At 41.3% G+C, this 57,671-nt stretch carries 55 protein-coding genes and 2 pseudogenes (2 of these 57 only partly in view); 46 read left to right on the top strand and 11 right to left on the bottom strand.

Annotation, left to right across the window (positions count from 1 at the left end; translation table 11 throughout):
- Positions 1-1,313, top strand: partial view of an endopeptidase PepO gene (gene pepO / locus HT689_RS02410; RefSeq protein ID WP_173225770.1) — the 3' portion only. The gene continues 580 nt to the left of window position 1, outside the view; only the last 1,313 of its 1,893 coding nucleotides appear in the window; its start codon lies off the left edge, out of view; its stop codon occupies positions 1,311-1,313.
- A gap of 240 nt (positions 1,314-1,553) precedes the next feature.
- Here pepO and HT689_RS02405 read toward each other — a convergent pair whose 3' ends face one another.
- Both HT689_RS02405 and HT689_RS02400 read right to left on the bottom strand, forming a co-directional pair.
- Positions 1,554-2,183, bottom strand: a complete 630-nt coding sequence (locus HT689_RS02405) for an MBL fold metallo-hydrolase (protein ID WP_173225773.1) — start codon at positions 2,181-2,183, stop codon at positions 1,554-1,556.
- Positions 2,184-2,326: 143 nt separating this feature from the next.
- Positions 2,327-3,784 (bottom strand): N-acetylmuramoyl-L-alanine amidase, encoded by a 1,458-nt coding sequence (locus HT689_RS02400; protein WP_173225776.1) that lies wholly within the window; start codon positions 3,782-3,784, stop codon positions 2,327-2,329.
- A gap of 325 nt (positions 3,785-4,109) precedes the next feature.
- Between HT689_RS02400 and HT689_RS02395 the strand changes: the two genes are divergently transcribed.
- Together HT689_RS02395 and dtd are read left to right on the top strand one after the other, a co-directional pair.
- A complete protein-coding gene (locus HT689_RS02395) occupies positions 4,110-6,332 on the top strand; it encodes a bifunctional (p)ppGpp synthetase/guanosine-3',5'-bis(diphosphate) 3'-pyrophosphohydrolase (protein ID WP_173225779.1) in 2,223 nt (740 codons plus the stop codon).
- 29 nt (positions 6,333-6,361) lie between these two features.
- Entirely contained in the window at positions 6,362-6,805 is a 444-nt protein-coding gene (gene dtd / locus HT689_RS02390) for a D-aminoacyl-tRNA deacylase (protein WP_173225782.1), read from the top strand.
- A 38-nt stretch (positions 6,806-6,843) separates the two neighbouring features.
- On the opposite strand, the gene HT689_RS02385 is transcribed toward dtd, so the two are convergent.
- Together HT689_RS02385 and HT689_RS02380 are read right to left on the bottom strand one after the other, a co-directional pair.
- Positions 6,844-7,257, bottom strand: coding sequence for a hypothetical protein (locus tag HT689_RS02385; protein ID WP_173225785.1), 414 nt, complete (start codon positions 7,255-7,257; stop codon positions 6,844-6,846).
- A 163-nt stretch (positions 7,258-7,420) separates the two neighbouring features.
- Entirely contained in the window at positions 7,421-8,071 is a 651-nt protein-coding gene (locus HT689_RS02380; protein WP_173225788.1) for a metal-dependent transcriptional regulator, read from the bottom strand.
- Between the two features lie 111 nt (positions 8,072-8,182).
- On the opposite strand from HT689_RS02380, the gene HT689_RS02375 reads away from it, so the two are divergent.
- Together HT689_RS02375 and HT689_RS02370 are read left to right on the top strand one after the other, a co-directional pair.
- Positions 8,183-9,025, top strand: a complete 843-nt coding sequence (locus tag HT689_RS02375) for a metallophosphoesterase family protein (RefSeq protein WP_173225791.1) — start codon at positions 8,183-8,185, stop codon at positions 9,023-9,025.
- Positions 9,026-9,100: 75 nt separating this feature from the next.
- Entirely contained in the window at positions 9,101-9,538 is a 438-nt protein-coding gene (locus tag HT689_RS02370; RefSeq protein WP_173225794.1) for an Rrf2 family transcriptional regulator, read from the top strand.
- A 208-nt stretch (positions 9,539-9,746) separates the two neighbouring features.
- Here the strand turns inward: HT689_RS02370 and HT689_RS02360 are convergent, their stop codons facing one another.
- On the bottom strand, positions 9,747-10,820 hold the full coding sequence (locus HT689_RS02360) for a DUF2974 domain-containing protein (protein WP_173226938.1): 1,074 nt from the start codon (positions 10,818-10,820) through the stop codon (positions 9,747-9,749).
- Positions 10,821-10,975: 155 nt separating this feature from the next.
- Here HT689_RS02360 and HT689_RS02355 point away from each other — a divergent pair, with 155 nt between their 5' ends.
- The 4 genes from HT689_RS02355 to HT689_RS02340 all read left to right on the top strand — a co-directional run bounded on the left by HT689_RS02355 (position 10,976) and on the right by HT689_RS02340 (position 16,273).
- The gene (locus HT689_RS02355) at positions 10,976-11,653 is read left to right on the top strand and encodes a response regulator transcription factor (RefSeq protein WP_000548991.1); all 678 of its coding nucleotides are present in this window, start codon (positions 10,976-10,978) and stop codon (positions 11,651-11,653) included.
- Positions 11,646-12,620, top strand: coding sequence for a sensor histidine kinase (locus tag HT689_RS02350; protein ID WP_173251547.1), 975 nt, complete (start codon positions 11,646-11,648; stop codon positions 12,618-12,620). Before HT689_RS02355 ends, HT689_RS02350 begins: the two co-directional genes overlap by 8 nt.
- 799 nt (positions 12,621-13,419) lie before the next feature.
- Positions 13,420-14,931, top strand: coding sequence for an ABC transporter ATP-binding protein (locus tag HT689_RS02345; RefSeq protein WP_004242726.1), 1,512 nt, complete (start codon positions 13,420-13,422; stop codon positions 14,929-14,931).
- A gap of 292 nt (positions 14,932-15,223) precedes the next feature.
- Entirely contained in the window at positions 15,224-16,273 is a 1,050-nt protein-coding gene (locus HT689_RS02340) for a DUF389 domain-containing protein (RefSeq protein ID WP_173226942.1), read from the top strand.
- Between the two features lie 151 nt (positions 16,274-16,424).
- Here HT689_RS02340 and thrS read toward each other — a convergent pair whose 3' ends face one another.
- The 3 genes and pseudogenes from thrS to HT689_RS02330 all read right to left on the bottom strand — a co-directional run bounded on the left by thrS (position 16,425) and on the right by HT689_RS02330 (position 19,064).
- Positions 16,425-18,368, bottom strand: coding sequence for a threonine--tRNA ligase (gene thrS / locus HT689_RS02335; RefSeq protein ID WP_173226944.1), 1,944 nt, complete (start codon positions 18,366-18,368; stop codon positions 16,425-16,427).
- A gap of 40 nt (positions 18,369-18,408) precedes the next feature.
- A pseudogene (locus HT689_RS09945) lies at positions 18,409-18,617 on the bottom strand (hypothetical protein).
- A gap of 102 nt (positions 18,618-18,719) precedes the next feature.
- On the bottom strand, positions 18,720-19,064 hold the full coding sequence (locus HT689_RS02330; RefSeq protein ID WP_173226946.1) for a hypothetical protein: 345 nt from the start codon (positions 19,062-19,064) through the stop codon (positions 18,720-18,722).
- A 204-nt stretch (positions 19,065-19,268) separates the two neighbouring features.
- Between HT689_RS02330 and rpsO the strand changes: the two genes are divergently transcribed.
- The 6 genes from rpsO (at position 19,269) to HT689_RS02300 (ending at position 24,712) form a co-directional block, all read left to right on the top strand.
- On the top strand, positions 19,269-19,538 hold the full coding sequence (gene rpsO, locus HT689_RS02325) for a 30S ribosomal protein S15 (RefSeq protein ID WP_001018251.1): 270 nt from the start codon (positions 19,269-19,271) through the stop codon (positions 19,536-19,538).
- Positions 19,539-20,349: 811 nt separating this feature from the next.
- Positions 20,350-20,970 (top strand): CadD family cadmium resistance transporter, encoded by a 621-nt coding sequence (locus tag HT689_RS02320; protein WP_173226948.1) that lies wholly within the window; start codon positions 20,350-20,352, stop codon positions 20,968-20,970.
- 235 nt (positions 20,971-21,205) lie between these two features.
- On the top strand, positions 21,206-22,252 hold the full coding sequence (locus tag HT689_RS02315; RefSeq protein WP_173226950.1) for an iron ABC transporter permease: 1,047 nt from the start codon (positions 21,206-21,208) through the stop codon (positions 22,250-22,252).
- Between the two features lies 1 nt (position 22,253).
- Positions 22,254-23,009 (top strand): ABC transporter ATP-binding protein, encoded by a 756-nt coding sequence (locus HT689_RS02310; RefSeq protein WP_173226952.1) that lies wholly within the window; start codon positions 22,254-22,256, stop codon positions 23,007-23,009.
- Positions 23,010-23,028: 19 nt separating this feature from the next.
- Positions 23,029-24,039 carry an ABC transporter substrate-binding protein gene (locus HT689_RS02305; RefSeq protein ID WP_173226954.1) on the top strand — a complete coding sequence of 337 codons (1,011 nt, stop codon included), beginning with the start codon at positions 23,029-23,031 and terminating at the stop codon, positions 24,037-24,039.
- Positions 24,020-24,712 carry an alpha/beta hydrolase-fold protein gene (locus HT689_RS02300; protein WP_173226955.1) on the top strand — a complete coding sequence of 231 codons (693 nt, stop codon included), beginning with the start codon at positions 24,020-24,022 and terminating at the stop codon, positions 24,710-24,712. The genes HT689_RS02305 and HT689_RS02300 overlap by 20 nt, the downstream gene beginning before the upstream one ends.
- A 43-nt stretch (positions 24,713-24,755) precedes the next feature.
- Here the strand turns inward: HT689_RS02300 and HT689_RS02295 are convergent, their stop codons facing one another.
- Positions 24,756-25,505, bottom strand: coding sequence for a 1-acyl-sn-glycerol-3-phosphate acyltransferase (locus HT689_RS02295; RefSeq protein WP_173226956.1), 750 nt, complete (start codon positions 25,503-25,505; stop codon positions 24,756-24,758).
- Between the two features lie 132 nt (positions 25,506-25,637).
- Between HT689_RS02295 and HT689_RS02290 the strand changes: the two genes are divergently transcribed.
- From HT689_RS02290 to HT689_RS02265, 6 genes are all read left to right on the top strand, one after another.
- On the top strand, positions 25,638-27,974 hold the full coding sequence (locus HT689_RS02290; RefSeq protein ID WP_173251549.1) for a cation-translocating P-type ATPase: 2,337 nt from the start codon (positions 25,638-25,640) through the stop codon (positions 27,972-27,974).
- A 101-nt stretch (positions 27,975-28,075) separates the two neighbouring features.
- A complete protein-coding gene (locus HT689_RS02285) occupies positions 28,076-28,753 on the top strand; it encodes a tRNA (adenine(22)-N(1))-methyltransferase TrmK (RefSeq protein WP_173226958.1) in 678 nt (225 codons plus the stop codon).
- A complete protein-coding gene (locus HT689_RS02280) occupies positions 28,740-29,537 on the top strand; it encodes a Nif3-like dinuclear metal center hexameric protein (RefSeq protein ID WP_173226959.1) in 798 nt (265 codons plus the stop codon). Before HT689_RS02285 ends, HT689_RS02280 begins: the two co-directional genes overlap by 14 nt.
- 16 nt (positions 29,538-29,553) lie before the next feature.
- Positions 29,554-30,657: an FAD-dependent oxidoreductase gene (locus HT689_RS02275; protein WP_173226960.1), complete on the top strand. Its 1,104-nt coding sequence runs from the start codon at positions 29,554-29,556 to the stop codon at positions 30,655-30,657.
- A 102-nt stretch (positions 30,658-30,759) separates the two neighbouring features.
- On the top strand, positions 30,760-31,779 hold the full coding sequence (gene galE / locus HT689_RS02270; protein ID WP_173226961.1) for a UDP-glucose 4-epimerase GalE: 1,020 nt from the start codon (positions 30,760-30,762) through the stop codon (positions 31,777-31,779).
- Position 31,780: 1 nt separating this feature from the next.
- Positions 31,781-32,746: a glycosyltransferase family 2 protein gene (locus HT689_RS02265; RefSeq protein ID WP_173226962.1), complete on the top strand. Its 966-nt coding sequence runs from the start codon at positions 31,781-31,783 to the stop codon at positions 32,744-32,746.
- 50 nt (positions 32,747-32,796) lie between these two features.
- Here HT689_RS02265 and HT689_RS02260 read toward each other — a convergent pair whose 3' ends face one another.
- The gene (locus HT689_RS02260) at positions 32,797-33,003 is read right to left on the bottom strand and encodes a ferredoxin (RefSeq protein ID WP_173226964.1); all 207 of its coding nucleotides are present in this window, start codon (positions 33,001-33,003) and stop codon (positions 32,797-32,799) included.
- 51 nt (positions 33,004-33,054) lie between these two features.
- Here HT689_RS02260 and HT689_RS02255 point away from each other — a divergent pair, with 51 nt between their 5' ends.
- The 9 genes and pseudogenes from HT689_RS02255 to tnpA all read left to right on the top strand — a co-directional run bounded on the left by HT689_RS02255 (position 33,055) and on the right by tnpA (position 39,373).
- Positions 33,055-33,522: an SAG1386/EF1546 family surface-associated protein gene (locus HT689_RS02255; RefSeq protein WP_173226966.1), complete on the top strand. Its 468-nt coding sequence runs from the start codon at positions 33,055-33,057 to the stop codon at positions 33,520-33,522.
- An 8-nt stretch (positions 33,523-33,530) separates the two neighbouring features.
- The gene (gene cmk, locus HT689_RS02250; RefSeq protein WP_173226968.1) at positions 33,531-34,202 is read left to right on the top strand and encodes a (d)CMP kinase; all 672 of its coding nucleotides are present in this window, start codon (positions 33,531-33,533) and stop codon (positions 34,200-34,202) included.
- Between the two features lie 130 nt (positions 34,203-34,332).
- Entirely contained in the window at positions 34,333-34,671 is a 339-nt protein-coding gene (locus tag HT689_RS02245; protein ID WP_001061596.1) for a zinc ribbon domain-containing protein YjdM, read from the top strand.
- Between the two features lie 2 nt (positions 34,672-34,673).
- Positions 34,674-35,303 carry a Pr6Pr family membrane protein gene (locus tag HT689_RS02240; RefSeq protein WP_173226970.1) on the top strand — a complete coding sequence of 210 codons (630 nt, stop codon included), beginning with the start codon at positions 34,674-34,676 and terminating at the stop codon, positions 35,301-35,303.
- Between the two features lie 124 nt (positions 35,304-35,427).
- Positions 35,428-36,579 (top strand): MFS transporter, encoded by a 1,152-nt coding sequence (locus HT689_RS02235; RefSeq protein WP_173226972.1) that lies wholly within the window; start codon positions 35,428-35,430, stop codon positions 36,577-36,579.
- Between the two features lie 99 nt (positions 36,580-36,678).
- Positions 36,679-37,428, top strand: coding sequence for a tRNA pseudouridine(38-40) synthase TruA (gene truA, locus HT689_RS02230; protein WP_173226973.1), 750 nt, complete (start codon positions 36,679-36,681; stop codon positions 37,426-37,428).
- Complete coding sequence (locus tag HT689_RS02225) at positions 37,418-38,191, top strand: bifunctional hydroxymethylpyrimidine kinase/phosphomethylpyrimidine kinase (RefSeq protein ID WP_173226975.1); 774 nt, start codon at positions 37,418-37,420, stop codon at positions 38,189-38,191. Before truA ends, HT689_RS02225 begins: the two co-directional genes overlap by 11 nt.
- Complete coding sequence (locus tag HT689_RS02220) at positions 38,169-38,630, top strand: ECF transporter S component (RefSeq protein WP_000814989.1); 462 nt, start codon at positions 38,169-38,171, stop codon at positions 38,628-38,630. The genes HT689_RS02225 and HT689_RS02220 overlap by 23 nt, the downstream gene beginning before the upstream one ends.
- A gap of 227 nt (positions 38,631-38,857) precedes the next feature.
- Positions 38,858-39,373: pseudogene (gene tnpA, locus HT689_RS02215) on the top strand (IS200/IS605 family transposase).
- 135 nt (positions 39,374-39,508) lie between these two features.
- On the opposite strand, the gene HT689_RS02210 reads toward tnpA, so the two are convergent.
- On the bottom strand, positions 39,509-41,629 hold the full coding sequence (locus tag HT689_RS02210) for an LTA synthase family protein (RefSeq protein WP_173226765.1): 2,121 nt from the start codon (positions 41,627-41,629) through the stop codon (positions 39,509-39,511).
- A gap of 149 nt (positions 41,630-41,778) precedes the next feature.
- Between HT689_RS02210 and HT689_RS02205 the strand changes: the two genes are divergently transcribed.
- The 16 genes from HT689_RS02205 to HT689_RS02130 form a co-directional block, all read left to right on the top strand.
- On the top strand, positions 41,779-42,942 hold the full coding sequence (locus tag HT689_RS02205; protein ID WP_173226757.1) for a class I SAM-dependent rRNA methyltransferase: 1,164 nt from the start codon (positions 41,779-41,781) through the stop codon (positions 42,940-42,942).
- Positions 42,939-43,616 carry a type I 3-dehydroquinate dehydratase gene (gene aroD, locus HT689_RS02200; protein WP_173226755.1) on the top strand — a complete coding sequence of 226 codons (678 nt, stop codon included), beginning with the start codon at positions 42,939-42,941 and terminating at the stop codon, positions 43,614-43,616. Before HT689_RS02205 ends, aroD begins: the two co-directional genes overlap by 4 nt.
- Positions 43,606-44,460, top strand: a complete 855-nt coding sequence (locus HT689_RS02195; protein WP_173226753.1) for a shikimate dehydrogenase — start codon at positions 43,606-43,608, stop codon at positions 44,458-44,460. The genes aroD and HT689_RS02195 overlap by 11 nt, the downstream gene beginning before the upstream one ends.
- Before the next feature lie 18 nt (positions 44,461-44,478).
- Positions 44,479-45,546: a 3-dehydroquinate synthase gene (gene aroB, locus HT689_RS02190; protein ID WP_173251637.1), complete on the top strand. Its 1,068-nt coding sequence runs from the start codon at positions 44,479-44,481 to the stop codon at positions 45,544-45,546.
- A gap of 9 nt (positions 45,547-45,555) precedes the next feature.
- Complete coding sequence (gene aroC / locus HT689_RS02185) at positions 45,556-46,722, top strand: chorismate synthase (protein WP_173280779.1); 1,167 nt, start codon at positions 45,556-45,558, stop codon at positions 46,720-46,722.
- A gap of 9 nt (positions 46,723-46,731) precedes the next feature.
- Positions 46,732-47,835, top strand: coding sequence for a prephenate dehydrogenase (locus HT689_RS02180; RefSeq protein ID WP_173280777.1), 1,104 nt, complete (start codon positions 46,732-46,734; stop codon positions 47,833-47,835).
- Positions 47,836-47,845: 10 nt separating this feature from the next.
- A complete protein-coding gene (locus HT689_RS02175; protein WP_173226745.1) occupies positions 47,846-48,184 on the top strand; it encodes a YlbF/YmcA family competence regulator in 339 nt (112 codons plus the stop codon).
- A gap of 91 nt (positions 48,185-48,275) precedes the next feature.
- Entirely contained in the window at positions 48,276-49,559 is a 1,284-nt protein-coding gene (gene aroA, locus HT689_RS02170) for a 3-phosphoshikimate 1-carboxyvinyltransferase (protein ID WP_173226743.1), read from the top strand.
- Positions 49,552-50,028: a shikimate kinase gene (locus tag HT689_RS02165; RefSeq protein WP_173226741.1), complete on the top strand. Its 477-nt coding sequence runs from the start codon at positions 49,552-49,554 to the stop codon at positions 50,026-50,028. The genes aroA and HT689_RS02165 overlap by 8 nt, the downstream gene beginning before the upstream one ends.
- Positions 50,025-50,873, top strand: coding sequence for a prephenate dehydratase (gene pheA, locus HT689_RS02160; RefSeq protein ID WP_173226739.1), 849 nt, complete (start codon positions 50,025-50,027; stop codon positions 50,871-50,873). Before HT689_RS02165 ends, pheA begins: the two co-directional genes overlap by 4 nt.
- The gene (psr, locus tag HT689_RS02155) at positions 50,870-52,144 is read left to right on the top strand and encodes a polyisoprenyl-teichoic acid--peptidoglycan teichoic acid transferase Psr (protein ID WP_173226737.1); all 1,275 of its coding nucleotides are present in this window, start codon (positions 50,870-50,872) and stop codon (positions 52,142-52,144) included. The genes pheA and psr overlap by 4 nt, the downstream gene beginning before the upstream one ends.
- A 126-nt stretch (positions 52,145-52,270) precedes the next feature.
- The gene (locus HT689_RS02150; protein ID WP_205380490.1) at positions 52,271-53,116 is read left to right on the top strand and encodes a phosphorylcholine transferase LicD; all 846 of its coding nucleotides are present in this window, start codon (positions 52,271-52,273) and stop codon (positions 53,114-53,116) included.
- Positions 53,106-54,209: a glycosyltransferase gene (locus HT689_RS02145; RefSeq protein WP_173226733.1), complete on the top strand. Its 1,104-nt coding sequence runs from the start codon at positions 53,106-53,108 to the stop codon at positions 54,207-54,209. The genes HT689_RS02150 and HT689_RS02145 overlap by 11 nt, the downstream gene beginning before the upstream one ends.
- 1 nt (position 54,210) lies before the next feature.
- Positions 54,211-55,197, top strand: a complete 987-nt coding sequence (locus HT689_RS02140; RefSeq protein WP_173226731.1) for a glycosyltransferase family 2 protein — start codon at positions 54,211-54,213, stop codon at positions 55,195-55,197.
- A 15-nt stretch (positions 55,198-55,212) separates the two neighbouring features.
- Positions 55,213-56,682, top strand: a complete 1,470-nt coding sequence (locus HT689_RS02135) for an O-antigen polysaccharide polymerase Wzy (RefSeq protein ID WP_173226729.1) — start codon at positions 55,213-55,215, stop codon at positions 56,680-56,682.
- Positions 56,675-57,671: the 5' portion of a prephenate dehydratase gene (locus tag HT689_RS02130; RefSeq protein ID WP_173226727.1), read on the top strand. The gene runs 38 nt beyond the window's last position; 997 of the gene's 1,035 nt are visible here — the first part of the coding sequence; it begins with the start codon at positions 56,675-56,677; its stop codon lies off the right edge, out of view. Before HT689_RS02135 ends, HT689_RS02130 begins: the two co-directional genes overlap by 8 nt.

Here is a 57,671-nt window from a genome sequence, read left to right as displayed (position 1 = left end):
GAGTTGCAGCGGTGGTGCTTTCTAATGAAGAAAGTTCAGAATATGCTAAACTCTATCATCCATATTCTTATGAAGATTTCAAAAAATTCGCACCTGCCCTACCTTTGGATGACTTTTTCCAAGCCGTTCTTGGACAAGTGCCAGACAAGGTTATCGTAGACGAAGAACGTTTCTGGCAAGCAGCAGATCAATTCTATAGTGAAGAGGCTTGGCCTCTCCTCAAGGCAACCTTAATTTTAAGTGTTGTGAATCTCTCAACCAGCTATTTAACAGAAGAAATCCGTGTCTTGTCAGGTGCTTACAGTCGTGCGCTTTCTGGAGTTCCAGAAGCCAAAGACAAGGTCAAGGCAGCCTACCAGCTAGCACAAGGTCCTTTCAAACAAGCCTTAGGTCTTTGGTATGCCCATGAAAAATTCTCTCCAGAGGCTAAGGCGGACGTGGAGAAAAAAGTGGCAACTATGATTGATGTCTATAAGGAACGCTTGGCTAAGAATGACTGGCTGACTCCTGAAACTCGTGACAAGGCCATCGTCAAACTCAATGTTATCAAGCCTTACATCGGTTATCCAGAAGAATTGCCAGCACGCTACAAAGACAAGGTAGTGGATGAGACTGCTAGTCTTTTTGACAATGCTCTAGCCTTTGCGCGTGTGGAAATCAAACACAGTTGGAGCAAGTGGAACCAACCTGTAGACTACAAGGAATGGGGCATGCCTGCTCACATGGTCAATGCCTACTACAATCCACAGAAGAACCTGATTGTCTTCCCGGCGGCTATTTTACAGGCTCCTTTCTATGACTTGCATCAGTCATCTTCTGCTAATTATGGTGGGATTGGGGCAGTTATTGCCCATGAAATTTCCCACGCCTTTGATACCAACGGAGCTTCCTTTGATGAAAATGGTAGCCTCAAAGATTGGTGGACAGAGAGTGACTATGCTGCCTTCAAGGAGAAAACACAAAAAGTTATTGACCAGTTTGATGGACAGGATTCTTATGGAGCAACCATCAACGGTAAATTGACTGTATCAGAAAACGTGGCTGACTTGGGAGGAATCGCTGCAGCGCTTGAAGCAGCTAAGCGAGAACCAGACTTCTCAGCAGAAGAATTCTTCTACAACTTCGGTCGTATCTGGCGCATGAAAGGTCGCCCAGAATTTATGAAACTTTTGGCTAGCGTCGATGTGCACGCGCCAGCCAAACTCCGTGTCAATGTGCAAGTGCCAAACTTCGATGATTTCTTTACAACCTATGATGTCAAAGAAGGAGACGGTATGTGGCGTTCACCAGAAGAGCGCGTGATTATTTGGTAATGCAAAGAAGCAAGTGATCAGAAAAAGGCATCCAATCAGGTCTGAAAACTTGATTGGATGCCTTTTATAATGGAAAGACTTGCTGGATAGTTTACTTATACTCTTCGAAAATCTCTTCAACCACGTCAACTTTATCTGTAACCTCAAAGCGGTGCTTTGAGTAACCCTGTGGCTAGTTTCCTAGTTTGTTCTTTGATTTTTATTGAGTATTAAATTACGATATTGATTGTCATCAACTTGCTAGAAAAAAGGATTAAAGGTCTTTTCGTGAGCAATAGTAGTAGCTGGACCATGCCCTGGATAGACATCATAGTTTGGTAAGGTGAAGAGTTGGGTCTGGATACTATGGAGGAGTTGCTCCGTACTACCAGTCGGAAGGTCGGTTCGTCCGATTGTTTCACGGAAAAGGGCATCACCCGTTAATACCAAATGAGCTTGAGGAAAGACTAGGGAAACACCGCCGATGGAATGTCCTGGTGTTGGTAAGACAGTGAAACGAAATTCCTCCAGTTGATATTCCTCATGAAAGACATAGGTGTGCTCTGCCGGTTTTGCGACCACATCTGCCATATCATCGTGGCGAGGTAGCCCTGAGAGATTATCGACGGGAGTATAGAGCCAGCTGGATTCGCTCTCTGCGATATAGACAGGAGGATTGCCAAAAGTCTCGCGCACCAAGTCCAAACTCATGATATGGTCATAATGGGCGTGGGTCAAGAGAATAGCACAAATCGGTTTGTTGATGTTATCTATTGTCTGACGAATGGCTTCCCAATGGCTACCGGGATCTACCACGATAAGGTGCTTTTCACCTTCTAGGTAATAGGTGTTTTCATAGGCAACAGGATTCACGGTTTTATGGATTTTCATACTAGCTCCAATCTCAAAGAATGTACTAAATTAAGTATAGCACAGTTAGGGAGAATAAGCATAAAAAGGAAATAGTTCTAGAAAGAAGGATATGGTTTGGATAAGAAAAATAAGCCCCGAATGAGATCGAGGCTTAGACTGTTTTAATTTCCTGAGTAATATTTTTGGATTCCCTTGACAATCCCTTCAACCAGTTTATCTTGGTAGTCACTACTGCGGATTTTTTTGTTTTCTTCTGGATTATCCATATATCCCATCTCTAGCAAAACAGCTGGTTTAGCTGTTTCACGTAGAACAGCAAAGGTTGCTTGCAAAAGTCCGGCATCCCTAGCTCCAGTTTCAGCTAGCAGTGAAGAATGGATATCGGCAGCAAGACGGTTACTTTCACTTATCCGTTCAGGATTATTATGCCAATCCTTGTTAATCTTGCTAGGGAAGCCAGGTTCTTCCTTGTAAGAATAGGTTTGTATACCTAGATTAACAGTAGTATCATTTCCGGTAGCGTTGAAATGAAGGCTAATGAAAAAGTCTGCATTGGTCTTGTTGACCATACGAGAACGCTCGGTAATAAAATCAACGTCTATATCACTATCTCGAGAGGTGAGAACGGTATAGCCGAGTCCTTCTAGTCGTTTACGTAGCTTACGATAAACTTGTAGGTTCAATTCTTTTTCAGCTATGCCATAGTAATAAGCCCCGCGATCCTTACCACCGTGACCTGGATCGAGAAAGATAGTTTTAGAGTAATGTCCTTTTTGAAAACTTTGTGCTAATTCACGAACCCATTTTCCATTCCCTTGGAAGAGCTGGTTTTTACCATCCACAGCATAGGTTCCTGTAACATACACACCATCGTCCTTAAGATAGTACCAAGATTGATAGTCTGGGTCATAAATCCATTCCTTATGAGCCATGTAGCCACCAGATTTGAGATAGTAGGAACCAATCCATTGTTTTTGGGCGTAGCGTCCGCCAGATTTGAGGTAAAACCAACTAGAGTAGTTTTGGTCGTAGACCCATTCCTTATCTGCCATAGCTCCGCTGGCTTTGAGGTAGTAATCGCCTTTCCAGACATTGGCCAACATTCTACCGTAGCCATCAAAAGCATACCACTTGCCATTAATTTGACTCCATTGGTTGGATAAATATTTACCTGAACCATTGATATAGTACCAATTATTTCCCATTTGGTACCAAGTGTTTTCAAGCAAGTAGCCATGACTATCAAAGAAATAACCATCATAGAGAGTATCTGTAAATTTGACCCCAGTTTGACTATAAAAAGTCCACTTGTTCCCCTCTTTTACCCAGCCAGTTTGTATAGATTGGCTTTGTTTGGCTTCTGTGGAGAGAGAAGGTTTGGTTTCTTGCTCACTTGAACTAGCTGTAGTTGACGAAGTTTCTCTACTAGCTTGAGAACTACTAGCAGAAGTATTTGTAGAACTGTTAGTAGAATGACTAGTGGAAGTATTTATTGAGCTACTGGTTGAACTAGTCATAGGGGCAGTAGTGGAATGACTCGTATCGTCAGCTAAAACGACTTGGCTCGATAAGCCAAGAACAGCCAAAGCTAAAAGTGTCAGTCTTTTGTGTGATTTCATGTTGTTTGCCTTTCTAGAAAGATGAAAACTCAGTAATTATCGTAAAAAAACTGTTTATATTACCATTATACACTAAAAAGGTTAGAAAATTACCAAAATATCAAACCTTTTCTAATTTAAGAAGAAAAGATTTTCATTTCACTAACTTTTAGCGTAGCCTATATTTCAAAAAAGTTAGATGAAAATCAGATAATTTTATTTTTTTAAGTGTAAATCTTATGTTATCCTCCTTCCTAACAAACTGAATAAGCTTTAGAATCCTCTTTTTCTAGTTTTCATATTCTTAAAAAAGTGATAAAATGGTAGGAAGAATTGGAGAGTATAGATGCCAAAAGAAGTGAATTTAACAGGCGAAGAAGTTGTCGCTTTAACCAAAGAATATTTGACGGAAGAGGATGTCCATTTTGTCTATAAGGCCTTGGTCTATGCGGTGGAATGCCATAGTGGCCAGTATCGCAAATCAGGCGAGCCTTATATCATTCACCCCATCCAAGTGGCAGGTATTTTAGCTAAGCTCAAGCTGGATGCTGTAACAGTAGCTTGTGGTTTCTTGCATGATGTGGTGGAGGATACAGATGCGACCTTGGACGATTTGGAAAGAGAGTTTGGTCCAGATGTGCGCGTGATTGTCGATGGAGTTACCAAGCTTGGTAAGGTCGAGTACAAATCAATCGAGGAGCAATTAGCGGAAAATCATCGCAAGATGCTCATGGCCATGTCTGAGGACATCCGCGTTATCTTGGTCAAACTGTCTGACCGCTTGCACAATATGCGGACTCTGAAACATCTTCGAAAAGACAAGCAGGAGCGTATTTCCAAAGAAACTATGGAAATCTATGCACCTCTTGCTCACCGTCTGGGGATTTCTAGCGTCAAATGGGAATTGGAAGACCTGTCTTTCCGTTATCTCAATCCAACGGAGTTTTATAAGATTACCCATATGATGAAGGAAAAGCGCAGAGAGCGTGAAGCCTTGGTGGATGAGGTAGTCACAAAATTAGAGGAATATACGACGGATCATCACTTGAGAGGGAAGATTTATGGTCGTCCCAAGCATATTTACTCTATTTTCCGCAAAATGCAGGATAAGAGAAAACGGTTTGAGGAAATCTATGACCTGATTGCTATTCGCTGTATTTTAGATACCCAAAGTGATGTTTATGCCATGTTGGGTTATGTGCATGAACTTTGGAAACCGATGCCCGGTCGTTTCAAAGATTATATCGCCAACCGCAAGGCCAATGGTTACCAGTCTATCCATACGACTGTTTATGGGCCAAAAGGGCCGATTGAATTCCAGATTCGAACCAAGGCCATGCACGAGGTGGCTGAGTACGGGGTTGCGGCTCACTGGGCTTATAAGAAAGGCGTTAAGGGGCAGGTTAACAGCAAGGAATCAGCTATTGGGATGAACTGGATCAAGGAGATGATGGAACTCCAAGACCAGGCTGATGATGCCAAGGAATTTGTCGATTCAGTTAAGGAAAACTATCTGGCTGAGGAGATTTACGTCTTTACTCCAGATGGTGCTGTCCGTTCTCTTCCCAAAGATTCAGGACCGATTGACTTTGCATACGAAATCCATACAAAAGTCGGAGAAAAAGCGACTGGTGCCAAGGTCAATGGCCGTATGGTTCCACTGACAACCAAGCTAAAGACAGGGGATCAGGTTGAAATTGTCACCAACCCTAACTCCTTTGGGCCGAGCCGTGACTGGCTCAATATGGTCAAGACCAGCAAGGCGCGCAACAAGATTCGCCAGTTCTTTAAAAACCAAGACAAGGAATTATCCGTTAACAAGGGTCGTGAAATGCTGATGGCCCAGTTTCAAGAAAATGGCTATGTGGCCAATAAATTCATGGACAAGCGTCACATGGACCAAGTTTTGCAAAAGACTAGCTATAAGACAGAAGAATCCCTCTTTGCGGCTATTGGTTTTGGAGAAATCGGTGCGATTACCGTCTTTAACCGTCTGACTGAAAAGGAACGCCGTGAAGAAGAACGTGCCAAGGCCAAGGCGGAGGCAGAAGAACTTGTCAAAGGTGGCGAGGTCAAGGTTGAGAACAAAGAAACCCTCAAGGTTAAGCATGAGGGTGGAGTGGTCATTGAAGGTGCCTCAGGTCTCCTGGTGCGGATTGCCAAGTGTTGTAATCCAGTGCCTGGTGACGATATTGTCGGCTATATCACCAAGGGGCGTGGTGTAGCTATTCACCGTGTGGACTGTATGAACCTGCGTGCACAAGAAAACTACGAGCAACGCCTCCTTGATGTGGAGTGGGAAGACCAGTACTCTAGCTCAAATAAGGAGTATATGGCCCATATCGATATTTATGGCCTCAACCGTACAGGACTGTTGAACGATGTACTGCAAGTTCTTTCAAATACAACCAAGAATATCTCAACGGTCAACGCTCAACCAACCAAGGATATGAAGTTTGCTAATATCCATGTGTCCTTCGGTATTGCCAACCTCTCTACATTGACCACGGTCGTGGACAAGATTAAGAGTGTGCCAGAAGTTTACTCTGTTAAACGGACCAACGGCTAATTGTCCTAGCTCTTACTAGAAAGGCTATTATGAAAATCATTATCCAACGGGTTACAAAAGCCCAAGTGAGTATCGAAGGTCAGGTTCAGGGAAACATCAATCAGGGGCTCCTATTGCTGGTTGGTGTTGGACCAGAGGACCAAGAGGAAGATTTGGACTATGCTGTGAGAAAGCTTGTCAACATGCGGATTTTTTCAGACGCAGAAGGCAAGATGAACCTGTCTGTCAAAGATATTGAAGGAGAAATCCTCTCTATTTCTCAGTTTACCCTCTTTGCGGATACTAAGAAAGGCAATCGTCCAGCCTTTACAGGTGCAGCCAAGCCTGATATGGCATCAGACTTCTATGATGCCTTCAATCAAAAATTAGCGCAAGAAGTGCCCGTTCAGACAGGTATCTTTGGAGCGGATATGCAGGTTGAGCTGGTCAATGACGGACCAGTCACCATTATCCTTGATACGAAAAATAGATAAGAAAGACCAAGCCCAGCCGGCTTGGTTTTTCTCATATATCATAAAATACTCCAAAATGAAATCTGTTCTTGATAGGCCTTGGGGAAATCTTGTTTCAGGCTTTGGCAAGTGCGATAGGAAGGGATGAGGTGTCCTAGGATGAGGAGAGTTCCCTGAAGGAAAAGTGGCACACCACTCAAACATATCAAGGAGAGAATGATCAGGCTATCCCATAGGAGGATTTGTAAGGCAAAACGCCAGAATCGCGGTCTAATCTGGGAATAGAGTTGACTAAAGTGGTCACAAAGCTGATTAGACAGATAGGTCAATAGCACAGGATGAAAGAAAATGAGCCAACCGCTATAAATTAAAATCCAATCCCAAGTAAGCCCCTCTTTAAATGTCAAAAATGCCAGCATGATTTCATCAATGACAAGGAGCTCAATGGTTTTGATGAAGATGATGTTTTTCATGATAAAACCTCCTTTTTTCATCTGTTAGTGACGGAATAGTTTATATATTTATTATACAATATTTAGTTAAAGAGCGAAAGCGTTTACTATTGTTTTTGATGCAAAAAATAGATGAGAAAACCCTGAAAATAAAACTTTCAGGGTTGGTATGGTACTTGAGAAATTAGTCGATTTTTTCGACATAGAGTTGTTTGGCAATGTCTATATTCACTTGTAATTCCTCGTCTTTACTAAGGATAGTGAAGGTGTTGCTGAAGCCATCAAACTGCTGGACTTGGAGCGGATCACCGATGTGAAGTGAGTGCTTGTCCAGATAACTGAGAATGTCAAAACTATCGTGCACCCGAGTCAGGCGGTAGGCGCCAGCCTCCTTGATGTCAGCTAGTGGGAGGTTATTGATTTCAACCAAGAGTTCTCCCTTAGCAGGAATAGTTCCTCCGTGAGGGCAGGTCTTGGGGAATCCAAGCAATTTATCCAGTCTTTCCACGAACAGGTCAGAGACAGTATGTTCCAAGACCTCAGCTTCCTCGTGAATCTGGTCACTAGTATAGTCTAAATGATGAACTAGAAAAACTTCAATCAAGCGGTGTTTACGGTAGAGCTCAGAGACCAGTTTGAGTCCGATGTCAGTAAGTAGATAACCGCATTCCTTGTCCTTGAGGATGAGATTTTCACTCTTCATCCGTTTAATCATTTCAGTTACGGCAGGGGGAGAGACTTGCATGCGGGCCGCAATTTCCTTGTTGGTGATTTTATGCAGGTCTATGCCGATTTCATAAATACATTTTAGATAATCTTCTTTATTCGGGGTCATTCGTTTCCTCTTGTCTAATATCTTTATCTAGTATATCAAAAAAAGCTAGATTTCTCTAGCTGTGACTTTTTATGTTATACTTATTGCAAGAGAAAAAACGAGGAGATGGATATGACGAAAATAGCTCTTCTTTCAGATATTCATGGAAATACCACCGCCTTGGAGGCTGTTTTGGCAGATGCTCGGCAGTTAGGAGTGGATGAATACTGGCTTTTGGGAGATATTCTCATGCCAGGGACAGGGCGTAGAAGGATTTTGGACTTGTTGGATCAACTACCGATTACGGCTAGAGTTCTGGGGAACTGGGAAGACAGTCTGTGGCATGGTGTCCGTAAGGAATTGGATAGTACTCGCCCCAGTCAACGCTATCTTTTGCGCCAGTGCCAGTATGTTTTAGAGGAAATTTCCCTAGAAGAAATTGAACTGCTCCACAATAAACCTCTTCAAATTCATCGTCAGTTTGGGGATTTGACGGTGGGAATTAGTCACCATTTGCCTGATAAGAACTGGGGGCGAGAGTTGATTCATACTGGGGCGCAAGAGAATTTTGACCGCTTGGTGACCAATCCGCCTTGCGATATTGCTGTTTATGGTCATATTCACCAGCAGTTGCTTCGTTACGGGACTGGTGGGCAATTGATTGTCAATCCGGGTTCGATTGGGCAACCTTTCTTTTTGGACGCTCAGCTACGGAAGGACTTGCGAGCCCAGTACATGATTTTGGAGTTTGATGACAAGGGCTTGGTAGATATGAACTTCCGACGGGTAGACTACGATGTGGCAGCTGAATTGCAGCTAGCTAAAGACCTGAAACTCCCTTATTTTGATGTTTACTATGAAAGTCTGGTCAATGGTATCCACCATACCCACAATCAGGAATTTCTGAGAGAATTAGCCCAGAAAGAAGGTTATGATAGGGAATTAGATGCCTGGTTAAAAGGTGGTAACGATTGACATTACAACTAAAAAGGGTATAATAATAGAAAAAGAAGAGTAGAGGCAGGGTAGCCTCGTAAAAAGGAGAAGAGGATGCAAATTCCAAGTAGATTTACCATTGCGACTCATATGCTGATAATTATTGCCCTCGAGGGGAAGGAAAACAAGGTGACCAGTGATTTTCTGGCTGCTAGTGTCGGGGTCAATCCTGTCATTATCAGAAAGACCTTGTCCCAGTTGAAGAAGGCAGAGCTGATTTCAGTAGCGCGTGGAACAGGGGGAACAGAGATTGTTAAGGATCTCAAGGATATTAGTCTATTAGATGTTTATCAAGCGGTCGAATGTCTTGGTAAGACTGGTCAACTCTTCAGTTTCCATGACAATCCGAATCCAAATTGTCCAGTTGGAGCTCATATTCATGATGTTTTGGATCAAAAATTGGAGAGAATCCAGCTGGCTATGGAGGCAGAGCTTGGTCAGACCAGTTTAGAACAGGTCGTGGCTGATGCAGAGAGTCAGATGAAGGATTGAATTTTTCTTTAAAACAAGAAAGCTTATGAGAAGGTTTTTATACTCAATGAAAATCAAAAAGCAAACTAGGAAGCTAGCCGCAGGTTGCTCAAAGCACTGCTTTGAGGTTGTAGATAGAACTGACGCAGTCAGTAACCATAGCTACGGTAAGGCGACGCTGACGTGGTTTGAAGAGATTTTAGAAGAGTATTACCTTTTCATAAGCTTTTTATCTATTTTTCCATGCTTGGTAACGGGTATCAATCAATAATTGAGTGAGGCGTCCCATGGTTTTCCTTTCTTCTGGAGTGAGGGATTGCGCTTGGACGAAGAGATGATGAATGTGTTCGATAGCTTTTAAGGAAGACAGGTCATTGATGGAGCTAATACCAGCATCAAGAATAGTGCCAAAGAAGAGGTCAAAGTAGAGCTGGAGTTCCTCATCAGGGACTGTGGCCACCCACTCCTTGAAGGTTGTGTCGACTTGTTGGCTATCGCTGTTGGTCTTTTCCAGTTGGACAAAGTGTTTGTCCTCAATCTGCCAACTAAAGGTATCATGCTGGGCGATACCACCCAAGGCAGTACTTTGAACAATGATTTGGTGGGCAGGGATTTCCAACATCATACCGATAATGGAACCTTGTGGAATAAAGACCTTGGTTCTATCCATTATCCTTTGATAGCCCTCGGTTTGTGTCAATTCTTTGTGGAGACCAGGCGCATCAAAGGTATAAACTGCTGTGATTTGATTTTGCAAGCTTTTCTCAATTTGGCTAGCAGCATAGATGGCTAGATTTCCTCCCTTGGAATGCCCGGCCAGAATGACCTTTTGCTTAGGATGTTGGGCAAAAAAGTTCTTTAAATAGCGGAGGGCATGCTTTTGAGCAGGAATTTCCTTCATATAGGTTAGGTGGAAATCTTCCTTCCAGCCAATGATACTGTCATCTGTTCCACGAAAGACAATCAGATAGGTGTCGAGAGTGAGGCGGTAGGTCATAGCCGCAAATTGTTTTTGCAGTTCAGGGTCGATGTCGTTGATGAAATGGGAGAGTTTGCAATTTTTGAAGCGCTTGTGTTGAGCTAGTTCATCTAATAGCTGGAGGCGATTTTTACTGGTCAACATGTTAGGTTCTCTTGGAACCTGAGGTGCTAGGTCTAAAAGACGCTGAGGAGTTGTGGAGACCAGATTATCAAAGGAGAGGTAGGTGATTTCTGTTAAGGCTAGAATATCTAATTCATTTAAAGGAAGGTCGTAAAAGGAATCGTGTGCGACATCTTTCAGATAATCAAAAATATTGACCATAAGAGCTCCTTTCTTTTTATTTATCTTATCAAATTTCCCTCAAATTATCTAGTAGGATTGCCTCACTATGTTGGATAAAAACAAGCTATGTCAAATTCAGTTTCAGACCTTCTAGCATGGAAAAATCTGTTATAATAATAGAAAAGGAGGAGCGCATGCACAAGATTTTATTAGTAGAAGATGATCAGGTTATTCGTCAACAAGTCGGGAAAATGCTCTCTGAATGGGGATTTGAAGTGGTTCTGGTAGAAGACTTTATGGAAGTTTTGAGCCTTTTTGTTCAGTCGGAGCCTCATCTGGTCCTCATGGATATTGGTTTGCCCTTGTTTAATGGATATCACTGGTGTCAGGAAATTCGCAAGATTTCCAAGGTCCCCATCATGTTTCTGTCTTCGAGAGACCAGGCTATGGATATTGTCATGGCAATCAATATGGGGGCGGATGACTTTGTGACCAAGCCTTTTGACCAGCAGGTTCTTTTAGCCAAGGTTCAGGGCTTGTTGCGTCGTTCCTATGAGTTTGGGCGTGACGAGAGTTTACTGGAATATGCTGGTGTTATCCTCAATACCAAATCAATGGATTTACATTATCAAGGGCAAGTCTTGAATTTGACCAAGAACGAATTCCAGATTTTACGCGTTTTATTTGAGCATGCAGGCAACATCGTAGCACGTGATGACCTTATGCGGGAACTTTGGAACAGTGACTTTTTCATTGATGATAATACCCTCTCTGTCAATGTGGCTCGATTGCGTAAAAAGTTGGAAGAGCAGGGCTTGGTAGGATTTATCGAGACCAAGAAAGGGATAGGGTACGGATTAAAGCATGCTTGATTGGAAACAATTTTTTCTAGCCTATCTGCGTTCCCGTAGTCGTCTGTTTGTCTATCTGATTTCTTTGACGTTTCTGCTCTTACTCTTTCAGTTTTTATTTGCCAGTTTGGGAATTTACTTTCTCTACTTTTTCCTGCTGTGTTGCTTTGTAACCATCTTATTTTTCACTTGGGATATATTGGCGGAGATGCAGGTCTATCGTCAGGAAATTCTCTATGGGGAGAGGGAAGCCAAATCTCCATTGGAAATAGCCTTGGCTGAAAAATTAGAGGCGCGTGAGATGGAACTCTATCAGCAGAGGTCAGATGCAGAAAGAAAACTGACGGATTTGCTGGATTACTATACCTTGTGGGTCCATCAGATTAAGACCCCCATTGCAGCCAGTCAACTCTTAGTTGCAGAAGTGGTCGACCGCCAACTGAAGCAGCAATTAGAACAGGAAATTTTCAAGATTGATTCCTATACCAATCTAGTTTTACAGTATCTGCGTTTAGAAAGTTTCCATGATGATTTGGTCTTAAAGCAAGTTCAAATTGAGGACTTGGTCAAGGAAATAATTCGTAAATATGCTCTTTTCTTTATTCAAAAAGGCTTAAATGTCAATCTACATGATCTTGATAAAGAAATCGTGACGGATAAAAAGTGGCTACTAGTGGTTATTGAGCAAATCATCTCAAACAGTCTCAAGTACACCAAGGAAGGTGGTCTGGAGATTTATATGGAAGGCCAGGAACTCTGTATCAAGGATACAGGAATCGGGATAAAAAACAGTGATGTCCTCCGAGTCTTTGAACGTGGCTTTTCAGGATATAATGGACGCCTAACCCAGCAGTCATCTGGACTTGGACTTTACCTATCTAAGAAAATTTCTGAAGAACTAGGCCACCAGATTCGCATCGAGTCTGAGGTTGGAAAAGGAACGATAGTGCGGATTCAGTTTGCTCAAGTGAACTTAGTCCTTGAGTGAGAAGAGACAATGAGTTTTTACCCAATCTCTTTTTGCTATATTTCAGGATATTTGAAGACTGTTTTTTACAAAACAAATAATAGAATTTTTAATACGGAATATAGTATAAATACTGGTTCAAAGTGAAGTTTTGTATGCTTTATACTTTTGTTGAGTATAAAATCTATAAACTAAGGGTGAATTACAAAAATTAATTTGAGATGAAGTGAATTGTAGACTTGGGAAATGTCTCCTATTCGATTTCAGAATGAATCGTTGATACAGGATTAAAAGAACTGCAGCTTTCTTTTTATTTTGAATGAGATAGGTGTATATAGATTTGTGTAACTGGTGTAGAACTGTTTCCAAGAATTTATTGAATGTATCGAATACACACATTCTATTGATTTTGAACCAGTTTTTAATTTCTAAATGTTATAATAGTTTTATCAAGTAAAAGGAGACTGCCATGATTGGAGACAATATAAAATTCTTACGAAAATCATATAATCTGATATAACCAGAATTTTCACGGATTGTGGGTGTGTCACGAAATAGCCTAAATCGTTAGAAAAAGATGAAAAAGCTTACTTTCAATAGAAGTATTGGAAATATTCATTTTACATCTATCAAAGAAACATGGGATAGACCTATATTTTACAAAATAGCAAATTATATTTTGAATGATAGTAAAAACTGCAGTACTTGTGTGATTTACAATTATTGCACTCAATGTCCGAGTATCGCACTATCTGAAATAGGGAATAGTAGAGATTGTTCTGCGATATGTAAAAAAACGCATTAGCAAGGAGTATCGTATATGCTACCATATCTTAAAACTATTAGATGGTATCTCTTCTTTAATTTTCTTTTTGGTGTAGTATCGAATATCTGCACAGCTTTGTTACCGTATTTCACGCAGGCATTAATCAAAGGGGATTATCAAGTAGCTCTATATGGTTACTCTATGTCAGTGGCTGGCTATTTGAGTTGTAACTATATCCAAATGATACTTGATTGGAAGCAGGGGATTATCTTTTCGACTACTTTGAAAAATGAGTGGTTTCGTTCACTTCTGGGACTCAGTCACCACGATTTCAAGCAGAAAACAGTAGCAGAGTATATTTCCTATCAATCTAATGACCTAGATTCGTTGGAAAAGGATTACCTTCCTCCATTGATGAGTTTTATCAAACAAATTTTACGTATTATCATTTATGCTTTCATTATTAGCAGAACAATTAATCCTATTGTATCACTGATTTTAATCTTTTCCACTGGAATTAGTATTCAAATTCCTAAAATCGTTGGGAAGTTGACCGCTAATCGTAGACAGGTTTACTTGAAAAAACAAGGAGATTACTATCGAACTTTGGAGGATTTGCTCATGGGACATCATTTGGTAAATAAACTAACTATGTCGCATTTTTTGAATCAACAAAAGAGTTCTCTAAAGAATTTGCAGGATAAGTATTTTAAGTATGGTTTGACAAAAATTACAGGCATCTTATTGACAGGTGTTTCGTTTGAATTCATTAGTCTTGTTCTGTTTATTTATTTAGCCTACTCTCTATCTCACCAGCAACTCGGTATTCCTGAGGTGGTGGCGAGTTTCGGATATATTAATGCTTTTTCTGAACCAATACAGGAAATCCTTTATGATTTACAAATGTTAGAGTCCGTAAAGCCTGTAATCAAGAGTTTTCAAAACATTGTTGGGAGACCCGTTTCAGTTCAAGCACCTCAACATTCTTTTGATACGATTACTTTGAAAAACATTTCCAAACAACTGGGAGAATCAAAATTGATAATTACTTCCGCTACGATTCAAAAAGGGGATAAAATTGCGCTTATTGGTAAGAATGGGTCTGGAAAAAGTAGTCTTCTCAACATTTTAAATGGAACAGATGAAGATTTTGAAGGACAAATTGTGCTAGATGGGCTTGTTTTGGACCATCTTTGGGGAAGATTCGGTATGATTCTGCAACAAGAACATACATTTATTTCGAGTTATGAAAATAATGTAACGCTATTCAATAGTTTCAATGAAAAATTCAGAGAAGAAGATTTTGAAAAAATTCCACCACAATCCCTGTCAGGTGGTCAGCAACAACGAATGTATTTAAATCGTGAGAAAAATCGTAAAAATCCATTGCTTATCCTAGATGAACCTTTCTCTGCCTTGGATACTAATCAGTTTAAAATGGAATTGGAAAGAGTTCTGGAACTACCAAGTGCCGTCATTGTTACTTTACATCGCCAAAACGAATTATTAAGTAAGTTTGACCAAGTTTGGGAAATTAAGAATGGAGAACTTGTAATTTTGAAATAGCTAAATTATAAAGAATAAAACGCATATTATCAGGAGTTCAGAGGAGATACCGGTTTTTCTTTTTCTAATAAGGAATCTAAAATTTCTTGCTTTATATATCTGTTCAATTGATAGATTTCGTCAGAGAAAGACTGTAAAATTTTTGATATAATGTTAAGGATAGACTGACGGATACTTAGAGGATGATTTTCAAAAAAATTACAGGTGAGAAGAAAATATGTAAGATTGGACAGAAATCTCTCTACCATCATCCATGCAGAAACAAGATTATATGAAATAAAAGGAGTAACCAATGAACGGAAACTATTCAACACGTGAATACCGTGAGAAATTATATGATGATCTTCATGTTCGATTAAGAGATACAGTGATTTTGATGTGTGCGATTTTTATTGCCTCTATCGGTCTAAATATGAATTCAACAGCTGTCATTATTGGAGCCATGCTGATTTCCCCTCTTATGACACCGATTGTTGGACTGGGGTTTGGTTTAGCTATTTTTGATACGCGTTTAATCAAGCAATCTCTAGAGGTTTTATTTACTCAAGTATTGGTCAGTTTGCTTGTCTCGGCTCTGTATTTCTGGATTTCTCCCTTATCTTATGAAAGTAGTGAATTGATTGCACGAACCTCTCCAACCATTTGGGATGTTCTCATTGCTATTGCTGGTGGGATAGCAGGCGTAATTGGGTCAAGGAAAAAAGAAGCAAACAATATCGTGCCAGGAGTAGCCATTGCAACAGCTCTGATGCCACCTATCTGTACTGCAGGATATGGTTTAGCTAATGGAAATGTACGATTTTTATTTGGAGCTCTTTATCTTTTCTTGATCAACTGTGTCTTTATCATGCTAATCAACATTGTTGGAACAAGAATTATGATGAGAAAATCTCCCTTAAGTTCATTTAAAGAGCTAAACATTAAAATGAGAATTGGGTTGATATCTTTGATTGTATTATTGATTCTTCCAGCTAGTTATTCAGCAGTCACTCTGACGATAGATCAAGCGCGAAAAGAAGGAATCAAACAGTTTGTAGGAAAAGAGTTCGCCAATCACACGGTCATTAATCAAGTCTACAAGTCAAGGAACAATGAATTGGTCTTGACGGTTGTTGGAGATCCGATTTCAGAAGAAGAAATAGAAATGCTCCACCAAAAACAAGCCTCTTACGGTATTCAATCTGTTCAATTGAAAGTCAATCAAGTTCATAATTCGACAAAATTAGACAGTGATACGACCAAGGAATTTTATGAAACCATTAACAAGTATATCGATCAAAAACTCTCTGAAAAGGATTCACAAAAAGATCTCGTAAAAGAAAATGAAGCAGACAAGGAATGAGGATATTGACCTTATCTAACTCATGAAAGAAAATCTTGTGTGGTGGTTTGGTCAATCACTACTAGCTCGGATTAAATAAAATATAAAAAAGCAACAGCTGAAATAGTTGTTGCTTTTTAGGTATCTAGGATTTTATCCCAGGTTTTATCTCTTATTTCTCAACGCGTGATTTGTTGGCGATATCAGCTAGGATAGCTTGAACAAAATCATCAACTGAGACAGTTTGTGTTTCTTTTTGTCCGTAGCGACGAACGTTGACTGTTCCGTCTTCCATTTCCTTGTCCCCAACGATCAATTGGTAAGGAATCTTGCTTGTTTGTGAAGCACGGATCTTGAACTGCATTTTTTCATTGCGCTCATCTACATCTGCACGGACACCGCGGTCACGGAGTTTCTTAGCCACTTCCCAAGCGTAGTCCACGTGTTTTTCGTTAGATACTGGGATGAGGGTTACTTGGTGTGGTGCAAGCCATGTTGGGAAGGCACCCTTGTAGTTCTCAATCAAAATAGCTGTGAAGCGTTCCATGGTTGAGATAACTCCACGGTGAATCATAACTGGACGGTGCTCTTCGCCATCAGCTCCGATGTATTTAAGGTCGAAGCGTTCTGGAAGCAAGAAGTCAAGTTGGATAGTAGAAAGGGTTTCTTCTTTTCCAAGGGCTGTCTTAACTTGAATATCCAATTTTGGTCCGTAGAAGGCTGCTTCACCTTCAGCTTCAAAGTAGTTAACACCCATTTCATCAAGTGCTGCACGAAGCATAGTTTGGGCATTTTCCCACATCTCATCGTTATCAAAGTACTTGTGAGTATCTTGAGGGTCACGAAGAGAGAGGCGGAAGCGGTATTCAGTCAAGTTGAAATCTTCATAAACATCGATAATCAACTGAAGGGCACGCTGGAATTCTTCTTGGATTTGTTCTGGAGTCACAAAGAGGTGACCGTCGTTGAGTGACATTTCACGTACACGTTGAAGACCAGTGAGGGCACCAGATTTTTCATAACGGTGCATCATACCGATTTCAGCGATACGGATTGGCAACTCACGGTAAGAGTGAACATGGTGTTTGAAGACTTGGATGTGGTGCGGACAGTTCATTGGACGAAGGACAAATTCTTCCCCGTCACCCATGTCCATAGTTGGGAACATGTCTTCTTGGTAATGATCCCAGTGACCAGAAGTCTTGTAAAGTTCAACAGAAGCAAGTGGTGGAGTGTAAACATGTTGGTAGCCAGAAGCCAACTCTTTGTCTACGATGTAGCGTTCCAATTCACGACGAATAGTCGCACCATTTGGCAACCAGAATGGAAGCCCTTGACCAACCTCTTGAGAAATCATGAAGAGGTCAAGCTCTTTACCAAGTTTACGGTGATCACGTTCCTTAGCTTCTTCACGCATTTGAAGGTAGTTTTTCAAGTCTTTCTTGTCAAACCAAGCTGTACCGTAGATACGTTGCATCATAGCGTTGTCGCTATTTCCACGCCAGTAAGCACCTGCTACATGGAGAAGGTGGAAGATTTGGATACGGCCTGTTGATGGGACGTGAGGGCCACGGCAAAGGTCTACATATTCACCCTGACGATAGATAGTCAAACCACCTTCGTCTTCAGAGTGTTCTTCAATCAATTCCAACTTGTAAGGGTCGTTCTTGAAGATTTCACGTGCCTCGTCTTTAGTAACTTCTTCACGGATTGATGGGAAGTTTTCTTTGACAATTTTTTGCATTTCTTCTTCGATACGAGGAAGGTCTTCGTTAGAGATTTGACCAGTTGAGTTGTCAGTATCGTAGTAGAAACCATCTTCGATGGCTGGACCAACTCCCAAGTGAATGTCTGGGAAAAGACGACGAGCTGCTTGGGCGAACAAGTGAGCTGCTGAGTGACGCAAGATTGGAAGGGCATCTTCGTGATCAGGTGTCACGATTTCGATGCTTCCATCTTCAGTGATAGCACGAGTAGTGTCGATGAGTTTGCCGTTGAATTTACCAGCCAAGGCCTTTTTAGCTAGGGAATTGCTGATAGATTGGGCAATTTCAAAAGTAGTAACGCCAGATTCGAATTCACGAACAGCGCCATCTGGGAAAGTAATGTTAATCATGATGTTCTCCTTACTTATATTATTGACGAATATGTTAACCCTATTCTGAAAACAGGGACAGAGGATTGTGAAAGATAGAAAAACAAAAAGCGACATCCTCAAAAGGACGTCGCAACGTGGTTCCACCTTCATTTATGTTCCTCAAAAGAGAGGGACACCTCTGATTGGCTCTAACGTGGCCACCGTTTTATGTTTTCATAAAAAACTCAAGAGTAGTATCAGTTTAGGCTCTCTATGCGTTTCCAGCAACCACGCACTCTCTAGTAGAAAGGGACTAAGTGACTTGTCTCTATGGATTATTATAGCATGATTGTGAGATTTTTCAAGGATTTTGTGAAAGTTTTTTGTTTTTCAGTTTTGTAGAATATGCTTGATGCCAATACCGGAAGCCATGCCCACCAGAGCCAAGGTTTCATAGATTAGCAAGTAAATTAGTATAAACTCACCAAAGGTTATGATAGTAAAGCAAAAGAGCAGTCCGTTACCAATTAACCACCAAAGTGAGAAACGGAAACGGTAGCTATAAAGTAGCGATACAATCAAGATTACCAGAGGTGTAAAGAAGAGAATATTATTTACGTAGAGACTCTTGAGAAAAAGGGGGTCAGAAATGATTAGTGATAACAACTGATAAAGTGGCCAATAAAAGAAAAATATGACCAGATAGTAGGGGAGATGGGAATAGAATCTACGCATGATAATCACCTCGTTTTAAAAAACAGATAACTTAGATTTCTTACTATAATTATTATAGCATATTTAAAACAAGAAAGTAAATCTGTTGACAAAGAAGTTAGTTATTGATAGAATAGTGAATGTCGTAAAGACAAATAACTTCTTCTTGGTTACAGGCATGCCAACCTGTCACTCGGATGAAGCCAAATAAAAAGGAGAAACATCATGGCAATCTCAAAAGAGAAAAAAAATGAAATCATTGCACAATATGCACGTCACGAAGGTGATACAGGTTCAGTAGAGGTTCAAGTTGCTGTCCTTACTTGGGAAATCAACCACCTTAACGAACACATCAAACAACACAAAAAAGACCACGCTACTTACCGTGGATTGATGAAAAAAATCGGTCGCCGTCGTAACTTGCTTGCATACTTGCGTAAAAATGACGTTAACCGTTACCGTGAGTTGATCAACTCTCTAGGACTTCGTCGCTAATCTTGCGTCTAAAACGTTTCTATACTTCGTTGGCTTCGGCTCGATGTACCATTAGTACAATATTCGCCTCGTCGCCTAGTCTATAAACGTTTTATCCAGCAAGACTGGAGCTCTCTGATTTTAAGAGGGCTTTTTTTGTTGTCACCTTACCTTGGTATGCTCAAGTACTATCTTTGCTTATGCTTCCTAGCATTGTAAGGTAAAATAAACCAGCTTTTCTCCCTTCGGGGAGATTTTTTTGTTTCACTAAAAATTTCGTACAATCTTCGGCTTACCGCCTAATCTATAAACGTTTTATCTAGCAAGAATCGTGATGCTAAGGGCGTCAAAATTCCGTATGAAAATAGGGAAAGGATACCGTGTTCGATGAACACAAGGAGTTTCATCTTTTTCACTAGGATTTTAGCCCAAGCTCAAATCAGCTCTCTGACTTCAGAGGGCTTTTTTATTGAGGTTTTATAGGTCACAATTTTGGAGACTACAAAAACCTCAAATGGTATCAGCTAATTACACCATAAAGGTGCGTAACTACTCGGCTTGAAAAGCCGAGTAGCTGTCTGCAAGCCCCCTCGGAGAGCCCACACTTTACGAAGTAAAGTATAGTATGTTATACTTTACATGGAAGTAGTCACCGAATTTCAGTTAGAAATTACTTTGTAACTACGTTTAGAAATTACTTTGTAACTACGTTTTGAGGAGGAGTAAAATGCTTTCCTATGTTCGAAATTACCCACTAGCGATAGCTAAATTAATGTGTCTGTGCTCTCCTAAAATCTGCTGATTTATTACTGACCAATACAGGAGGTTTTTTATGGGACAGACAATCATATCTGCTATTGGTGTTTATATTTCCACCAGTATCGATTATTTAATTATTTTAATTATTTTATTTGCACAGCTATCACAGAATAAACAAAAATGGCATATTTATGCGGGGCAATATCTAGGCACAGGCTTACTTGTAGGGGCGAGTTTAGTTGCTGCTTATGTCGTTAATTTCGTGCCTGAAGAATGGATGGTTGGATTGCTTGGTTTAATCCCTATCTATTTAGGGATTCGCTTTGCAATTGTTGGAGAAGGTGAGGAAGAAGAGGAAGAAGAGGAAGAAATTATTGAAAGATTAGAACAAAGCAAGGCAAATCAACTGTTTTGGACAGTTACATTGCTAACAATTGCGTCTGGCGGAGATAATTTAGGTATCTATATACCTTATTTTGCTTCGTTAGATTGGTCACAGACCCTCGTGGCCTTGCTTGTGTTTGTAATCGGTATAATTATCTTATGCGAGATTAGTCGGGTGTTATCCTCTATTCCGTTAATATTCGAGACAATTGAAAAATACGAGCGAATCATTGTGCCCTTAGTATTCATTCTACTTGGACTATACATCATGTATGAAAATGGCACGATAGAGACTTTTCTGACCGTGTAGATTTTTTTGTTTCACTAGGATTTTAGCCCGGGTTCAAATCAGCTCTCTGATTTTCAGAGGGCTTTTTACGTTGTCACCTTACCTCGATATACTCAAGTATTATCTTTACTTACGGTTCCTAGCACTATAAAACCAACTATATTCATTTGTTCTTATCTTGTTCCATTGTTGAAAATATGGTATACTTTTCATGAGAATTTTCTAAATTTTTAATATTCTATCAAAGGAGGTTTACATGCTTTCCAAATTTTCTGGAAGCCGACAAGACCAGCAATTTGTGTTACTTTTAGTTATTTTGCTAGGTATTTTAGGGATTTCTCTCTTTCTAGCAGTTTCAATGGGATCTGTTGCGATTGATCTAGGAGATACCTATCGGATTATGTTGAGCAGGTTGGGATTTCCTCTTGAGATAGGAGAGGTTTCCAAGTCTACTCTTGCCATTGTATGGAACATGAGATTCCCCCGAGTATTGTTAGGTCTGATAGTAGGAGCAGGCCTTTCTATGTGTGGTAGTGTGATGCAGTCTACAGTGAACAATCCCATAGCAGAGCCTTATGTCTTAGGAATATCTGCGGGTGCAACTCTAGGTGCAACATTGAGCATCATTCTTGGTTTAAAAGTGATGATTAGCCTTGGAGCTTTTCTTGGAGCTATTTTGGCAACAATTGCTGTCCTCCTCATTGCCTCTATGCAGGGAAGGATGACGACTTCTAGTCTAATCTTATCGGGAACGGTAGTCAACGCTCTCTTTTTGGCTTTTTCAAACTTTATTATCTCAGTCGGCGCTAATGCGGATAGTGTGATGACCATTAAGTTTTGGACCATGGGCTCGCTCGCTGGGACTTCCTGGTCTGACTTAGTCCTGCCAACTATAGTAGTAGGAATAGCCTTTCTATTTTTCGCTACCCAGTATCGTGTTTTCAATGCGATGATGATGGGAGATGAGGCTGCTTTAACTTTGGGAATTCCTTTACGATTTTATTGGTATCTTTATGTGACCATGGTGGCTGTGCTAACAGCAGTATTAGTGGCAACCTGTGGGATTATTGGATTTGTCGGTCTGATTACTCCACATTTAGCTCGAGGGTTAGTAGGAACGAATTATAAGAGGCTTTTTCCCGTTGCAACCTTGCTGGGTGCCCTCTTTGTTATCTGGGCAGACGTACTCTCTCGTATCATCATTCCAAACGCAGAGCTTCCTATTGGTATTTTCACAGCCTTAGTAGGTGCTCCCTTCTTTATCTACATTGTTGGAGGTAGACGAAGGGAGGTGAGGGTCTGATATGGACTTGATTTGTCAGGATATCCATTTTGGACTAGGAGAGAAAAAAATCCTTAAAGGAGTCTCTCTTAAGGTTAAAGGGAATCAATTTCACACGATATTAGGACCAAATGGAAGTGGAAAAACCAGTCTACTTAAACTCCTCTATCGTCAGGAAAAGGCGGACAAAGGTTTGATAAGCCTAGATGGAAAGCCTCTGGAACAATGGATGCTCAAAGAAACAGCCAAGCAAATGGCAGTTGTGACCCAGTTTAATCAACTGCAGTTTGATTGTACAGTTGAAGAAATCGTCTTGCTGGGAAGAACTCCCCACCTCTCTTTTTTACAGAAGGAAAGGGAAAGAGATTTTACACTCGTTCAAGATGCCCTCGTTAAGGTGGATATGCTCGAGAAGAAAACTCGTCTCTATTCGTCTCTGTCAGGGGGAGAAAAACAGCGAGTCTTACTAGCCCGCGCCTTGGCGCAAGAACCGACTCTTTTACTCCTAGACGAACCAACCAATCACCTGGATATCAGGTATCAGCTAGACTTGTTAGCCATTGTGAAAAATCTCAAGGTCAATGTTCTAGCTGTCCTACATGATATTCAACTTGCTTGTCGCTATTCGGATTATCTCTATTTGATGAAAGAGGGAGAAATCCTTTACCAAGGTACTCCAAAGGAGACCATCACCCCTGAGTCATTGCAAACTGTATATGGAGTTCAAAGTCAGGTGACTTGGACCGAGGATCAGCAAGCTATGATTCACTATTTATAAGAATGAAAAGGAAAACAAGATGAAAAAAACACTCAGTATTTTACTCGTGACAGTAGCTACCTTAACTTTGGCAGCTTGTGGTAACACTACTACAGAAAAAACTACCACACAGTCTAGCACAGAGACAAGTCAAAAGGCTAACGCAGAGACGACTTATCCGCTAACTATCAAAACTTATGATGCTAAAGGAAATGAAGTCGAACAAGTTTTTGACAAGGCACCTGAAAAAGTTATTACCAATAATCTTTCAACCACTGAAATCTTATTGGAGTTGGGGTTGAAGGATAAAATTGTTGGCATGCTTAACCCAGACAATGCTGTGACGGACAAATACAAGGACGCGATTGCGACTATTCCTCAAATTGGGGATAAAAAAACAGTCTCACAAGAGACAGTCCTTTCTTATGAGCCAGACGCTGTGATGGGGAGAAACATGATGTTTTCTGAAAAATCCTTGGGGACAGTTAGCACTTGGAATGAAAACAAAATCCCAGTTTATACGCAAAAAGCTTCTCTCTCAACAATTCAGCAAGATTTGGGGAATATCGTAGAAGATGTCAAAAATCTGGGAATGATTTTTAATGTTCAGGACAAGGCCAATGAATACGCAGCCCAATTACAAACTAAAATTGACGCTGTTAAGAAAGCAAACCCAGCAAGTCAAGGTGAAAAGAAAAAGGCTTTGATTATGGTTGCTTATAATGATGAAACCTTCGGTGCCTACAAGTCTGCTTTGCAAGAAAGTTTGCTGAACCAACTTGGTTATACAAACGTTGCTACGGGGACATCAGGCTTGACCTTGGAAAATCTCGTGTCAATGGATCCTGAATTGATTATCTATGTAACCAGCGATCGTAATAAAAAATTGGATGAAAAAGCAGTAGAGTTGCTGAAGGCAAATGCTGTTTTGGAAAGCGTTCCTGCTATTAAGAATCAAAAAATCATGACCATCTCTTACGATGAGTTGATGGATTATGGTCCAGCAGTGATTGATTCCCTTGAGAAAATCAATGACTTTATCAATAAATAATGAGTTTGATTGGGAAGGAATCCAAGTCAAGGTCAGCCTTCCTTTGACCTATGATCCCAATCAAACCTATCCAGTTATTCTCTTGAATGATGGAAACTTGGATTTCCTATCGTCCCTTTCCGAATCTGTGATTTTAGTGGGCTTGACCTCTAAAAATCGCCTAGATGACTACACTCCATGGAAGGCGGCTGCTTTGAGAGATGGAGCTCCAGATTTTGGCGGTCAGGCAAATGCTTATCATAGTGATTTATTTGGAGGTCTTTTAGATAAGTTGCAGTCGCTTTATCGACTGGATGAAGCACGCCTTGCCTACGGAGGTTATTCACTAGGTGGCTTGGTGGCAGTTTACAGTCTTTTCAGCTTTGATAAGGTTTCCTGTGTTTTTTCTATCTGCGGTTCCTTTTGGTATCCTGATTTTGTGGCTTACTGCAAGGCAGAGACAGTGAAAAATCTAGACTGTTTGCTGTATTTACAGAATGGTCAAACAGAAGGAGTCAATCATAGCAATCGCTTGGCTCAAGCACCAGTCTATGCTGAGAAAATCCATACCAGTCTTCAGAAACGCTATCCGAACAGCCAGTTTGTCTTTGACCCTTATGGACACCACGAACAAGTAGCTGAGCGATTCCTAGCTTTTTCTAGCTGGTTGGCCCAAAAATGGAAAATCGAATAAAAGATTTATCCCTTGGCTTTTGCCAAGGGATTGTTGTATTTATTTAACCAAGGTTTTCTCTCTTTTTATCTGGATTCCATACAAAGCTTGCGATAAAGCTAAAGATGATGGTTAGGATAGCGAGGATAATGGCAAGGATGAGGGCAGGGATGCGGATAAACCACCAGAGTGGATTTGGTTTTTTATTATTGTGCCATTGTTTCGTTTCTTCATCCAGACGTTGGAATTCTGCTTGGATACGATTGGCGACTGTTTCAATGCCTTCATCATTCATTTTCTTGATATCTGAGATATCGATTGGATTTCCAAAGTTCATATCAACACGCTCACGGCTAACCAAGCCCTTCAAGGTCATAGGACCTGTATAGGTAACCGGCATGATACGGACCTTGGCCATTTTGGCAATCAGGGCTACGCCACCCTTGACATCGTTTGAGTGACGGCTCCCACTTGGAAACATGATGAGAGAGCGGTCACTTTTTTTAAGAACATTGATAGGGTATTTGATGGCTGAGGCGCTAGGATTTTCACGGTCGATAGGAAAGGCGCCACACATACGGATCCACCAACCAAAGATACGGTTGGTAAAGAGCTCTTTTTTGGCCATAAAGATGAACTGTTTTGGCTTGGTCGCAAAGGCCATGTAAACAGGATCCCACCAGGTACGGTGAGGCGCAACCAAAATATAATTTTCATCTTGATTAGGAATTTTATCAGTATTATGATAATGGGCATTGCCATTGATGGACCATAGGAGTAATACAACTAATCCACGTAAATAAGTATAAAACATGCGATCTCCTTCGATTCTTTTCTTGTTATTATTATACCTTATCAAAGGAGGGCTGGCAAACTTTTCCCTTGACCAGGTCCATATTTGGGATGAGATTAGAATTCTTTTAGAAAAAATGATATGATATAATTTATGGATAAAAATAAGATTATGGGATTAACCCAAAGAGAAGTCGAGGAAAGACAGGCTAAGGGCTTGGTCAATGATTTTACTGCTTCGGCCAGTACCAGCACTTGGCAAATCATCAAACGAAATGTCTTTACCCTTTTTAACGCTTTGAACTTTGCCATTGCTTTGGCCCTTGCCTTTGTGCAGGCTTGGAGCAATCTGGTCTTCTTTGTCGTTATCTGCTTTAACGCTTTTTCAGGGATTGTGACGGAGCTCCGTGCCAAGCATATGGTGGACAAGCTCAATCTCATGACCAAGGAAAAGGTCAAGACTATTCGTGATGGCCAGGAAGTGGCTCTTAATCCTGAAGAATTGGTGTTAGGAGATGTCATTCGTTTGTCTGCTGGAGAGCAAATTCCTAGTGATGCCTTGGTTTTGGAAGGCTTTGCGGAAGTCAATGAAGCCATGTTGACGGGGGAAAGTGATTTGGTGCAAAAGGAAGTTGACGCCTTGCTTTTGTCAGGAAGTTTCCTAGCCAGTGGGGCAGTTTTAGCTCAAGTTCACCATGTCGGTGCAGACAACTATGCTGCTAAACTTATGCTTGAGGCTAAGACTGTGAAACCTATCAACTCTCGTATCATGGAATCGCTGGACAGGTTAGCAGGTTTTACTGGGAAAATTATCATTCCTTTTGGTCTAGCTCTCTTGCTAGAAGCCTTGATTTTAAAAGGCTTGCCTCTTAAGTCGTCCGTTGTAAACTCGTCGACAGCTCTTTTGGGGATGTTACCTAAGGGAGTTGCCCTTTTGACCATCACTTCGCTCTTGACAGCGGTGATTAAGTTAGGCTTGAAAAAGGTCTTGGTGCAGGAGATGTACTCCGTTGAGACCTTGGCGCGCGTGGATATGCTCTGTTTGGATAAGACGGGCACCATCACCCAAGGAAAGATGCAGGTAGAGGCTGTTCTTCCTCTGACGGAAACTTATGGTGAAGAGACTATTGCCAACATTTTGACTAGCTATATAGCTCATAGTGAGGATAAAAATCCAACTGCCCAAGCTATTCGCCAGCGATTCCAAGGCCAAGTAGCCTATTCTATGATTTCCAATCTCCCCTTCTCAAGCGACCGCAAGTGGGGTGCTATGGAGTTAGAAGGTTTGGGAACAGTTTTCTTAGGGGCGCCTGAGATGTTGCTGGATTCTGAGGTCCCAGAAGCCAGAGAGGCCTTGGAGAGAGGTTCACGTGTCTTGGTCTTGGCTCTCAGTCAGGAAAAACTAGACCATCACAAACCACAGAAACCATCTGATATTCAGGCTCTAGCCTTGCTGGAAATATTGGATCCCATTCGAGAGGGAGCAGCAGAGACGCTGGACTATCTCCGTTCTCAGGAAGTGGGCCTCAAGATTATCTCTGGTGACAATCCAGTTACGGTATCCAGCATTGCCCAGAAGGCTGGTTTTGCGGACTATGATAGTTATGTAGATTGCTCGAAAATTACGGATGAGGAATTGGTTGCTATGGCGGAGGAGACTGCTATTTTCGGACGGGTTTCCCCTCATCAAAAGAAACTCATCATCCAAACTCTGAAAAAAGCGGGTCATACAACGGCTATGACGGGAGACGGAGTCAATGATATTCTGGCTCTTCGTGAGGCGGATTGTTCTATCGTAATGGCGGAGGGAGATCCTGCGACTCGTCAGATTGCAAATCTGGTTCTCTTGAACTCTGACTTTAATGATGTTCCTGAGATTCTCTTTGAAGGTCGTCGCGTAGTCAATAACATTGCCCATATCGCCCCGATTTTCTTGATTAAGACCATCTATTCTTTCCTATTAGCGGTCATCTGTATTGCCAGTGCTCTTCTGGGACGGTCTGAATGGATCTTGATTTTCCCCTTTATTCCAATCCAGATTACCATGATTGACCAGTTTGTGGAAGGTTTCCCACCATTCGTTCTGACTTTTGAGCGAAATATCAAACCTGTTGAGCCAAATTTCCTCAGAAGATCCATGCTTCGTGCCCTACCAAGCGCTCTCATGGTCGTCTTCAGCGTTCTCTTTGTGAAAATATTTGGAAGTAGCCAAGGTTGGTCTGAGTTAGAAATCTCAACTCTCCTCTATTATCTCTTGGGGTCAATTGGTTTCTTATCCGTATTTAGAGCCTGCATGCCATTTACCCTATGGCGTGTCCTCTTGATTGTTTGGTCAGTAGGAGGCTTCCTAGCCACAGCTCTCTTCCCAAGAATTCAAAAACTGCTTGAAATTTCAACCTTAACAGGACAAACATTACCTGTTTATGGTGTCATGATGTTGGTCTTTACCGTGATTTTCATCCTGACTAGTCGCTATCAAGCCAGAAAATAAAGAAAGGCTGCAATCTGTGGATTGCGGTCTTTTTAGGTACAAGATTGCTAGCTGAAATGTGGTATAATAAGAGGTAATAGAGTTTTGGAAAGTGAGAGAAGATGATTTCAAAGAGATTAGAATTGGTGGCTTCTTTTGTGCCACGGGGAGCCATTTTACTAGATGTGGGGAGTGACCATGCTTATCTGCCTATCGAGTTGATCGAAAGAGGACAAATTAAAAATGCTATTGCGGGTGAGGTGGTGGAAGGTCCCTACCAGTCTGCGGTCAAAAATGTTGAGGCTCACGGCCTAAAGGAAAAAATCCAGGTTCGTTTAGCCAATGGCTTGGCAGCTTTTGAAGAGACTGACCAAGTGTCTGTCATTACCATTGCTGGTATGGGTGGTCGTTTGATTGCTAGGATATTGGAAGAAGGCTTGGACAAGTTAGCTAATGTAGAGCGTTTGATCCTCCAGCCCAATAATCGTGAAGACGATTTGCGTATCTGGTTACAAGAGAACGGATTTCAGATTGTAGCTGAAAACATCTTAGAAGAAGCTGGCAAGTTTTACGAGATTTTGGTTGTGGAAGCAGGACAAATGAAGCTATCAGCCAGTGATGTTCGCTTTGGTCCTTTTTTGTCCAAAGAAGTCAGCCCAGTCTTTGTCCAAAAATGGCAAAAAGAAGCTGTTAAGCTAGAGTTTGCCCTCGGAAAAATCCCAGAAAAAAATCTGGAGGAACGTCAAGTTCTAGTGGATAAAATTCAAGCCATCAAGGAGGTTCTCCATGCTAGCAAGTGAAGTAATTAACGCATATGAAGCCTTTTGCCCTCAGGAATTTTCAATGGAGGGAGACAGTCGTGGCCTGCAAATTGGAACTTTGGACAAGGATATCCAAAGGGTTATGGTGGCTCTCGATATTCGTGAAGAAACGGTGGCTGAAGCCATTGAAAAGGGTGTGGACTTGATTATTGTCAAGCACGCGCCGATTTTCCGTCCCATCAAGGATTTGATATCCAGCCGTCCACAAAATCAGATTTACATTGATCTCATCAAGCATGACATCGCAGTTTATGTAAGCCATACCAATATTGACATCGTTGAAAATGGCCTTAATGACTGGTTCTGCCAGATGCTAGGCATTGAGGAGACGACTTATCTGCAGGAGACAGGTCCTGAACGTGGGATTGGACGTATTGGGAATATTCAGCCTCAGACCTTTGGAGAATTAGCCCAGAATGTCAAGCAAGTCTTTGGTCTAGATAGTCTTCGATTGGTGCATTATCAAGAGAGTGATTTGCAGAAGTCTATTTCAAGAGTGGCCATCTGTGGTGGTAGCGGGCAGTCTTTCTATAAGGATGCTTTAGCTAAAGGAGCAGAAGTCTATATCACTGGTGATATTTACTACCACACTGCCCAGGATATGTTGTCTGATGGCTTGTTGGCATTGGACCCAGGTCACTATATTGAAGTGATTTTTGTGGAAAAAATTGCAGAGCTTCTTAATCTATGGAAAAGAGAAAATGGCTGGACAATCGATATTGTACCTAGTCAAGCATCGACCAATCCTTTCCACCATATCTAGTTAGAAAGTGAAAACAATGAAAAAAGTTGCTATTATCGGAGCAGGAATTGTGGGAGCCACAGCAGCCTACTACCTCTCGAAAGAAAGTGACCTAGAAGTAACCGTCTTTGACCATGGACAAGGTCAAGCTACCAAGGCCGCAGCAGGAATTATCAGCCCCTGGTTTTCCAAACGCCGCAACAAGGCCTGGTACAAAATGGCACGCTTGGGGGCTGATTTTTATGTGGATTTATTAGCTGATTTAGAGAAGTCAGGGCAAGAAATAGACTTTTACCAGCGTTCGGGAGTTTTTCTCTTGAAAAGACATGAATCCAAGTTGGAAGAACTCTATCAACTAGCCTTCCAGCGAAGAGAAGAATCTCCCTTGATAGGGCAATTAGCCATTCTGGATCAAACATCAGCAAATGAATTATTCCCTGGTTTGCAGGGATTTGACCACCTGCTCTATGCTTCTGGTGGAGCGAGAGTAGATGGACAACTCTTAGTCACTCGTTTGCTGGAAGCCAGTCACGTCAAGCTGGTCAAAGAAAAAGTGACTCTGACACCTTTAGCATCAGGTTATCAGATTGGCGAAGAGGTGTTTGATCAGGTTATTTTGGCGACGGGAGCTTGGTTGGGGGACTTGTTAGAACCCTTGGGTTATACTGTGGATGTCCGTCCTCAAAAAGGGCAATTACGAGATTATCAGCTTGCCCAAGACATGGAAGCTTACCCTGTTGTCATGCCAGAAGGGGAGTGGGATTTGATTCCTTTTGCAGGTGGGAAATTGTCCTTAGGAGCCACCCATGAAAATGACATGGGATTTGATTTGACGGTAGATGAAGCCTTGCTCCAGCAAATGGAGGAAGCAACTTTGCCTCACTATCCTGTTTTATCGGAAGCGACTTCCAGAAGTGAACGAGTGGGAATTCGTGCCTACACCAGTGATTTCTCACCTTTCTTTGGGCAGGTGCCAGAATTGGCAGGTGTCTATGCTGCTAGTGGACTAGGTTCATCAGGGCTCACAACTGGTCCTATCATTGGCTACCATCTAGCTCAACTGGTCCAAGACAAGGAGTTGACCTTGGACCCTGAAAACTATCCAATTGAAAACTATGTCAAACGAGTAAAAAGTGAATAAGAATTTTACTGAAATTTTAGCCATCCCTCTAGGACGGCAAATGACATTCCCTATCAAAAATGGTAAAATAAGAAAAAATAATCCGAGAATCGAGGAAAGAAGATGCAAGAAAAGATTTTGGTAACGGGTGGGGCAGGTTTTATTGGAACCCACACTGTTATTGAGTTAATCCAAGCAGGTCATCAGGTTGTTGTGGTGGATAACCTTGTCAACAGCAATCGAAAAAGTTTAGAAGTTGTTGAAAGAATTACAGGAGTTGAAGTGCCTTTCTATGAGGCAGATATTCGTGATACAGATACCCTCAGAGATATTTTCAAGCAAGAAGAACCAACAGGGGTCATTCACTTCGCTGGCTTGAAGGCTGTCGGTGAATCTACCCGTATCCCTCTTGCCTATTATGACAACAATATAGCAGGAACTCTTAGTCTTTTGAAGGTAATGGAAGAAGCCAACTGTAAAAACATCATTTTCAGTTCTTCTGCGACAGTTTACGGAGATCCGCACACAGTACCCATCTTGGAAGATTTCCCACTTTCAGTGACCAATCCATACGGTCGTACCAAACTCATGTTAGAGGAAATTTTGACAGATATCTACAAGGCAGACTCAGAATGGAATGTGGTCTTGCTTCGTTACTTTAACCCAATCGGAGCCCATGAGAGTGGTGATTTAGGAGAAAATCCAAATGGTATTCCAAACAATCTCTTGCCATATGTGACGCAAGTAGCCGTTGGAAAACTAGAACAAGTGCAAGTGTTTGGAGACGATTACGATACGGAAGACGGAACGGGTGTTCGTGACTATATCCACGTCGTCGATTTGGCCAAAGGTCACGTCGCAGCTCTGAAAAAAATCCAAAAAGGTTCAGGTCTAAACGTTTATAACCTTGGAACAGGTAAAGGCTACTCAGTTCTTGAAATTATCCAAAATATGGAAAAAGCAGTGGGACGTCCGATTCCTTACCGCATTGTAGACCGTCGCCCAGGTGATATTGCAGCATGCTATTCAGATCCTGCAAAAGCCAAAGCAGAACTTGGCTGGGAAGCAGAATTCGACATCACCCAAATGTGTGAAGACGCATGGCGTTGGCAAAGCAAGCATCCAAATGGATTTGAAGACTAAGATGGTGATGTCAATCATTGTCCCCTGTTTAAACGAAGAGGAAGTACTTCCTCTTTTTTATCAGGCTTTGGAAGATTTGATTCCTGATTTGGAAACAGAAATCGAGTATGTCTTTGTCGATGATGGCTCAAGCGATGGAACCTTGGAACTCTTAAAGGCCTATCGGGAACAAAATCCGGCAGTGCATTATATTTCTTTCTCGCGAAATTTTGGCAAAGAAGCAGCTCTGTATGCAGGCTTACAATATGCGACAGGAGATCTGGTGGTGGTAATGGATGCAGACCTCCAGGATCCTCCGAGTATGTTGCTTGAGATGAAAAATTTACTAGACCAGAATGCAGACTTGGACTGCGTAGGAACACGAAGAACCAGTCGAGAGGGAGAACCCTTCTTTCGCAGTTTCTGTGCAGATCTCTTTTACCGCCTTATGCAAAAAATTAGCCCAGTAGCCTTGCCCTCAGGTGTTCGTGATTTTCGCATGATGAGAAGGTCTGTAGTCGATGCCATTTTAAGTTTGACTGAGTTCAATCGTTTTTCTAAAGGACTTTTTGCCTGGGTCGGTTTTAAAACCTACTATCTGGACTATCCTAATGTCGAAAGGCAGGCCGGCAAGACCAGTTGGAGTTTTAGGAAACTCTTTTTCTACTCCATTGAAGGGATTGTTAATTTTTCAGATTTCCCCCTGATTATAGCCTTTGTAGCTGGTCTCCTATCTTGTTTTATTTCTCTACTGATGACCTTTTTTGTTGTGGTTCGGACTCTCATTTTGGGCAATCCGACATCAGGTTGGACCTCTCTGATGGCTGTTATTCTCTTTCTTGGAGGCATTCAACTCTTGACCATTGGAATTCTCGGCAAGTACATCAGTAAAATTTATTTGGAGACCAAAAAAAGACCACTTTATCTCATCAAAGAAAAAAGTGACCTTCCTGATTTTACAGAAAAAAATAAAGTGAAAAGACTATAATTTTACATGGAAATATGCTAAACTAGAGGGAGTAGATTATCGCCATTGATTTATGCTTCCTGATTGCTAATCAGGGCGAGAGTTGGGCAGTTTTTAACAGCTTCTAAGACATCCTGACAAGGAGAAATTTCTTTTTCTAGTTGATCAGGATCATCGTAAAAACGCACGATTCCATTATCGTGGTAATCAAATAAATCAGAATAAGTTTGGCAAAGCCCACAGGCGATACATCGTTCAGGTATAAGTGTGATTTTCATGTTCATATTTATATTGTAATAAGAAAAGTAAAAAAAAACAAGGAGTAGGGTATGGAAAAAGAACCGTGGCAAGAAGATATTTATGATCAAGAAGAATCAAGAGCAGAGCGTCGTAAGAGAACTCAAGGCAGAGATGTAGTGGCCAATCGTGTCTTGACGATTTTAGCTAGTATTTTCTTCGTGATTGTAGTCGTGATGATTATTGTTCTTATCTATCTATCAACGGGGGGGAGTAATCGCACGGCAGCCTTGAAAGATTTTCACGATTCTGATGCAAGTGTAGTACAAGTCTCATCTTCAAGCAGTTCCCAGCCTGAGCAGAGTTCAGAATCTTCTTCTGAACACTCGGAGGAAGCTACAGATCCAGAAGGGACGACAAAAGTCTTAGCTGGAGAAGGGGAAGCAGCCATTGCCGCTCGTGCAGGAATCTCCATTGCTCAGTTAGAGGCCTTAAATCCTGGGCACATGGCTACAGGATCTTGGTTTGCTAATCCAGGTGATGTTATAAAAATAAAATAGGAGCCGATATGAAAACAATTCAAATTGCTATTGACGGTCCTGCTTCAAGTGGTAAGAGTACGGTCGCAAAAATTATTGCCAAGGACTTTGGATACACCTACCTAGATACAGGTGCCATGTATCGTGCAACGACCTACATGGCTCTCCAAAACCAGTTAGGAGTAGAAGAAGTCGAAGCCCTTCTAGCCTTGTTGGACCAGCATCCAATCAGTTTTGGACGTTCAGAAACTGGAGAACAGCTTGTCTTTGTAGGGGATGTGGATATTACCCACCCTATCCGTGAAAATGAGGTGACCAATCATGTTTCTGCTATTGCAGCAATTCCTCAAGTGCGTGAGAAACTGGTTTCTCTCCAACAAGAAATTGCCCAACAAGGCGGGATTGTCATGGACGGTCGCGATATTGGGACTGTTGTATTGCCACAAGCAGAATTAAAAATTTTCCTAGTAGCTTCTGTTGATGAGAGAGCAGAGCGTCGTTACAAGGAAAATGTTGCCAAGGGAATTGAAACAGACCTTGAAACTCTAAAAGAGGAAATTGCTGCGCGTGACTACAAGGATAGTCATCGTGAGACTTCGCCTCTCAAACAAGCAGAGGATGCTGTCTACCTTGATACAACTGGTTTGAACATTCAAGAAGTAGTTGAAAAAATCAAAGCAGAAGCTAAAAAAAGAATGTAAATGTAGAAAAGCCGATAGATAGATATCGGTTTTTTTCTAAATTTGTCAAAATGCTGATTTTAGGGTATAATAGTTGCTGTTCGAGAAATTTTGATTTTCAAAGAATAGCGAATGATGATAAGGAGAAACCATGAACAACCTACCAAATTGCCCAAAATGTAACTCAGAGTATGTCTACGAAGACGGTGCCCTACTGGTTTGCCCAGAGTGTGCTTATGAGTGGAATCCTGCTGAAGTTGCAGATGTAGAAGAGGGTCTTGTTGCTATCGATGCCAATGGAAATAAATTGGCTGACGGTGATACAGTAACTCTCATCAAGGACTTGAAGGTAAAAGGTGCGCCAAAAGATTTGAAACAAGGGACGCGCGTGAAAAATATTCGCATCGTAGAAGGCGACCACAATATCGACTGTAAGATTGATGGCTTCGGTGCCATGAAACTCAAATCAGAGTTTGTGAAGAAAATTTAAACATGTCAAAACACTATAAACTTGTATTTTATAGCCGTATCTTCTTGTTTCTAGCGGCTTTTACGGGAGTTTACCTTGAAATTACCAAGCATGGTGGTTTTGGGATGCTTCTCTATTACACGGTTCTGTCCAACCTCTTGGTAACTATTTTTACCCTTTATCTTCTAAAGGTTATGAGCCGTGTAGGTGAAAACTGGCAAAGACCAAGTCTCTTGCGCTTAAAAGGTGGAGTCACCATGAGTATCATGATTACCTGTGTGATTTACCATTTCCTCTTAGCGCCTATTGCGACTAATTTCTATACCCTAGAAAATTTCCTTTGCCACTATATCGTTCCCCTCTGGTTTTTCGCAGATACCCTCTTTTTTGACAAACAGGGTCAATACAAGATTTGGGATCCAATTGTGTGGACCATTTTACCCTTGCTGTATATGATGTTTGCTCTTTTTAATGGCTTGGTTTTAAAACTCAATATTCCAAATGCCAAGGATAATCCTTTCCCTTACTTCTTTTTGAATGTGAACAAGGGTTGGGATGTTGTGTTTAAGTGGTGTCTGATTATCTTTGTTGCCTATATGGTAGCAGGATTTATCTTCTACTTTATTAAGCAAATCAAGAGAAAGTCATCCTAAGACACAAGGGATTCATTTTCGAGTTTAAGAAGGAGTCTGTATACCAATGGGACTTCTTCTTTTCTTGCTTGTTTGATAACGATCAAAAAAGTAGAAGATTAAGAGAAATATAGAAAGAGATTTCATGAAACAATTTTTAGAACGGGCCAGTATTTTGGCTCTCTCCCTCGTTTTGATTACCTCCTTTTCCATCTCGAGTGCCCTGCCAGCCATGTTTGACTATTATCAAGGTTATCCTAAGGAACAAATTGAGCTCTTGGCGAGCTTGCCTTCCTTTGGAATCATGATGATGTTACTGCTAAATGGTTTCTTAGAAAAAATATTTCCTGAGCGCTTACAGATTAGTTTGGGCTTGTTGATTTTATCACTAAGTGGAACAGCTCCCTTTTGGTATCAAGCCTATCCCTTTGTCTTTGGGACACGGATTCTTTTTGGTTTGGGAGTTGGGATGATCAATGCCAAGGCTATTTCTATTATCAGTGAACGCTATCAAGGAAAAACCCGAATTCAGATGCTAGGATTACGCGGTTCTGCAGAGGTCGTTGGGGCTTCTCTCATTACTTTGGCAGTCGGCCAATTGTTGGCCTTTGGTTGGACAGCTACCTTCCTAGCCTATAGTGCTGGATTTTTGGTGCTGATCCTATATCTACTCTTTGTCCCTTATGGCAAAGAAAAGAAAGCAGTCAAGAAAAAGGAGAAGGAAGCAAGTCGTTTAACTGGGGAAATGAAAGGCTTGATTTTTATCCTAGCTATAGAAGCGGCAGTTGTAGTTTGTACCAATACGGCTATTACCATCCGTATTCCAAGTTTGATGGTGGAAAGAGGACTTGGAGATGCCCAGTTATCTAGTTTTGTTCTTAGTGTCATGCAGTTGATCGGGATTGTGGCTGGGGTGAGTTTTTCTTTCTTGATTTCTATCTTTAAGGAAAAATTGCTCCTCTGGTCTGGTATTACCTTCGGCTTAGGGCAAATCGTGATTGCCTTGTCTCCATCCTTGTGGGTGGTAGTGGCAGGAAGCATTCTGGCTGGTTTTGCCTACAGTGTAGCCTTGACGACGGTCTTTCAACTTGTCTCTGAACGAATTCCAGCTAAACTCCTCAATCAAGCAACTTCATTTGCTGTATTAGGCTGTAGTTTCGGAGCCTTTACGACCCCATTTGTTCTAGGTGCAATTGGCTTACTAACTCACAATGGGATGTTGGTCTTTGCTATCTTAGGATCTTGGTTGATTGTAACCTCTATCTTTGTCATGTACCTACTTCACAAGAGAGCTTAGGATTGGTTTCCTAAGTTTTTCTTTTTGTGAATTTTGTACCCAGACAATTATAAATTTTCTAGCTTGTTACGAGACTAATTTCTTGATAAAATAGAAGTTATGACGAGATACAAAGCAACTATTTCCTATGATGGTTATGCCTTTTCTGGTTTTCAGCGCCAGCCTCATGCGCGTAGCGTTCAGGAAGAAATTGAAAAAACCTTGACCAGGTTAAATAAAGGGCAAGCCATTACTGTTCACGGTGCTGGTAGGACAGATAGTGGGGTTCATGCTTTGGGACAGGTGATTCATTTTGACCTGCCCTATCAGATGGATGAGGAGAAGCTCCGTTTTGCCTTGGATACCCAGTCTCCTGAAGATATCGATGTGGTTTCGATTGAGCTTGTGGCGGATAATTTTCATTGCCGTTATGCCAAGCACAGCAAGACCTATGAGTTTATCGTGGATAGGGGCCGTCCCAAAAATCCGATGCGCCGTCACTATGCCACTCACTTCCCCTACCCACTCGATGTGGAGAGGATGCAGGAGGCCGTCAAAAGGCTAGAAGGAACCCACGATTTCACAGGCTTTACAGCATCTGGGACCAGCGTAGAGGACAAGGTTCGCACCATCACAGAAGCTAGTCTCAGGGTTGATGAGACAGGCCAGTTTTTGACCTTTACCTTTTCAGGAAATGGTTTCTTGTATAAGCAGATTCGCAATATGGTGGGGACACTGCTCAAAATCGGAAATAATCGAATGCCAGTAGAGCAGATTGACCTGATTTTGGAGAAAAAGAACAGGCAACTTGCAGGTCCCACTGCAGCACCAAATGGTTTATATTTAAAGGAGATTCGTTATGAAGAATAATCGTATTTTAGCACTTTCAGGAAATGATATTTTTAGTGGTGGTGGATTGTCCGCTGATTTGGCGACCTATACCTTGAACGGCTTGCATGGCTTTGTAGCAGTAACTTGCTTGACAACCTTGACAGAAAAAGGATTTGAGGTCTTTCCAACTGACGATACCATTTTTCAATATGAATTAGATAGCTTGCGTGATGTGGAATTTGCAGGGATTAAGATTGGTCTTCTACCAACTGTCAGTGTAGCTGAGAAGGCATTGGATTTTATCAAGCAACGCCCAGGAGTGCCTGTGGTTCTGGATCCTGTATTGGTCTGCAAGGAAACGCATGACGTAGCAGTTAGTGAACTCTGCCAAGAGTTGATTCGCTTTTTCCCTCATGTCAGTGTGATTACGCCTAATCTTCCTGAAGCAGAATTATTAGCTGATCAGGAAATTAAAACCTTGGAAGATATGAAAGCTGCAGCGCAGAAATTGCATGAATTAGGCGCGCCAGCAGTCATTATCAAGGGAGGCAATCGCCTTAGTCAGGACAAGGCTGTAGATGTCTTTTATGACGGACAAACCTTTACAGTCCTAGAAAATCCTGTCATTCAAGGGCAAAATGCTGGTGCAGGTTGTACCTTTGCCTCTAGCATTGCCAGTCACTTGGTTAAAGGTGATGAACTTTTACCAGCAGTAGAAAGCTCTAAGGCTTTCGTTTATCGTGCCATTGCACAAGCAGATCAGTATGGAGTAAGACAATATGAAGCAAACCAAAACAACTAAAATCGCCCTTGTATCCCTATTAACCGCCCTCTCTGTGGTCCTAGGCTATTTCTTAAAAATTCCAACACCGACAGGCATTCTAACTCTTTTAGATGCGGGTGTCTTCTTTACGGCTTTCTACTTTGGTAGTCGTGAAGGGGCTGTAGTCGGAGGACTGGCAGGTTTCTTGATTGACCTCTTATCAGGCTATCCTCAGTGGATGTTCTTTAGTTTGGTCAACCATGGCTTGCAGGGATTTTTCGCAGGATTTAAAGGAAAAACTCAGTGGTTAGGCCTTATCTTAGCAACGATTGCCATGGTAGGGGGTTACGCCTTGGGTTCTACATTGATGAATGGCTGGGCTGCAGCCCTACCAGAAATCCTACCAAATTTCATGCAAAATATGGTAGGGATGATTGTAGGATTTATTCTTAGTCAAAGTATCAAGAAGATTAAGTAAAGAAATCTGGATAAAAGTCTTTCAAATAAGAAAAACGCATAGTATCAGGTGTTTGAACCTTGATAGTATGCGTTTTATTATGTGACTATTAGTCCGTCTCGCTCCGTTAGGTGCGAGACAAAAAAACCACCCGCTATGCGGGTGCGCGTCGAAGGTTATACCAAAAAAACTCCGAACGCGATACAATAAAGGTGTTCAAGCTAATTGTAAAGCGAAAGGAGAAAAATATGGTACAAAAGGCTCATAGTTTATCGCACACAAAGTGGCATTGTAAGTATCACATTGTGTTCACCCCTAAGTATAGACGAAAAGTTATCTATAATCAATATCGAAGTAGTTTAGGCGAAATATTTCATCGCTTGTGTAGTTATAAAGGAGTTGAAATTATCGAGGGTCACTTAATGCCAGACCATGTACACATGTTAGTAAGTATTCCACCAAGGATAAGTGTTTCGAGTTTCATGGGTTATTTAAAAGGAAAAAGTGCACTCATGATGTTTGACAAACACGCCAACCTCAAGTATAGGTTTGGGGATCGGCATTTTGGGGCGGAAGGTTATTATGTGAGTACGGTTGGACTCAATGAAGCCACAATTAAGAAATATATTCAAGATTAAAGAAATTATCCAGTGGATGATTTCTTCACGAGTATGAAAATTTGAGAACGAGTAAAGCATGATATAGCACTAGATAAATTGAGTGTAAAAGAATATGAGGATCCCTTTAGGGATAGTGGTAAGTAATACTAAAGCCTCTTTAAGAGGCAAGTGACGAGTCAAGAGCAATGAGGCTTGAACAAAGTGAAAGCCAGCGTCTTTAGGCGCTGGCTGGTAATTTGGGCTTATAGCCCTGGTACAAACCACCCGTTTGACGGGTGGTTATGATTGTGATTTTGATTCGGTTTCTGCCGACTCTGGGTGAAGTTCTTGGTAACTTGGTGCCTTGAAAAGGTCAGCACTGGTTTTACCTTGTCGTTGGCTAAAGAGACTGGTTGATTGACTACCTTTTTCCTGTTCAATCTTTTGTAAAACTGGCAAGGAATTGAGGTAAGAAATACTTTCAGTATCAACTTTTCCAAGATGATCTTTTTGGTAAAAACGTATCAAATCGCCAGTTTGAATCTGGTCACTGATTTTCAGCTGTTGACTGGCTGCCTGCCGAACGCTTTCCAGTTCAGTCTGAGTTTGTTCATCAAGATTACTGATTTCGAGACCACTTTCAGTATAGTAGGTTCGTCCGTCATAACTAGTGTATTTTGGTGTGACGAAGGAATTGGCAGTTCGAAAGGCAACGATTTCTTGATGGTCTGGTGATAGGAGATCTTGTCCAACTTGAAGGAAGGAATTGGACTCAATACCAAGGAGGTGTTCGAGAGTCGGTAAGATATCGATTTGCCCACCGTAGGTATTGATGATTTGCCCCTTTTCATAACCAGGCATGACCACCATAAAAGGCACTCGTTGCAACATGGCATTGTCGTAATTCGACCAGTTCTCAGAAGTCTTTCCAATCAAGGGTGCCAGCTCAGGATTGCGGGAGTTGGAAATACCATAATGGTCTCCGTAAATGACGATGATGGATTTTTCATAGAGGCCACTTTCTTTGAGATAGTCAAAGAAGGCCTTGATAGCGCTATCCAGATAGTTGGCTGTTTGGAAGTAGCCATTGATCGTTTCATCTTTGGTCTTAGCCAGTGGGAAACCAAGCTCATCGCCTGTCAGATTGCTAGCATAGGGATAGTGATTGGACACCGTGATATACTTAGTATAAAAAGGTTGCTGTAAATGCTCCAGATATTGGATAGAATCTTTCATCATGATTTTATCATTTAAACCATATTGGAAAGAATTGCTACTGTCTTGCTTGGTGAAGTAGGAAGCATCAAAGAAGTATTGGTAGCCCCATTGTTTGTAGGTCGTATTTCGATTCCAGAAGGTCCCGATATTGCCGTGAAAGATAGCACTTGATTGATAGCCGTTTTTTGATAGGATAAAAGGTGCGGCCTGCTGGGTATTGGTACCTCCGTAGTTGACCATGAAGGAACCTTGGTCAAGGCCAAATAAACCTGTCTCCAGCATGGTTTCTGCATCTGAGGTTTTACCAGCCTTGACTTGGTTAAAGATATTAGAAAAGGCTAGGGTTGATTGCGAATGGTAGAGTGAATTTAGGAAGGGAGTGACTTCATGCTCAGTTCCATCTATGTTGAGTTTATAGTCAAGCAGGAACTGTTGGAAACTCTCCAAGTGGAGATAAATCACATTTTTCCCTTTGGCCAGGCCAAAATAGTCTGGATTGGGCTTAGCCGAATGTTCTTGAATATAATCTGTAATAGGTTGAAGGTCAGTCTCAGAGGCCTTAGCCCGTTCTTTATTAGCGCTATAGGATTGGTTGGCACTATAGCCTAAAAAGGCTGGCAAACTAAGGGCACGAACAATATAATAATTAGAAAATCCTCGCGACAGGAGATCGGGACGCTCAATCTCTGCCAAGAAAAGATTAGCAGAAAAGAGCAGGGCTGAGAGAGCAGTGATAGCAACACTGGAGCGGAATTTGAAGGGTCTCCTATTCAGCGGGATGAATTTTTTATAGAAAAGGAAAGCCAGCAATGGGAAATCCATAAAATAGATGAAATCCCAAGGACGCAGTAACTCTAGTTCTGCAGTGCCGACAGACACCTTGCTGACCACTTTCATGGTATTAGCCGTGATAAAGTCGCTAAATTCTCGATAGTAAAAGACATTGGAATAAAGCCAAATGAATAAAAGGCTATAAATAGCTATACTCAGGCCATAAAAGATCTTGGTTGAGCGAGCATAGAGGGCTAGAGCCAGCAGGAGTAGTCCTAGAGGAAGGGGGTTGAAAAAGGCGATAAAGGCAAGGTAATTTCCCTGCAACTTGCCCAATTGAATATCTAAATTAAAGTCAACGGTATAGGCTAATAAGGTTTTGAGCCAATAGAGGATTAAAAGGGTTAGGACAAAACCCAGTCTGGTACCCATGGCTTTTTGGATTTTGTTAAAATTAATTCTCACACATTTACTTCCTAATTTTTTATTAGTATTAGTATACCATTTTTTAAAAGAAGAGTAAAAAAGCAAGGGTAGTTTCTTTTTTGAGAATTGGCTAAAAGTTTGATATAATAGTAGTTATGAATAGAATAAGAGTCAGCAAAAGGGTTGAAAAGAAGCTCGCTAAGGGGCTAGTTTTACTAGAAGCTAGTGATCTTGAGAATGTCAATCTCAAGGATCAGGAAGTAGAAGTCTATCGTCAAGAAGGCACCTTTCTTGGGACTGCCTACCTTTCTCAGCAAAACAAGGGCTTGGGCTGGTTTGTTAGTAAGGACAAGGTGGCCTTCAATCAAGCTTTCTTTGAAACGCTGTTTAGACAAGCTAAAGAAAAGAGAAGAGCCTACTATCAAGATGATTTGACAACTGCCTTTCGTCTCTTCAACCAAGAGGGAGATGGCTTTGGGGGTCTGACAGTGGACCTTTATGGCGACTATGCTGTCTTTTCTTGGTATAACTCTTATGTTTATCAGATTCGCAAGGTTATCTCAGAAGCTTTTAGACAGGTTTTTCCTGAGGTTTTAGGGACCTATGAGAAGATCCGTTTTAAGGGTTTGGACTATGAATCTGCCCATGTTTATGGTCAAGAAGCACCTGAATTTTTCACTGTTTTGGAAAATGGTGTCCTGTATCAAGTCTTTATGAATGATGGCTTGATGACAGGGATTTTCCTAGACCAGCATGAGGTTCGTGGGAGTTTGGTTGATGGTTTAGCTATGGATAAATCCTTGCTCAATATGTTTTCTTATACAGCTGCCTTTTCCGTGGCTGCGGCCATGGGAGGAGCAAGCCAGACAACTTCGGTTGACCTAGCCAAGCGTTCACGAGAATTGTCTCAAGCGCATTTTCAGGCAAATGGAATTAGTACAGACGACCACCGTTTTGTGGTTATGGATGTCTTTGAATATTTCAAATACGCTAAGAGAAAAGGCCTGACCTACGATGTGATTGTTCTAGATCCGCCTAGCTTCGCTCGGAACAAAAAACAAACATTCTCTGTGGCCAAGGATTATCACAAGTTGATTTCCCAGAGTCTGGAGATTTTAAATCCGGGAGGGATTATCATTGCCAGTACCAATGCTGCCAATGTTTCCCGTCAGAAATTTACAGAACAAATTGATAAAGGCTTTGCAGGAAGAAGTTACCAGATTTTAAATAAATACGGTCTTCCAGCAGATTTTGCCTATAATAAAAAAGATGAAAGTAGTAATTACCTCAAGGTGATTAGTATGAAGGTTAGTAAATGAAATTGATCGTTTCAGTAATGCCAAGAAGTTTAGAGGAGGCCCAGGCTCTGGATGCCACGAGGTACCTGGATGCCGACATCATTGAATGGCGTGCCGACTATCTGCCTAAAGAAGCGATTTTGCAGGTGGCTCCAGCTATTTTTGAAAAATTCGCAGGTCGTGAGTTGGTTTTCACGCTACGAACTCGCTCTGAGGGGGGAGAAATCGACCTTTCTCCAGAAGAATATATCCATCTAATCAAGGAAGTGGCGCAACTCTATCAACCAGACTATATTGATTTTGAGTACTACAGCTACAAGGATGTTTTTGAGGAGATGCTGGACTTCCCAAATCTTGTTTTGAGTTACCACAATTTCCAAGGAACACCTGAAAATATGATGGAAATCTTGTCAGAGTTGACGAGCTTAAATCCAAAACTTGTTAAGGTTGCGGTGATGGCTCACACGGAGCAGGATGTCTTAGACTTGATGAACTATACACGAGGCTTTAAAACCCTCAATCCTGAACAGGAATATGTGACCATTTCTATGGGAAAGGTGGGCAAGGTCTCTCGTATCACTGCGGATGTGACTGGTTCGAGTTGGTCTTTTGCCAGTCTGGATGAGGCTAGTGCCCCTGGTCAGATTTCTCTAGCCAACATGAAAAAAATCAGGGAGATTTTGGATGAAGCTTGATGGCTATACACGTTTAGCTGCCGTTGTTGCCAATCCTATTAAGCATTCTATTTCCCCCTTTATTCACAACAATGCCTTTGAGGCGACAGCTACCAATGGTGTTTATGTGGCTTGGGAGATTGAAACGAGTGACTTGGCAGAAACAGTGGCCAATATTCGTCGCTACCAGATGTTTGGCATCAACCTGTCCATGCCCTATAAAGAGCAAGTGATTCCTTATTTGGATGAACTGAGTGATGAAGCGCGCTTGATTGGTGCGGTCAATACGGTTGTCAATCATAATGGCAATTTAATTGGATATAATACAGATGGCAAGGGATTTTTTAAGAGCTTGCCTTCTTTTACAATTACAGGTAAGAATATGACCCTGCTGGGTGCAGGTGGTGCGGCCAAGTCCATTTTGGCACAAGCTATTTTGGACGGCGTCCGTCAGATTTCGGTCTTTGTTCGTTCCGTTTCTATGGAAAAAACAAGACCTTACCTAGACAAATTACAGGAGCAGACAGGCTTTAAAGTGGACTTGTATGCTTTAGAAGATATTTCTGAACTGCAATCAAGGATTGCTGAGTCGGAGTTGCTGGTTAATGCCACCAGTGTGGGCATGGATGGTAAATCATCCCCAGTTCCTGAAAGCATTGTCCTATCAGAAACTCTTTTAGTAGCAGATATCATTTACAAGCCTTTTGAAACGCCATTTTTGAAATGGGCTAGAAGTCAGGGCAATCCAGCCGTCAATGGTCTGGGGATGTTGCTCTATCAGGCTGCAGAAGCTTTTCAACTGTGGACAGGCAAGGAAATGCCGACAAAAGAAATTTGGCAGTCTTTAACAGAAAAATACCAATAAAGAAAAGGAGATTCTCCTATGAAAATCAGAATCGATATTCCTCATCATCCTTATGATATTCAGATTGAAAAAGGTTGTCTAGCTCAGGCTGGCCAATGGTTGCGAGAATTCTGGCAACCACAAAAGGTAGTCATTGTAACAGATAACCATGTAGCTTCTCTTTATGCAGAGAAGGTCAAGCTCAGCCTAGAAGATTCTAGTTTTCAGGTAGCTGTTTTTGACTTTTTAGAAGGTGAAGAAAGAAAGAATTTGACTACTGTTCAGAAAGTCTATGAATTCCTAGTTAAGCAGGGGTTGACTCGTAGCGATGGAATCGTGGCTCTTGGTGGTGGCGTTGTTGGGGATCTGGCTGGCTTTGTAGCCTCTACCTATATGCGGGGTATTCACTTTGTTCAGATTCCGACTAGTTTGACAGCCCAGGTTGATTCTTCTATCGGTGGAAAGACAGGCGTCAATACTCCATTTGCTAAGAATATGGTGGGCACCTTTGCTCAACCAGATGGGGTTCTGATTGATCCGCTTGTCCTTGAAACACTTGGAAAAAGAGAGTTGATTGAAGGGATGGGGGAGGTCATCAAGTATGGCTTGATTGAGGATCCAGAACTATGGACTCTATTGACGGAGCTAGATGGTACTGTAGAGAGCATTTTGGAGCATGCAGAGATCTTGATTGAACATTCTTGTCAGGTCAAGCGCAAGATGGTGGTTGAGGATGAGTTAGACAATGGTGTTCGTCTTTACCTCAATTTTGGCCATACTATTGGCCATGCCATTGAAGCAACTGCCGGTTATGGAAAAGTCATGCATGGTGAAGCTGTGGCCATGGGAATGGTACAGATTTCCAAGGTTGCTGAGAAAAAGGGTCTCATGCCAGCTGGCATTACCCAATCTATCACAGAGATGTGTCAGAAATTCGGCTTGCCTGTTGACTATGAAAATTGGGAAGTTGACAAGCTTTATCAGGCTTTGACACATGACAAGAAAGCGCGTGGTAACACCTTGAAATTGGTCTTGGTGCCAGAGCTTGGTTCAGCGACCATTCATCCAGTTTCTCTGGAAGAGATGAAAGACTACTTGGTAAAATAAGGAGAGTGTATGAGATATTTAACTGCAGGAGAATCACACGGCCCCCGTCTAACAGCTATTATTGAGGGAATTCCAGCTGGACTTCCATTGACAGCTGAGGATATCAATGAGGACCTTAGACGCCGTCAGGGTGGCTACGGTCGTGGTGGTCGTATGAAGATTGAGAATGACCAGGTTGTCTTTACTTCGGGCGTTCGCCATGGGAAGACGACAGGGGCGCCTATTACTATGGATGTCATCAATAAGGATCACCAAAAATGGCTGGACATCATGTCTGCGGAGGACATTGAAGACCGCCTTAAAAGCAAACGAAAAATCACCCATCCTCGTCCCGGTCACGCCGATTTGGTTGGGGGCATCAAGTACCGTTTTGACGATTTGCGAAATTCTTTGGAGCGTTCATCAGCTCGTGAAACCACCATGCGGGTGGCAGTAGGAGCAGTAGCCAAACGCCTCTTGGCTGAATTGGATATGGAGATTGCCAATCATGTCGTGGTCTTTGGTGGCAAGGAAATCGACGTTCCTGAGAATCTTACAGTTGCTGAGATTAAGAAAAGAGCCGCCCAGTCTGAAGTTTCTATTGTCAACCAAGAAAGAGAACAGGAAATCAAGGACTATATTGACCAAATCAAGCGTGATGGAGATACCATCGGTGGGGTTGTCGAGACAGTTGTCGGAGGTGTTCCAGTTGGTCTTGGTTCCTATGTCCAATGGGACAGAAAATTGGATGCCAGACTTGCCCAAGCAGTTGTCTCTATCAATGCCTTTAAAGGGGTTGAATTTGGTCTTGGCTTTGAAGCTGGTTACCGCAAAGGTAGCCAAGTTATGGATGAGATTCTCTGGTCTAAAGAAGACGGCTATATTCGCCGTACTAACAATCTTGGCGGCTTTGAAGGTGGTATGACCAACGGGCAACCGATCGTTGTTCGTGGAGTTATGAAACCTATTCCTACTCTTTATAAGCCTCTTATGAGTGTGGATATCGAAACCCACGAACCTTATAAGGCAACCGTGGAGAGAAGTGATCCGACCGCTCTTCCAGCAGCCGGTGTGGTCATGGAAGCCGTTGTGGCAACGGTTCTGGCGCAAGAAATCCTTGAAAAATTCTCATCAGATAATCTCGAGGAACTAAAAGAAGCGGTAGCCCAACACCGAGACTATACAAAGAACTATTAAGGAGTTCCTATGGCAAAAATAGTCTATATCGCAGGTCTTGGTTTGATCGGTGCCTCGATGGCACTTGGTATCAAACGCGATCATCCAGATTATGAAATTTTAGGTTATAATCGCAGTCAAGCTTCGAGAGATATCGCCTTGAAAGAAGGCATGATTGACCGTGCAACGGATGATTTTGCTAGTTTTGCTCCTTTGGCAGATATCATTATTCTCAGTTTGCCAATCAAACAAACCATTGCTTTCATTAAGGAATTGGCCAACTTGGACTTGAAAGAAGGCGTGATTATCTCAGATGCTGGTTCGACCAAGTCAGCCATTGTGGATGCGGCGGAGCAATATTTGGCTGGCAAACCTGTTCGCTTTGTCGGGGCCCATCCCATGGCTGGTAGTCACAAGACAGGGGCTGCTTCTGCGGATGTCAATCTCTTTGAAAATGCCTATTATATCTTTACACCTTCGAGTCTGACAGGTCAGGACACGCTTGAGGAAATGAAGGATCTGCTTTCAGGTCTTCATGCTCGTTTTATCGAGATTGATGCCAAGGAGCATGATCGTGTCACTTCTCAGATTAGCCATTTTCCTCATATTCTGGCTTCTAGTCTCATGGAACAGACCGCGGTCTATGCTCAAGAACATGAGATGGCAAGGCGTTTTGCGGCCGGTGGTTTTCGAGATATGACCCGAATTGCGGAAAGCGAGCCAGGTATGTGGACCTCCATTCTCTTATCTAATCGTGAAACTATTTTGGATCGAATTGCGGATTTCAAGGAACGGTTGGAAGCGATTGGTCAGGCCATCAGCAAGGGAGATGAGGAGCAGATTTGGAACTTTTTCAATCAAGCACGTGAGCAACGTCAGGCTATGGAAATTCATAAGCGTGGTGGTGTGGATAGCTCTTATGACCTCTATGTCGATGTTCCCGATGAAGAAGATGTCATCTTGCGGATTTTGGAACTGCTACGTGGAACTTCCTTGGTTAACATCCACATCAACGAGGAAAACCGTGAGGACATTCACGGGATTCTACAAATTTCATTTAAAAATGCTCAAGACTTGGAACGAGCCGAGCACCTCATAACAGAAAATACCGACTACACAGTCGTTATCAAATAAGGAGAAAATCATGTCAAATATTTACGATAGTGCAAACGAACTCAGTCGCGGTCTACGCGAATTGCCAGAATACAAGGCTGTCAAAGCAGCCAAGGATGCGATTGCAGCAGATGCTGAGGCAAGCAAAATCTTTACAGAATACCTTGCCTTTCAAGAGGAAATTCAAAAACTAGCACATACAGGTCAAATGCCAGATGCTTCCTTCCAAGCTAAAATGGAAGGCTTTGGTAAACAGATTCAAGGAAATAGCCTCTTGTCAGAATTCTTTACCAAGCAACAACAATTGGCCATTTACCTTTCTGACATTGAAAAAATTGTTTTCGAACCAGTTTCAGAATTGCTAAAATAAGAAAATAACTATCATAAAGTCAGGAATTTTTAAGGAATTTCTGGCTTTTTATGATAAAATAGGTAAAAGTATTGCAAGTATGAGGTCCAGTATGAAACTAAAAACAAACATTCGCCACTTACATGGCAGTATCCGCGTTCCAGGTGACAAGTCTATCAGCCACCGTTCCATTATCTTTGGAAGTTTGGCTGAGGGTGAGACCAAGGTTTATGATATTTTGCGTGGCGAGGACGTGCTCTCAACTATTCAAGTTTTTCGTGACCTTGGTGTTGAGATTGAGGATAAAAATGGGGTTATTACCATTCAAGGTGTAGGTATGGATGGTTTAAAAGCTCCGCAAAATGCCCTTGATATGGGAAATTCTGGAACCTCGATTCGCCTGATTTCAGGTGTTCTTGCTGGTGCAGACTTTGAAGTAGAAATGTTTGGCGATGATAGTCTTTCCAAACGTCCTATGGATCGTGTGACGATTCCACTGAAAAAAATGGGCGTTAGCATTTCAGGGCAAACTGAGCGAGACCTTCCTCCCCTTCATTTAAAAGGGACGAAAACCCTAAGACCTATTTATTATGAGTTGCCAATTGCATCTGCCCAGGTTAAGTCAGCCTTGATGTTTGCGGCCTTGCAGGCTCAGGGGGAGTCAGTTATTATTGAAAAAGAGTGCACCCGTAATCATACTGAAGATATGTTGCAACAATTTGGTGGCCATTTAAGTGTGGACGGCAAGAAAATCACAGTCCAAGGGCCACAAAAACTGACAGGACAAAAGGTGGTTGTTCCAGGAGATATTTCCAGTGCAGCCTTTTGGTTGGTCGCAGGTTTAATTGTTCCAAACTCTCGTGTCGTGCTGCAGAATGTGGGTATCAATGAAACGCGTACTGGTATTATTGATGTCATTCGTGCCATGGGTGGAAAACTAGAAATAACTGAAATTGACCCAGTCGCTAAATCTGCTACCTTAACTGTTGAGTCTTCAGACCTCAAAGGAACAGAGATTGGCGGTGCCTTGATTCCACGCTTGATTGATGAATTGCCCATTATTGCTCTGCTTGCGACCCAAGCCCAAGGTGTTACAGTTATCAAGGATGCTGAGGAGCTCAAGGTCAAGGAAACAGACCGTATTCAGGTTGTGGCAGACGCCTTAAATAGTATGGGAGTAGATATTACTCCTACGGCAGATGGGATGATTATCAAAGGAAAATCAGCCCTTCACGGTGCTAGAGTCAATACTTTTGGAGACCATCGTATCGGCATGATGACAGCTATCGCATCTCTCTTGGTTGCAGATGGAGAAGTGGAACTTGACCGTGCTGAAGCCATCAATACCAGCTATCCTAGCTTCTTTGATGATTTGGAGAACTTGATTCATGGCTAAGGTGTTACTAGGATTTATGGGGGCTGGCAAATCGACTATTGCAAGAGGCTTGGATCCTAATTACCTTGATATGGATGCCCTGATTGAGAAGCGCCTAGGTATGGCCATTGCGAATTTTTTTGCTGAAAAGGGAGAATCAGCCTTTCGACAGGTAGAGTCAGAAGTCCTAGCTGATTTACTACAAAGAGACCAAGTTGTGTCAACTGGAGGAGGAGTGGTTATTTCTCAGAGAAATCGTGACTTACTCAAGACTAATGCAGATAATATCTACCTGAAAGCAGATTTTGAAACCCTCTACCAACGCATATCAGCTGATCAGGACAATCAGCGTCCGCTTTTTCTAAATAATAGCAAGGAAGAATTAGTAGCTATTTTCCAAGAAAGACAGGTTTGGTATGAGGAAGTGGCTAGTCGGATTTTGGATGTGACCAAGTTAAGCCCAGAGGAAATTATAGAGGAACTGAGATGAAAATTGCTTATCTAGGTCCCAAGGGATCATTTTCACATCACGTTGTGCAGACAGCTTTTCCTCATGAGGAATTGCAGGCCTTTGCCAATATTACAGATGTCATCAAGGCCTATGAGCAAGGATTGGTGGACTATTCTGTGGTGCCAGTTGAAAATTCTATTGAGGGTAGTGTTCATGAAACCTTGGACTACCTTTTTCATCAGGCTCGCATTCAAGCAGTTGCAGAAATCGTTCAGCCTATTCATCAGCAGTTGATGGTGGTTCCAGGTCACACTAAGATTGAGAAGATTTTTTCTCATCCACAGGCTTTGGCGCAAGGTAAGAAATTCATCGATGAACAGTATCCAGAGGCCCAAATCGAGGTGACTGCTAGTACTGCTTATGCGGCCCGCTTTATTTCAGAACATCCAGATCAACACTTTGCGGCTATTGCGCCTAGAAGTTCTGCTGAGGAATATGGCTTGGAACTGATTGCTGAGGATATTCAGGAAATGGAAGCCAATTTCACACGTTTCTGGGTTCTGGGAGCTGAAACGCCTACTATTCCCTTGCAAGCACAAACTAAAAAAATGAGTTTTGCCCTGACCTTACCTGACAACCTTCCAGGTGCACTCTACAAGGCCCTTTCTACTTTTGCTTGGCGAGGAATTGACTTAACAAAAATTGAAAGTCGTCCACTCAAGACAGCGCTAGGCGAATACTTTTTCATTATTGATGTGGACTATACTGATAAATCCTTGGTTCACTTTGCCCAAAAAGAACTAGAAGCGATTGGAATCCAGTATAAGGTTCTGGGTGCCTATCCTATTTATCCAATATCAGACCATGGAAAGGAGAGAAGATGAGTAAAGAAAATCCTCTCAGTCATCATGAAAAATTACGTTATGATTATTTGCTAAAAAATATTCACTATCTCAATGAGAGAGAAAAAAATGAGTTTGCCTATTTGCAAGAAAAGATAACTCTTGCTAGGGTAAATAGTAGTTCCAGCTTGGAACAAGAAAGAGAAGAGCAGGTTGACTTACCAAGCTATGCGAACCGGAGTCGCTCACAATCCAAATCGCAAACACTTTCTGCTCCTCCCAAAAAGAAAAGACGGAAGCTCCGTCTTAAACGCATTTTTATGGTGATTTTTTCACTTTTGGTCTGTGTGGCTTTGGCCATGGTATTCATGTTTTTGCGTGGTTACCAAGATGCTAGCGCAAAGAAAACTGCTGATGCTAAGGCAGCACAGGTTCAAGTCTTTAATGGTCAGGACACTAGAGACGGGGTTAATATTTTGATCATGGGGACGGACGGTCGAATTGGTCAAAATAGTGCTGAGACGCGGACAGACTCTATTATGGTATTAAATGTTGGCGGCTCAGATAAGAAAATGAAGCTAGTCAGTTTCATGCGTGACAATTTGGTTTATATAGACGGTTACAGTCAAGTGATTAACGGTAGAAAACAGACGGATAACAAGTTAAACGTAGCCTACGAGTTAGGAGAACAAGAGGGGCAAAAAGGGGCAGAAATGGTTCGTCAAGTCTTGAAAGATAATTTTGACTTGGACATTAAGTACTATGCCTTGGTTGATTTTCAGGCCTTTGCAACAGCGATTGACACGCTTTTCCCTGATGGGGTGACAATTGATGCTCAATTTTCAACATTGAATGGGCGTCCACTAACAGAAGCTACAGTCGGAGATGATTTACACGCTACTGAGACTGAGTCTCCAACCCAGACTATTAAAGTCGGAAAACAGCAGATGAACGGCTCGACCCTGCTCAATTATGCTCGTTTCCGTGATGATGATGAGGCGGATTACGGCCGTACCAAAAGACAGCAGCAAGTTTTAACAGCAATTTTAGAGCAAATTAAAGATCCTACTAAACTTTTCACTGGTTCTGAAGCTCTTGGAAAGGTTTTTGCTATGACCTCAACCAACGCACCATATACTTTCCTCCTAACAAACGGTTTATCTGTTTTGGATGGAGCAAAAAATGGTATTGAAAAATTGACGATTCCAGAACTTGGTGACTGGGTAGATGCCTATGATGTTTATGGAGGCTTGGGCTTGCTTGTCGAACAAAACAAATATCAGAATAAATTGTCTCAGATGGGTTTGAGATAAGATAAGACAGGAAAAATCAAAGTTTGATAGCTATTTATCTAGCAGTCAGGCTTTGATTTTTTACAGTCTCTAATAGATTTTCATCCCTTATTTGTGGTATAATGAAACGATACGATAGAAAGAAAAATGAACAATATGACTGATTTAAAAGCAATTCAGGCTCGTAGTCTGGAGATGGCTGAATATTTTGTTGCCTTTTGCAAGGAGCATGATTTACTTTGTTATCTCTGTGGAGGGGGTGCTATTGGTGCCCTTCGAAACAAGGGCTTTATTCCTTGGGATGACGACCTAGACTTTTTTATGCCCCGTAAGGACTATGAAAAATTGGCAGAATTATGGCCTCGCTATGCAGATGAGCGTTATTTCTTGTCAAAGAGTCACAAGGATTTTGTCGACCGTAATCTTTTTATTACCATTCGTGACAAGGAAACTACCTGCATTAAACCTTACCAGCAAGATTTGGATTTGCCACATGGTTTGGCTTTGGATGTTTTGCCTTTAGATTATTATCCTAAAAATCCAGCTGAGCGGAAAAAACAGGTTCGTTGGGCACTGATTTATTCTCTTTTTTGTGCTCAAACTATTCCAGAAAAGCATGGCGCACTTATGAAGTGGGGAAGCCGTATTTTACTGGGGTTAACTCCAAAATCTCTCCGTTATCGCATTTGGAAAAAAGCTGAAAAAGAAATGACCAAGTACAGTCTAGCTGAGAGCGATGGAATTACGGAATTATGCTCAGGTCCTGGCTACATGAGAAACAAGTATCCAATAGCATCTTTTGAAGACAATCTTTTCTTACCATTTGAAGGAACAGAGATGCCTATTCCAGTTGGCTACGATGCCTATCTCAGCACTGCTTTTGACGATTATATGACTCCTCCGCCAGCAGACAAGCAGATGCCGCATCATGATGCTGTCATCGCTGATATGGATAAGTCTTATACAGAATACAAAGGAGAATATGGTGGCTAAGAAAAAAATCTTATTTTTTATGTGGTCTTTTTCTCTCGGAGGCGGTGCAGAAAAGATTCTGTCTACCATTGTTTCAAATCTGGATCCAGAAAAGTATGATATTGATATTCTTGAAATGGAGCACTTTGACAAGGGATACGAATCTGTTCCCAAGCATGTAGGCATTTTAAAATCTCTTCAAGATTATCGCCAAGCTAGATGGTTACGAGCTTTTTTGTGGAGAATGAGAATTTATTTTCCAAGGCTGACTCGTCGCTTGCTTGTAAAAGATGACTATGATGTTGAAGTTTCTTTTACCATTATGAATCCACCACTGTTGTTTTCTAAAAGAAAAGAAGTCAAGAAAATCTCTTGGATTCATGGAAGTATCGAAGAATTTCTTAAGGATAGCTCCAAAAGGGAATCACATAGACGCCAGTTGGATGATGCGGATATCATTGTAGGAATTTCAAAAAAGACCAGTCATTCTATCAAGGAAGTCTATCCAGATTATGATTCTAAATTACAGACGGTCTACAATGGATATGATTTTAAGACTATTTTAGAAAAATCTCAAGAGAAGATTGATATCGAGATTGCGCCTCAAAGTATCTGTGCTATCGGACGGATTGAGGAAAATAAGGGTTCTGACCGTGTGGTGGAAGTGATACGATTATTACACCAAGAGGGGAAAAACTATCACCTTTACTTTATAGGTGCTGGTGATATGGAAGAGGAACTGAAAAAGCGAGTCAAAGAGTATGAGCTTGAGGACCATGTACATTTCCTTGGTTATCAAAAAAATCCTTATCAATATTTGTCTCAGATGAAAGTTCTCTTGTCTATGTCTAAACAAGAAGGTTTTCCTGGTGTTTATGTGGAATCCTTGAGCCTTGGAATCCCTTTTGTCTCTACGGATGTTGGAGGGGCTGAGGAACTATCACAAGAAGGACGATTTGGACAAATCATTGAGAGCAATCAAGAGGCAGCTCAGGCAATTACGAACTACATGACTTCTGCCTCAAACTTTGATGTCGATGAGGCTAGCCAATTCATTCAACAATTCACAATTGCCAAACAAATCGAACAAGTAGAAAAACTATTAGAGGAGTAGCATGGGAACTGCATTAATTAGTGTCATTGTGCCAGTTTATAATGTGGCGCAGTACCTAGAAAAATCGATAGCTTCCATTCAGAAGCAGACCTATCAGAATTTGGAAATTATTCTTGTTGATGATGGTGCAACAGATGAGAGTGGTCGCTTGTGTGATTCAATCGCTGAACAAGATGACAGGGTGTCAGTGCTTCATAAAAAGAACGAAGGATTGTCGCAAGCACGAAATGATGGAATGAAGCAGGCTCACGGGGATTATCTGATTTTTATTGACTCAGATGATTATATCCATCCAGAAATGATTCAGAACTTATATGAGCAATTAGTTCAAGAAGATGCGGATGTTTCGAGCTGTGGTGTCATGAATGTCTATGCTAATGATGAAAGTCCACAGTCAGCTAATCAGGATGACTATTTTGTCTGTGATTCTCAAACATTTCTAAGGGAATACCTTATAGGTGAAAAAATACCTGGAACGATCTGCAATAAGCTAATCAAGAGAGAGATTGCAACTGCCCTATCCTTTCCTAAGGGATTGATTTACGAAGATGCCTATTATCATTTTGATTTGATCAAGTTGGCCAAGAGGTACGTTGTTAATACCAAACCCTATTATTACTATTTTCATAGAGGGGATAGTATTACGACCAAACCCTATGCAGAGAAGGATTTAGCCTATATTGATATCTACCAAAAGTTTTACAATGAAGTTATGAAAAACTATCCTGATTTGAAAGAGGTTGCTTTTTTCAGATTGGCCTATGCCCACTTCTTTATTCTGGATAAGATGTTGCTAGATGATCAGTATAAACAGTTTGAAGCCTATTCTCAGATTCATCGTTTTTTAAAAGGTCATGCTCTTGCTATTGCTAGGAATCCAATTTTCCGTAAGGGGAGAAGAATTAGTGCCTTGGCTCTATTCATAAATATTTCCTTATACCGATTTTTATTACTAAAAAATATTGAAAAATCTAAAAAATTACATTAGAACGGGGGTGAGCAAGTGATTGATGGAAAACGATTGTTATTTAGTTTGACCATAGTCAGTTATGCCATGACGCTAGTAAGTGGAATAGTATATCTGTTTAATAATAACAATGTTAGCTTGCTTTCTACTTTATTGTTCTTACTGGTTAGTAGCTTAATTGCCTGCTGGAATGACATCAAGTATTACTTAATCCATTTTATTTTCTATTTAACCATTTTTGTCTTTCTGGTATCAAGACCGACCATTGATTATTTTAGGGATGGCGCTCTGGATACCTATCATCCGATAGCTTATCGTTTTGCCTTTATAGTTGTCATGGTTTCGATTCTGGGCTTGACCACAGGAGGCGTCCTGGCTCGTTACTTCATAGCTAGGAAGAAAATAAAAGTAGCAAATATAGGAAATTCTCTAAAAGAGATTTATACCAAGCGGTTACGCTTTGTATCACTAGGAGTTTTTCTTCTAACCTATCCTTTCTATTTCATTCGGTTATTTGAACGACTCCTGTATCGCTTGCAGACTTCCTACTATGCCTACTATGCAAATTTTGAAAGTAAACTGCCTTATTTTACCTATATCTTATCAACATTTACGGTCTATGCAATGTGTATGTATTTGGCAACCAAGCCAAAGAAATGGCAGGCAACAGCAGTGCTTATCTCCTTTATTGTAGCCAATACCATTCATTTGGCAATTGGGACACGAAATCCCTTTATTTTAAGTATTTTATTTGCTTTTGTTTATTACTTTATGCGGGAGCAAACTGAAAAGGGAAAATGGATTGGGTTTAAAGAAAAGTTAGCGATTTTTTTAGGTTCTCCTATTCTCATGTTAGCGATGGGAGTGCTCAATTATGTACGGGATAATGTTCAAGTTTCCCATACAGGTTTCTGGGATATCTTACTTGACTTTATCTATAAACAAGGGACTAGTTTTGGTGTCTTGGCTCGAGGTTTTCTATTTAACAGTAGCCTCCCTTACCGAGATTTCCGTAATTTTACTTTTGGTCCTGTTCTTGATTATTTTGCAAGGGGGAGTTTGGGGTCCATTTTCGGAGGAAAAGCCTTTGAGCATACAACCAATAGTGTGGAATTAGCTATTGATAGTAATAGTTATGCCCACAATCTATCCTATCTTGTTTTGAACAAGGAATATTTGAAAGGACATGGTATCGGAAGTAGTTATATCATGGAGTTGTATACAGACTATGGTATGATAGGAGTCTTTCTACTTAGTCTCTTGCTCGGTATGCTATTTATAGCCATGTTGCAAGTAGCCTACCGCTCAAGAACAATCCTATTTGCCTTGTCCTTACTCATCTTGAATAATCTATTCTTTATGCCAAGAAGTAGCTTTTCAGAAAGTTTCTTCAATCTATTTACAATGCAATTCTGGGGAATTGTTCTTGTGATTATATTTGTAGCAAAAATGCTTACAAAAGAAAACCAGTATCTACTCAACAAAGGAGAAAAAAATCATGTTTGAACATTATTCAGTAGCTGATTTGTTTGCAAATCTTTATAAAAAACGAAAAGTAAATATTTTAGCTCTTATCGCTTTATTTGCTCTCATTGCTGTACCATTTACAATTAAAGCAGTTAGGAATAAAAACACTGTCAAAGATACAACAAGTTATTCAACTTATCTTAGCTATAAAATCACTCCTCCAGAAGATTCGGCCAAAACGATTTTGAATCATCAAATTGGTGGTTATAGTGATTTTTATGGGAAATTGATTGATGGTAATTTGAATGGAGCTTATCTTTTCAATGATGTAGAGCCCAGTGAGTTGAAAAAAATTGCCAGTGAATTAGATACGACAGAAACAACCTTGAAAAATTCTACGAATGATTATTGGTGGAAAAAACTGACTGTCTACTATATGATTGACGATGCAGGGGTTGGTGTGAAAATTTTGACACCAAGTAAAGATACTAATGACTTGTTGGAGCGAAAAATTGATGGATTGATTGAGAAATTTAAACACACTTTTGCAAATGTAAAAATTGAAAAATTGGAAACCATCAACTCTAAAGAATTGAATGCAAATGGTGAGACAGCGCTTGGATTAAATGTGAAAAATCTGATTCTCCGTTTAGCTGTTATTGGAGTAGTCTGTGTGATTTTGGTTGTGATGGGAAATGTATTGGTTTATCTCTTTAACCCAACAATCAATAGAGCAGGTGATTTTTCTCAATATCAAATTGATTTTGTAACAGAGATTACAACAATTGCTAACCTAGCAGATGTTTTGTCATACAAAAATGCTGGACAGGAATTGACTATCGTTAGCTCAAACAAAGCTATCCTAGATAAATTGAAACAAAATCAAGAGTCTTTAAAAGGAATGCATTTTGTCGATTTACAAGATGTGCCATCGCTTTTAGAAAGAGATACAGTCCTTCTTGTTGAAGAGTACGGAGTGACTCGTTATAAGAAATTTGAGCAAAGTCTTCAAATTCTCAGAAACTTAA

This window comes from Streptococcus sp. 2342 (assembly GCF_013276795.1).
In the GTDB taxonomy this organism is placed as follows: Bacteria; Bacillota; Bacilli; order Lactobacillales; family Streptococcaceae; genus Streptococcus.
This window is presented reverse-complemented; position numbering and strand designations above follow the sequence as displayed.

Excerpts from the sequence above, each read along its gene's own strand:
- aroA (WP_173226743.1), top strand. The coding sequence starts at position 48,276 with ATGAAACTAAAAACAAACATTCGCCACTTACATGGCAGTATCCGCGTT.
- HT689_RS02350 (WP_173251547.1), top strand. The coding sequence starts at position 11,646 with ATGCTTGATTGGAAACAATTTTTTCTAGCCTATCTGCGTTCCCGTAGT.
- HT689_RS02255 (WP_173226966.1), top strand. The coding sequence starts at position 33,055 with ATGGAAAAAGAACCGTGGCAAGAAGATATTTATGATCAAGAAGAATCA.
- HT689_RS02235 (WP_173226972.1), top strand. The coding sequence starts at position 35,428 with ATGAAACAATTTTTAGAACGGGCCAGTATTTTGGCTCTCTCCCTCGTT.
- aroC (WP_173280779.1), top strand. The coding sequence starts at position 45,556 with ATGAGATATTTAACTGCAGGAGAATCACACGGCCCCCGTCTAACAGCT.
- HT689_RS02245 (WP_001061596.1), top strand. The coding sequence starts at position 34,333 with ATGAACAACCTACCAAATTGCCCAAAATGTAACTCAGAGTATGTCTAC.
- HT689_RS02225 (WP_173226975.1), top strand. The coding sequence starts at position 37,418 with ATGAAGAATAATCGTATTTTAGCACTTTCAGGAAATGATATTTTTAGT.
- HT689_RS02240 (WP_173226970.1), top strand. The coding sequence starts at position 34,674 with ATGTCAAAACACTATAAACTTGTATTTTATAGCCGTATCTTCTTGTTT.
- HT689_RS02380 (WP_173225788.1), bottom strand. The coding sequence starts at position 8,071 with ATGACCCCGAATAAAGAAGATTATCTAAAATGTATTTATGAAATCGGC.
- HT689_RS02305 (WP_173226954.1), top strand. The coding sequence starts at position 23,029 with ATGAAAAAAACACTCAGTATTTTACTCGTGACAGTAGCTACCTTAACT.
- cmk (WP_173226968.1), top strand. The coding sequence starts at position 33,531 with ATGAAAACAATTCAAATTGCTATTGACGGTCCTGCTTCAAGTGGTAAG.
- HT689_RS02280 (WP_173226959.1), top strand. The coding sequence starts at position 28,740 with ATGCTAGCAAGTGAAGTAATTAACGCATATGAAGCCTTTTGCCCTCAG.
- HT689_RS02330 (WP_173226946.1), bottom strand. The coding sequence starts at position 19,064 with ATGCGTAGATTCTATTCCCATCTCCCCTACTATCTGGTCATATTTTTC.
- aroD (WP_173226755.1), top strand. The coding sequence starts at position 42,939 with ATGAAATTGATCGTTTCAGTAATGCCAAGAAGTTTAGAGGAGGCCCAG.
- HT689_RS02210 (WP_173226765.1), bottom strand. The coding sequence starts at position 41,629 with ATGGGTACCAGACTGGGTTTTGTCCTAACCCTTTTAATCCTCTATTGG.
- HT689_RS02345 (WP_004242726.1), top strand. The coding sequence starts at position 13,420 with ATGCTACCATATCTTAAAACTATTAGATGGTATCTCTTCTTTAATTTT.
- pheA (WP_173226739.1), top strand. The coding sequence starts at position 50,025 with ATGAAAATTGCTTATCTAGGTCCCAAGGGATCATTTTCACATCACGTT.
- HT689_RS02220 (WP_000814989.1), top strand. The coding sequence starts at position 38,169 with ATGAAGCAAACCAAAACAACTAAAATCGCCCTTGTATCCCTATTAACC.
- HT689_RS02285 (WP_173226958.1), top strand. The coding sequence starts at position 28,076 with ATGATTTCAAAGAGATTAGAATTGGTGGCTTCTTTTGTGCCACGGGGA.
- HT689_RS02140 (WP_173226731.1), top strand. The coding sequence starts at position 54,211 with ATGGGAACTGCATTAATTAGTGTCATTGTGCCAGTTTATAATGTGGCG.
- HT689_RS02310 (WP_173226952.1), top strand. The coding sequence starts at position 22,254 with ATGGACTTGATTTGTCAGGATATCCATTTTGGACTAGGAGAGAAAAAA.
- HT689_RS02150 (WP_205380490.1), top strand. The coding sequence starts at position 52,271 with ATGAACAATATGACTGATTTAAAAGCAATTCAGGCTCGTAGTCTGGAG.
- thrS (WP_173226944.1), bottom strand. The coding sequence starts at position 18,368 with ATGATTAACATTACTTTCCCAGATGGCGCTGTTCGTGAATTCGAATCT.
- HT689_RS02145 (WP_173226733.1), top strand. The coding sequence starts at position 53,106 with ATGGTGGCTAAGAAAAAAATCTTATTTTTTATGTGGTCTTTTTCTCTC.
- HT689_RS02275 (WP_173226960.1), top strand. The coding sequence starts at position 29,554 with ATGAAAAAAGTTGCTATTATCGGAGCAGGAATTGTGGGAGCCACAGCA.
- HT689_RS02290 (WP_173251549.1), top strand. The coding sequence starts at position 25,638 with ATGGATAAAAATAAGATTATGGGATTAACCCAAAGAGAAGTCGAGGAA.
- truA (WP_173226973.1), top strand. The coding sequence starts at position 36,679 with ATGACGAGATACAAAGCAACTATTTCCTATGATGGTTATGCCTTTTCT.
- HT689_RS02165 (WP_173226741.1), top strand. The coding sequence starts at position 49,552 with ATGGCTAAGGTGTTACTAGGATTTATGGGGGCTGGCAAATCGACTATT.
- HT689_RS02300 (WP_173226955.1), top strand. The coding sequence starts at position 24,020 with ATGACTTTATCAATAAATAATGAGTTTGATTGGGAAGGAATCCAAGTC.
- HT689_RS02315 (WP_173226950.1), top strand. The coding sequence starts at position 21,206 with ATGCTTTCCAAATTTTCTGGAAGCCGACAAGACCAGCAATTTGTGTTA.
- HT689_RS02355 (WP_000548991.1), top strand. The coding sequence starts at position 10,976 with ATGCACAAGATTTTATTAGTAGAAGATGATCAGGTTATTCGTCAACAA.
- rpsO (WP_001018251.1), top strand. The coding sequence starts at position 19,269 with ATGGCAATCTCAAAAGAGAAAAAAAATGAAATCATTGCACAATATGCA.
- HT689_RS02400 (WP_173225776.1), bottom strand. The coding sequence starts at position 3,784 with ATGAAATCACACAAAAGACTGACACTTTTAGCTTTGGCTGTTCTTGGC.
- HT689_RS02295 (WP_173226956.1), bottom strand. The coding sequence starts at position 25,505 with ATGTTTTATACTTATTTACGTGGATTAGTTGTATTACTCCTATGGTCC.
- galE (WP_173226961.1), top strand. The coding sequence starts at position 30,760 with ATGCAAGAAAAGATTTTGGTAACGGGTGGGGCAGGTTTTATTGGAACC.
- HT689_RS02395 (WP_173225779.1), top strand. The coding sequence starts at position 4,110 with ATGCCAAAAGAAGTGAATTTAACAGGCGAAGAAGTTGTCGCTTTAACC.
- HT689_RS02180 (WP_173280777.1), top strand. The coding sequence starts at position 46,732 with ATGGCAAAAATAGTCTATATCGCAGGTCTTGGTTTGATCGGTGCCTCG.
- HT689_RS02370 (WP_173225794.1), top strand. The coding sequence starts at position 9,101 with ATGCAAATTCCAAGTAGATTTACCATTGCGACTCATATGCTGATAATT.
- HT689_RS02405 (WP_173225773.1), bottom strand. The coding sequence starts at position 2,183 with ATGAAAATCCATAAAACCGTGAATCCTGTTGCCTATGAAAACACCTAT.
- psr (WP_173226737.1), top strand. The coding sequence starts at position 50,870 with ATGAGTAAAGAAAATCCTCTCAGTCATCATGAAAAATTACGTTATGAT.
- HT689_RS02195 (WP_173226753.1), top strand. The coding sequence starts at position 43,606 with ATGAAGCTTGATGGCTATACACGTTTAGCTGCCGTTGTTGCCAATCCT.
- aroB (WP_173251637.1), top strand. The coding sequence starts at position 44,479 with ATGAAAATCAGAATCGATATTCCTCATCATCCTTATGATATTCAGATT.
- dtd (WP_173225782.1), top strand. The coding sequence starts at position 6,362 with ATGAAAATCATTATCCAACGGGTTACAAAAGCCCAAGTGAGTATCGAA.
- HT689_RS02265 (WP_173226962.1), top strand. The coding sequence starts at position 31,781 with ATGGTGATGTCAATCATTGTCCCCTGTTTAAACGAAGAGGAAGTACTT.
- HT689_RS02360 (WP_173226938.1), bottom strand. The coding sequence starts at position 10,820 with ATGGTCAATATTTTTGATTATCTGAAAGATGTCGCACACGATTCCTTT.
- HT689_RS02260 (WP_173226964.1), bottom strand. The coding sequence starts at position 33,003 with ATGAAAATCACACTTATACCTGAACGATGTATCGCCTGTGGGCTTTGC.
- HT689_RS02320 (WP_173226948.1), top strand. The coding sequence starts at position 20,350 with ATGGGACAGACAATCATATCTGCTATTGGTGTTTATATTTCCACCAGT.
- HT689_RS02375 (WP_173225791.1), top strand. The coding sequence starts at position 8,183 with ATGACGAAAATAGCTCTTCTTTCAGATATTCATGGAAATACCACCGCC.
- HT689_RS02340 (WP_173226942.1), top strand. The coding sequence starts at position 15,224 with ATGAACGGAAACTATTCAACACGTGAATACCGTGAGAAATTATATGAT.
- HT689_RS02175 (WP_173226745.1), top strand. The coding sequence starts at position 47,846 with ATGTCAAATATTTACGATAGTGCAAACGAACTCAGTCGCGGTCTACGC.
- HT689_RS02385 (WP_173225785.1), bottom strand. The coding sequence starts at position 7,257 with ATGAAAAACATCATCTTCATCAAAACCATTGAGCTCCTTGTCATTGAT.
- HT689_RS02205 (WP_173226757.1), top strand. The coding sequence starts at position 41,779 with ATGAATAGAATAAGAGTCAGCAAAAGGGTTGAAAAGAAGCTCGCTAAG.